The sequence below is a fragment of the Mycoplasmopsis agalactiae genome, assembly GCF_000089865.1.
Lineage (GTDB): Bacteria > Bacillota_I > Bacilli_A > Mycoplasmatales > Metamycoplasmataceae > Mycoplasmopsis > Mycoplasmopsis agalactiae_B.
This window is the reverse complement of record NC_013948.1, coordinates 115,343-173,013: the sequence shown is the minus strand read 5'-3', so window position 1 is coordinate 173,013 and position 57,671 is coordinate 115,343. Positions and strand designations below refer to the sequence as shown.

Here is a 57,671-nt window from a genome sequence, read left to right as displayed (position 1 = left end):
TGTCGTTACTTAAACCTGATGAACCAAATAAATTTGACATTTACGTAATAAATCTCCTTCATAAATAAATTACCAAATGAATTATATTTAAACAGCGAATAGAAAAATATATAATGGAATAATATGCTAGTTTTTTTCATATTTAGTTGACCTTTAGGCCTGTTTTAAGCCTTTATATGACAAAAGCATATTATTTATTACTATAGGAGTAGCAATGAAAAGAGTGAGAGTTATTGGCGCTGGTATTTCTGGAAGTGAAGCTTGTTATCAACTACTAAAACGTAATTATTTAGTTGAACTTTTTGAAGTAAAATCAATTAAAAAAAACCCTATTCAAACAAATGATATGTTTGCTAATTTAGCTTATTCTGATTCTTTTCACTCTAACGAAATAACTAGTGCTAAATGTCTGCTAAAGCAAGAAATGCGCTTGCTTGATTCATTAATTATCAAAGCAGCTGACTATGCTAAGGTCGCAAATGAACCACTATTAGTTGATAGATATAAATTTCAAGAATATATAACTAATTATTTAAGAAGTTATCAAAATCTTAAAATAATAGAAAAAGAATATATAACAATCGATGATTCAATTCCTACTATCATTGCAACTGGTCCATTAAGCAGCGTTAATCTAGAAAATGAAATTAAAAACCTAGTTGGTGAATCTAACTTTAATTTATTTGATCAAGTCGAGCCAATAGTCTTAAAAAGTTCTATAAATTGAAATTATGTACAAAAAAGTGCTTTAGATGATAAACTGTTTTACTGCACTCTTAACAAAAATGAATTTGAGCACTTATATAATTTAATTGTTTCTGCTGAAATCTTTATTTCACCCTTACCTAATGAAATTAAATTATTGCATGATAATGGTTTTAAATCGATTGAAAGTGTTGCAAAAAGCGGCAAAAATAAGCTTAAAAATCTATTACAAACTAATGAAATAATACAAACTGAAAACACTTATGCTACTGTTTTATTAAGAGAAGATGACTATAATGAAAATTTTCTAAGAATTGTAAATTTTCAAACAAGCATCAAGATCCCTTGACAAAATGAAATTATAAAAGCAGTGTCAGCATTAGCAAATGCACTTATCTTAAGATATGGAGTTATGCATAAAAATGATTATCTAAATTCAGCTAATGTCTTATATGATAATTTTCAATTAAAATCTAATCCAAACATATTTTTTGCAGGCCAACTTACTGGCACTGATGGATATGTAGAAGCGAGCGCTAGTGCTATTATATGTGCAATTAATGTTGACAGATATTTGAATAATTTGCCAAAAATAATTCCAAGCAATAAGACAGTTATAGGAAGCTTATGCAGTTATGTATTAAAGGCCAACAAAAACGGCATACAGCCAATGGAGGCTAATTGAGGACTTGTTGAGGGAATTAATTTAGTGTCTTATAATGATGAAAGCAAAATGATGCTTTCTGAAAGATCTTTAGCAGAAATTAAAGAGCTTATGAAACAAATTTCTTAGTAAGAAGTTTGTCCAAAATCCTTGTTTTATAGTGATTTTAGAAAAAATAGCACATCGTCTGTGCTATTTTTAATTCTTTTGATTATTCAAATGTTTCTTCATCATTATTTGACGATGAATTGTTGTTTGAACCTTCATCTTTATTTGAGTTTGCTGCAGCACTTTTAGCCATATTGTAAGCTGCATTTAGCTCATCAATTTTTTTCTTAAGTTGTTCAACATCTTTGTTGTTGATTAATTCTTTAACTTCTTTGATGTAATCAGCAATTTTTGCCTTTTCTTCTTCAGGAATTACAACATTGCCTTCATTCATTTCTTTTTCTAAGCTATTAACCAAGTTTTCAGCTTGGATAATTGTGCTTATTTCTTCGGCTCTCTTAGCATCAGCTTCGCGGTTTTTTTCTGCATCCTTAATCATTTCTTCAATTTCAGATTCGCTTAACTTAGATGAGTTTTTAATAGTAATTGATTGCTCTTTGTTAGTGTCTTTGTCTTTGGCTAAAACAGTTGTAATACCATTTGCATCTATTTTAAAGCTTACTTCGATTTGTGGCACGCCTCTTGGGGCTACACGAATACCGCCAAGATTAAATTGTCCAAGTAATTTATTTTCGCTAGCTAGTGGTCTTTCGCCTTGCACTATTCTAATTGTAACTTCGCTTTGATTATCTTCAAATGTTGTAAATACTTCGCTCTTAGTAATAGGAATACGTGTGTTTCTTGGAATTAATGGTGTAGCAATTCCGCCTGCTGTTTCAATTCCTAGTGTTAAAGGTGTAACATCAACTAATAAAACATCATCGATTTCGCCAGCTAAAACAGCACCTTGAATAGCGGCACCCATAGCTACAACTTCATCAGGATTAACTGAACGGTTAGCTTTTCTATTTAAAATCGATTCAACTAATTGTTGCACTGCAGGAATTCTTGTTGAGCCACCAACTAAAATTACGTCATCTAAATCAGAAATCTTGATTTTAGCATCAGCTAAAGCTGTTTCAATAGGTTTTCTACATCTTTCAACCAAATGTGATGTCATTTCTTCAAATTGACTTCTTCTTAAGGTTGCTTCAACACTAATAGGTTCTGAGCCTTGTTGCATAACTAAAAATGGAAGCATAATTGTAGCTTGTTGTGAACTAGATAAGTCAATTTTTGCTTTTTCAGCTGCTGCTTTTAAACGAGCCATTGCTATTTTATTGTTTGTAACATCTGTTTTATAGTCTTTTTTGATTAAATCAATTAATCATTTAACAATTTCATGATCTCAGTCATCTCCACCAAGTCTATTATCACCTGCAGTTGATAAAACTTCAAATGTTCCTTCAGCTAATTCTAAAATTGAAACGTCAAATGTCCCACCACCAAGGTCAAAAACAAGAATTTTTTGTTCTTTTTTAACTTTGTCAAGTCCAAAAGCTAAAGCTGCGGCTGTAGGTTCATTAATAATACGTAAAACTTCTAATCCAGCTATTTTACCAGCTATTTTGGTAGCTTCACGTTGTGCATTGTCAAAATATGCAGGCACAGTAATAACTGCTTTTTCAATTTTGTGACCAATTTTTTCTTCAGCATACTTTTTAAGATGCTCTAGAATCATTGCTGAAATTTCTTCAGGCTTATAATCCTTATTATTAACATGTACAGTTTTGCTTGTACCCATTAATCTTTTAATAGATGCTACAGTATCAGGATTTGTTTCAATTTGGTTTTTTGCATTATCACCCACTATTATTTCGCCATCTTTAAAACTTACAACTGATGGAGTTGTTCTTTTACCATTTAAGTTTTCTAAAACAACTGGTGAACCATTATCAACGATTGAAACAACCGAGTTTGTAGTACCTAAGTCAATACCAATAATTACTTCTTTTGCCATATTAAAGTCCTTTCAATGTATATAACACATTCATAACAATATTATTTTAGCACACAATTTAGCACTCTAGCTCTTTTTTTGCTAAATTTTAATTTTGCTTTTGTTGGTGATCAAATTACTTTAAATGATAGTTATATTTTATTAATAATATTGCTTAACTTTTCATTTAAAGCAGTGACATTACTAAACCTAAAATTTAAAAGTTTATATATAAGTTAAAACCTTTTTGCAAACTGTATTTTACTGTGTTCAAGATAGCAAAAGTGATGCATATGGTATATGGAATTATTTTCATTTTTTAGCTGGTAATATGTGGATTTTTTTATAATTTTTTCATTAAATAATTAGAGGTGTGATATGAAGAAATTTAAATTTATGGCATTTGCTATTGTTGCTTTCATACCGCCTATCCCATTAATAATGGCTGGATGCAACAATAAGAGCAATAATAATAGTCACAATGACGACAAAAATCCTAAAGAGAAGAAATTAGACTCAGTAATTAAAATTACTGATTTAGGTGAGTTGGCTAAAAAAGATATTGAAGACATTAAAAGTGCTTTAATTGCAAAGAACAGTGAACTAAATTTAACTGAATTATCCATTGAAATAAGTGAAAAAGAAAATAAAGCTGTAATTAAAGCAAAAGATAAAAATGCATCATACTCAGGCGAAGTAGTTGTTACTTTTAGTGTTAAAAATTCTAAAAATGAAGAGACAACTACTGATGCAAAAACCAAATTACAATTTGAAACAAAAGTAAAAGAAGTAAGCTCAAATATTACTAAGGCACAAGAAAGTGTTAAATCAACTGTAATAGGTACAGACTCAAATTCAAAAGTTGATAATGACAAGTTCAAGAAGGTTTATCCAGCTGCTCAAAAAATAATGACTGAATCAAAGAAAGAAATCGGTAAGTTAGAAAAAGATTTAAATTCTTTCGATACAAAAGCAAAACAAGAATTATCGGGTTCCTTATCAAAAGTTAAAAATCAATTTGATGCTGCTAAGCTTGAGATAGATAGTATTGCTGAAAAACATGAACAGCAAAATAATCCTGTTACTGCTCAAGAAGCTTGAGAAGCACTTAGAGCATTATGACCAACTGCAAAATTTGTTGTTATTAATGTGCCAACATTTAAGGAAGTTGTTGAGTATATTAAAAAGTATGATACATTTAAAAAATATGCTCATTTAATTTCATTATCTTCAAAAAGTAAGCCAGATGATCATCCATCAACTACCAAACCGATCTATATAGATATTAAGGACAACTCTCAAACAATTCAATTTACTGGCTCTTTTGCCTAATAAAAGAAACAAATAAAAAGCAAACACACAGTTTGCTTTTTAAATCTGTTTTATAGGCTTTTTGGTTAATTATATTGTTTTTCAACAATGCTTTCGTTTTCTACAACAATAATTCTGTCGCCTTTGTTTATGCCATATGGCATTAGTATATCTAGTGCCTTATCACTGTTTTCTTTAATTAAGTCAAAGTATTCTATTGAATCTAATGAAGTTCACACACTAGAAGTTATACCAAATTCCCCTATCATATTAGCATCTTTTAATATTCCAATGATGATAGTATTTGGTCTAAATTTTGCTACTTCTTTTAATAATTGGCCTGTTCTTGATAAAACAACAGCAAATTTATAATCGCCATAACGGGTTCTATTAGCCACTTCATATGCAATTCTAGCTCTTTTGTTTTCTTTTAAGTTAGATTTTCTTCTAACTTCTTCAAGTTGCACATCATAGTAGGTGTTGTCATAAAATTCATTTTCAGCACGCTTATTAATATTTGACATTGTAATAACAGCTTCTAAAGGATGAGCACCAGAAGCTGTTTCGCCTGAAAGCATAGTAGCATCTGAACCTAATTCAATTGCATAATAAACATCAGTAACTTCCGCTCTAGTTGGATGCGGATTGGTTTCCATTGAATCAAGCATTTGTGTAGCTACAATAACTGGCTTGCCAGCTTCACGACATTTACGAATCATTAGCTTTTCAAAATATGGCACATCATAATAAGGGATTTCTAAACCTAAGTCTCCTCTAGCTACCATGATTCCGTCTGACGCTTCTATAATTTCATCAATATTATCAATTCCTAAGTGGCTTTCAATTTTAGAAATTATTTGAATGTGGCTTGCATTATTATCAATTAATAGTTTTCTTAAATCATTAACGTTTTTAGCTGAATTTACAAATGAAGCAGCTATATAATTAACCCCTTGTGAAATTCCAAATTTAACATCATTAATGTCTTTTTCAGATAAAAATGGCAAACTAAAATCAACGCCAGGAAGATTAATTCTTTTATTTGTTTTTAAGTTATGTGAATTAAGAGTTTTAACTACAACAATGCCTTTAGCAACCTTAGTTACAACTGCAGAAAGCTTGCCATCATCAAAAAGAACATAGTCTCCATCATTTAAGTCTTTAGACATATCATATGAAACTGATAATTCTTTGGCATCACCTTCCAATTCTTTGTATTTAGCTTCTGTTGTATGAATTTTAATTTCAGTATTAGCTGGAATAAATTGGGCACCGCCCTTCATTTTTCCAACTCTAATTTCTGGGCCTTTAGTATCCAAAATGAGCGAAACAGGCAAGTGCATATCTTCAGATATTTTTTTAGCTATTTTAAATTTATTTAAATGCTCTTCATGGCTTCCGTGACTAAAGTTAACTCTAATACAGGTAGCACCCGCTTCAATTAGGGAACGCATTGTATTATAGTTATCGCTAGAAGGGCCAATAGTAGCAACTAATTTACTTCTTTTGTCTGTTAAATTCATATTTATTCCTTTATTAATATAACTTTAGTTATATTTATATCTATTTTAATTTTACTTATATTTGAAATTTGTTTTTTATTTTTATTCTGTTTTAGCATTAATTGTTATTATCCAAATATAAAAAAGCACATTTGTGCTTTCAATATTAAGAATTGTTTGATGTTGAGGAGCTATTTTTTAAACCTGATAGCTTCACGGTGCCTATTATACTCTCATTGTATCCGTTTTCTAATTTAGCAGTTATTTTAACTGCAATTAGTGCTTCGCCTTTAGAATCGTCTAGATTAACAAATGGCGAATATTCATCTTTATTTTTTCCTTGGCCAAAATATTGTTTTAAATCACTAAACTCTTTAATTACACCATCATTTTCACTAATTCTGTGATATGAAACAGTGTACTCACCTGATGAAAATTTGATTTTGGTGTCTTGAGGAGTCTCATTTTTCCAACCTAAATCAACTAATTCAATGTAGCCATTTGTTGTATTATGATAATTATCATTTGGTGCGGTAGTTGATGTGTTGTATTTTAAGTTTGAAGGGATAATATCTTTTAATAATTTATTGTCCCCAGCTAAATCCTTTATTTCAATATTACTTAAAGCGTTTGATAATTCAGCATGTTTAATTTGTAATTTAGAAACAAATTCTTTTGAAATCTCAACTTTTTTAGCACTGTTTAATTGTCCTTCATCACTAAACTGAGCATTTGGAACATATGTAAAAAGACTGTAATGAATGCTATAGTCATTGTCCTTGTTTTTAGTTATATAAATAGGTTTTTTGCTATCAATACTGAATTTAAGTGCGTTTTTATCATCAATGCTTTGCACTGTGTGATTATAGTCTAATAAATCAGAAAAAATCTTGTGTGCTTTTTCAATTGATTCAGCTGAATCTTGCTTTTTCATAGGCAATTTGGTAAAGTCCTTGCCTTGGGCATCTGTAACTTCATCAAAAGAGTTAATCTCTTTTTTAAGTAGCTTGTTTTTTAATTTTGAACTAACTCTAAAGCCGTGCTTGTAGTCTGAATAATTTTGCAATAATTCGTTTTGATTTTTATCAATGTTAACTTTCTTAAAGCCGCTTAATTTATAATCAACTCATTTTCAGTTAGCTTTTCTACTATTATATTCATCAGCACTAGAAACAGCTGATGAATCTTTCGAAGGCTTTTTCTCGAAGTAAACTCTTAAATACAAAGTGCCATCATAGTCATTAGCATAAGAGTGGTAATAAATAAAGTGTTCGTTAGCTAAATCTTCTAATGTATAGTTGATGCTTTTATTAATAAGAGTAAATGGAATTTTATTTTTACTAAATTTCTTAGACTCTAACTCTTTTCAGTATTCTTTATCAGTTTTTAATGTAGGCTCTTCACTATCATTTTTTGCATAGCCAAAAAATGAGATATAAGCAAATTCGCTAGCATATCTAGATGAAATATCGAAATCTTTATGATTTGGATTTACTTTTAACTCTAAATGTCTTGCTCTATTTAAAACAGCTTCTGTTTCATTAGAATTTGCTTTTTTTACATAATGTAGTGTTATTGCAGTGCCAATTAATGCACCTGCAGCTATTCCAAATCCAATAGAAGAGAGCAACACTTTCTTTTTAAATTTATCCATGGTAGCCTTTCATAAGTTATTTAACTTATTTTTTAAAAATATTCTCTTCAATAAATAATACTAGGTCATCTAAGCCTATTTTATTAGTACTTGAAACTAAAAAAGAGTTAGTTGATTCATTAAGTAAATTAGAGTCTAAATATTCATTATGCTTTTTAACTAAAGCAGATTTTTCTTTTTGGTTTAATTTATCAATCTTAGTATAAATCAGGTGAATTGGTAAATTAATTGCCCTTAAAAAGGCTAATTTTTCTAAGTCAATTTTTGTTATGCCAGTGCGCGAGTCAATTAGTAGAAATACAACTTTTGGGCACTTATCGTCTTTTAAAAAAGCATTTATTCAATAGTTCATTTCCTCAATTTTCTCTTTTGATAATTGCGCATAGCCATAGCCAGGTAAATCGACTATAAAACGATTTTCTTCCTGAAAATAATTTATAAACTGCGTTCTTCCTGGTTGTTTAGAAACATAAGATATTTTTTGATTAACTAAAGCATTAAGCAGGGAGCTTTTACCTACATTTGAGCGGCCTCAAAAACAAATTTGAATGCAGTCTTCACACTTTACTCATGTCTCTCTTTTTAAGGCAGATTTAACAAATTTTCACATTATTTTCCCAACTTATTTTTATGTCTTATGACTGTGGATGAATATTCAATCATGTCATAATCAGGCATTATCAAAATAGTTTCTAAATCCTTATTCATACTATTGTGTCCCGCTGCTAAAACTAGTTCATATTGAAAGTCAATATTATTTCTAGCAGAGCGCACAAGGAAGTTTGCACCTAATTTTTTAGCCATCTCGGCAATTAAGTCATCTTTGTTGATTAAAACCTCAACGTTTTTAAATTCTTTTAGCTTTCCTTTAGCTTCAACAAATCTTTTATCAAGATCGCTAATGCTTTCTTTATCTGGGTTAACTGAAACAATAACAAAAAGCTTGTCAAAAATTTTCAAAGCTTTTTTGACAATAGCAATGTGACCTTCGTGCATTGGATCAAATGAACCAGGATAAATTGCGCTTTTCATAAAATTTTTATTTATATAACTCAATTGCGTGTTTTGCAATTAATAATTCTTCATTTGTTCTTATAACATAAACTTTAACATCAGAATCAGGTGTTGAAATTAATTCGTATTCACCAATTTTGCCAAAGTTTTTATTTTTGTCTAACTTAATGTTAGCAAAATGTAAGCTGTTTACAACTTGTTCTCTTAGTTCAGGTGTGTTTTCTCCAACACCAGCTGTGAAAACAATAGCATCTATTTTGTTTTCTAATTTGTTAGCATAATTTGCAACGAAATCAACTATTTTTTGGCAGTATAAGTCAAATGCAAATTGAGCTCTCTTGTCACCTTTTTCCATAGCAGCTAAAATGTCTCTAAGGTCATTTGAAATGCCTGAAACACCTAGCATACCTGATTTTTTATTTAAAATGTCAGTAAATTCATCAATTGAAAGGTTCATATTTTTCATAACAAATTGGTGAATAGAAGGATCAATATCACCTGAACGTGAACCCATCATAATTCCAGCTAATGGAGTGAGACCCATTGTTGTATCAATTGACTTACTGTCTTTAATAGCACATAAAGAAGCTCCATTACCAATGTGTAAGTTAATAATATTAACTTTTTCTTTGTTTAATAATTCTTGCACTTTAAGTGTGATGTATTCATGGCTAATACCATGCGCGCCATAACGCTTGATTTTTAATTTTTCGCTTATTTCATATGGAATTGGGTATGTTGCGTAAAGAGCAGGAATGCTTGTGTGAAATGCTGTATCAAAGTCTGCTGAAAGTTTTGCATGTGGCATAACTTTTTTAAATGCTCTAATAGCTTGCAATGCACCAGGGTTGTGTAATGGAGCATACATTTTAACTTCGTCAATAAGTTCAATTTCCTTATCACCCAATTTTACAGAGCTATTGAAATATTCGCCACCTTGCACAACTCTAAAACCAATAAGTTCGATTTCTTTTGAATCAGTAATAATTTTGTTTTCTTCAAAAATTTCCAAAATGTATTCAACTGCTTTAGCATGGTCGTCTAACTTCACGCTTTTTTCAAATTTTTGGCCATTGAACTTAATTGCAATATTACCGTTGCCGCTTTCGCCGATTCTTTCAGCTAGTCCACTAGCTATAACATTTAACTTTTCTTTATCTAATAACTGAAGTTTAATTGAGCTACTTCCAGCATTAATAACTAAAACTTTATTATTCATATATTACTCCTTGTTGTTTGCTTGAATTGCTGTAATTAAAACTGTATTAACAACATCGTCAGTTAAGCTTCCACGTGATAGGTCATTAACTGGTTTTTTCACACCTGTAATAATTGGTCCAATAGCACCAAAACCGCCAAATCTTTGAGCAATTTTATAACCAATATTTCCAGCTCCTAGATCAGGGAAAACTAACACATTAGCTTCGCCAGCAAAAGTTTCTCCCTTGTACTTGCTTTTTCTTACGCCTTCATTAACAGCAGCATCTAATTGCACTTCACCAATTGCTTTAGTGCCTTGGTATACTTTGTTAAATTCAACTGTAGCATCAGCAACTAATTTAGTTTCAGGCGTAACGGCTGAGCCACTTGTTGAAAAGCTTAAAAAGGCTACTTTTGGTTCATCAATAAATGCTTTAGCAAACTCAGCAGCATTACTTGCTATATCAACTAATCCATTTAAATCAGGTTTAGGATTTACTGAAATGTCACTAAAGAAGTAAAGTTTTTCTTCTTTATGCATAATCATAACTGATGAAATAGTTTTGATTCCTGGTTTAGGGCCAATTGCTTTAAAAGCAGCTCTTAAAATGTCTGCTGTTGAGTAATTTAGGCCACCAACAACACCATCAATTTCACCTGTTGCTAAAAGCATCATTGCATAAAAAGGACGTGTGCTTAGTGCTCTTCTAGCAGCTTCAATGTCTTCTTTTCCTTTACGTAATTCAACATACTTTTGAGCCAATAACTCTAATTTATTAGCGTCTTTGTTCATGTTTACAACATTAGCTTTAGTTTCGATTTTTTCATCGTTTTCAACTAATAGTGTAATTTCTAGGTTGCTAAATTCAGCTAATTTATTTGCAGCCTCAATGCTTCTATTGTCACTACCATCAATAAGTAATATTTTAGTTTTTGGAAGTGTGTTTACTATGCCTTTTAGGCGTTTTTCAAAATCCATTTTTAATGCTCCTTGGAATAATTAATAATCATTAATTATGTCTATAAAATAATGCTTTTATTATATAAAAAAATGAACCTATTACTAGAATTCAATTTCTTAAATTTGGAACTCGTATTTAATGGCCTTAGCTAAGTTTTTAAACAATCAAATAACAGTAAGTGGGCCAACGCCGCCTGGTATTGGTGTATAGCCTTCTAATAATTGATACTCTTCAGGAGTTAATGACGCATCGCCAACAAAGCATTTTTTGCCTTCTCTTTCAATCATGGTTGTGCCAGCATCAATTAATCATGCGCCATCTTTAATGTTTTCTTTTTTAACTAAATCGGGTTGGCCTGCTGCAGAAACTAATAAATCAGCTGATTCAACGCCTTTAATTCCAGTGTTTTTATTGTATGTTGAAACCATGGCACCTAATTTTTTAAGCAAAAATGCTGTAGGCTTACCAACTAAATAACTACGTCCAATGACAGCAGCTTTTTTGCCGTTTAAGTCTATTTTATAGTAGTTAATTAAATCAATGATTGCAGCTGCTGTAGCTGGAGTAAAGCTTAATTCATCATATTTATCATTATAAAAATTGAATGTGCTTTTTTCACATAAGCCGTCTACATCTTTTTCTAAACGTATCCCATTCATTATAACTTTAGGAGAAATATGCTCAGGCAATGGTAATTGCACAATGATGCCATCAGATTCTTCATTTAAAACATCAAGCTTTTTAAGCAATGAATTTTGACTAATATCTTCGTCAAATTTATAAAGCGTTGCTTTAACGCCTAATTCTTCAGCTTTTTTGATTTTATTTTTAATATAAAGCGAAGAAGCAGGGTTATCGCCAACTTGGATAATTGACAAAACAGGCTGTCTACCAATTAATTTGGTAATTTCTTCAAACTCTTTTTTTAATTCAGCAGTTCTCTCTTCAGCAATTATTTTTCCATTTAATATTGTCACAATTACACCTCCTTTTCATACTCTGCTAATTGTTTTTGATACTTTTGTAATTTTTCTTGTTCTAAAGCTATTTTATCTTTTGGAGCCTTATTAATAAAATTTGGATTGCTTAGCATTTTTTGTGCACGTTCAATTTCAAATTTAACTTGCTCAATTTTTTTATTTAAGTCTATTAAACGATCTTTTTTAAGAGTTTCATTTTCTTCTATTCACACTTTTAACTTGCCATCAGTAAAAAGAATGTTGTCATTTTCCTTTAAGCAGCCATTAGTCATACGATTTATTGCGCTTTTTGACTCTTCTGAAAGACTTTCACTAACTCAATAATTAATTATTTCCTTTTTGCTAATTGACTTTTCTTCTCTGAATCTTCTTAGGATTTTAACTACATTAATTATTAAGTCAATCTCTTTCACTTTCATTGAGCGACTTAATTTTAATACAGGAAACTGTTCGTCCAATAATTCTGTTTTATAGATACTTTGGTATAAATAATCAGTTACAAAAGGTAAAAATGGATGGGCAATAATAAGCAATCTTCTTAGGTTTTCTAGTGCATATTTTTTGTTTGGATATATTCTTAATAATTCAATATACCAAGATGAAAAATCATTGTAAATAAAGTTTGATAATTCAGTTCCTGCTACTGTTAACTCATACCTATTCATTGCTTTAGTAATTTTATTTTGCAAATGCTTAAGCTTATTATTAATTCAAATATCAGCAGCACTAGGTTTAGAGTTAGAATCATCATCAAGCATATCAATATAGCGAGCTATATTTCATAATTTGTTGCACAATCCTCAAGCAACTCTGACTTTTTCAAGCAAAAATCTTGTATCAAGCCCCGGAGTTGAATTTGTAACTAGGAAAAATCTTAGTGCGTCTGAGCCATATTCTTCAATTATCTTAGATGGATCAACACCATTGTTAAGCGATTTAGACATCTTACGATTTTGCTCATCACGAACCAAACCATGCAGTAAAACAGTCTCAAACGGCTTTTTACCAGTGAATTCTAAACCAAAAAAGTACATTCTAACTACTCAAAAGAAAATAATGTCATAGCCTGTAACTAATAAACTAGTTGGATAATATCTTTTAAGTAATTCATCACTTGCTGGTCACCCTAAAAATGAAAATGGAGCTATGCCGCTACTAAATCAAGTATCAAGCACATCAGAATCTTGAACTCATCCTTCTCCAGGCGAATCGACTTGAACTTTTATTTCATTATCCTTATATCAAGCTGGAATTCTATGTCCTCATCATAATTGTCTGCTTATGGTTCAGTCATGAATATTTTTAAGTCAGCTGTTAACTGTTTTAATAAAGCGTTTAGGATAAAACTTGACTTGGTCATCTGATTTCAAGTGCTCAGTGACTTTTTTAGCTAAAGTGTCCATTTTAACAAATCACTGTGGCATAACTAATGTTTCAACTGGCGCATTGCTTCGTTCAGAATAACCAACATTAGAAACTGTTTTTTCTTCTTTAACAATTAAATTGTTCTCTTTTAAATATTTAGATATTTGCTCTCTAGCTTGTTCTCTGGTTAAATCATGAAATATGCTGCTAGGGCAGTCAATTTTGCCGTCCTTATTGATTGTTTCTCTTATTTGCAAATTATGTTTTTTGATAATATCAATATCTACTTCAGCATGAGCGGATAATTTCATTAATCCAGAAGCAAATTTTTTGTCGACATATTCATCCTTAATAATAGGAATTGCTTCGTTAGTTAAAGGATGAATTACATATTGATTTTCTAAATGCTTGTAGCGCTCATCACTAGGATTGAAAACTACTGCAACATCACTAAGCAAGGTTTCTAATCTAACAGTTGCTATAGTCACAAAATCACTGCTATTTTTAATTTTATACCTAATGTAGTACATTATTTGCTCAGTAGGCTTATTAATAACTTCAATATTAGATAAAGCCGTTTTTAAAACAGGATCTCAGTTGACAGCCTTAGTATCTTTATATATTAATCCCCTGTTATAAAGTTCTATAAACACCTTATTTACAGCATCATTGGACAATTTATCTAAAGTAAAACGCTCTCTTTCAAAATCAAGTCCAATGCCTAAAAGATGTCATTGCTTTCTGAATTTATTAGCATATTCTTCTTTTCATTCTCAAATTCTTTCAAGGAATTTTTCTCTACCTAAAGTATGTTTACTAACCCCTTCAGTTTCCATCAAAATTCTTTCAACTTTGCTTTGAGTGGCAATACCAGCATGATCCATTCCAGCTATATAAAATGTGTCATAGCCTTCTAATTTTTTAAACCTTAAAATAGTGTCTTGAATATACTGATCTAATGCATGACCGATGTGAAGGGCGCCTGTTACATTTGGTGGCGGCAAAAGCAATGAAAAAGGCTTTTTAGTCAAATCATGTTTACTAAAAATCTTTTTATCTACTCACTTTTTTGATACAGCTTTTTCAAACTTTGAAGGAGTATATGATTTATCAATTACATCCATAGATAACTCCTTAAGAAATTATTGTAGGAAATTGGCTCTAATTTTCTTATAGAAAACAAAAAAGATTATACCATAATTGCTTAGTTTAAATATATGTTTAGTTTTAATCAAATTATAAAAAGTGAAAAATATGGCCAAAAAAAGTGATAATTTTGCTATTTTTTTCTTTTTGCTAGCAAAGTTTCGCTTGTGTTATTTTTGTGTTCTAAATATTTTTTGTACTGCTCGTAAAGCTTTCCTGTTGAACTATTTTGAATTTCTCCTTCACCTTGTTTTATGTCTACAATGATGTTTTCAAGGTCTAAGAATGCTGAATTTAATTCATCTATTTTAAGCTCCAATGTATCTTCATCATGAGTATTTGCACTCTCACTTTCCGAAACAACTCAGGTTTTATACTCACTAAATGATGAAACAATATAGTGGTTCTTGCCAACTTTAATCTCTTCGCTAAACATAAACTCATCATCATTAATTTCGAATGATTCATCACCTTTATTATTTTGCAAATTTGCCTTGATTATAGGGTTAAACGGCCTTTCTAATATTTCTTTTACGCTACCATGTTCAACATCTTTATTACTTGCAATCATAAAAGCAAAATCAAATGAAGGTGATTTTAATACTCTCTTATCATTTGTGATAAACATAAAACTATTGTTATTTAGTTTTGATAATTCATCAATAACTCTAATAAGCTCCAGTTTTAAATTAATATCATCAATACTTGGATCATCTTCAATTATTACTAATCGAGGCTTACTTAATAATTCACTAATAAATGAGAGCTTAATTTTGTTAGTATATGATATCTTATCAGCCGACTTAACAAGGTTAGAAATATGAATAGATGATTTTTCGAATATCTCTATAAAATGGACAAATAAGTAGAAACTATTTATGGTTTTTTTATCAAAAAAACGCTTGTCAAATAGGATAGATTTAAGCGCTAAAATTTTGTTAAAAACATTAGCAAAAGACAAGTGAAACTTTTTAAGGTTGTTTAAATTTTGAGCAAAAGTTGCAAATTGCTCATTCTTAATTTCTGAATGATAAATAATGCCTAAACGAAGATAGTTTCATACTGACCCTATCTTTTTCATATTGGCAGTTATTTTGGCGAATTTGTCAGATACCTTTTTAACATCAATAAAGAATTTTTTGCTGTTTTTGGTTGTTAAATTAAAAGTATTTTTAATTATTCCCAATCTTCAGTCAATCTCGCCGCTTAATTGCTCAATTCTGTTTTTTAAATCATTTTTAATTTGGTCAAACTTAAAGTTGTCTTTTACTTTATAAAATTTATCCTTTGTGTCCTTGATAATTTTTAAATTATTAGCAATATTTTTTTTAATGTCTTTTTCTCTATTGCTTGATAATTCAATATAAAAATCTAAATTGAAGTCAAAGTTGTCTTCAATTTCTTGATAAATTTTGTAAGGGTTATCAAATTTAGGCAAACTGCTATGATTTATGATGCTGTTATCAATAAAAATTTTGAGCTCAGTTTTAAATTTATTAATTAATTTTTGAATCTCAGCAGAATCTAAATATAAAAGTTTACTTTTTTTAGATTTCAAGCTTTTATAAATGTATTTTTCCGCATGGGCTTTTCTAATTAAAAATTGATAGTGCAATGAGTTTTTAGGATACTTGCTAGCTTTAAGCATATCAATATTGCTCATATGATTATACTTATCACATAGATATCTTAATTCTTCATTAGCATTAGCTTTTAATTCAGCTGCTAGTTTGTGCAATATTTTTATACCATTAGCATTGTCTCTAATAATAAGCTCTTTTTTAACATCAATCATAGTTGGATTGCTAAGCTTTTTCATAAAGTTATACTGATTTTGCAATAAGGTTAATTCGCTATCACCCAGATAGTCAACATTGTTTTCAATAGCATCACTTAAAAATATGAATTTTTCTAAAAATGTGGTTCCAGCTTCCGAAACATGGCTTAGTATTTCATAAATACCCTTTTCGTATTCGTCTCTATATTTTTCTAAAAGCTTGTTGGCATTATCATAATCTTTTACTTTTAGTGTCTTTTTTATTAAGTCAGTGTAATAGTTTTGCCATCTTTCAATTTCAACTAATGCTGAGTAAAATAAGCCTATTTTAGACTTAAATAAGTCAAAAATATTGCCTTTAACTATATATTCATATTTCTTTAATGTCTTAATAATTAAATCAAGAATGCTATCGCTTACATACTGCTTTTTTGATAAAGTCACAAACTTTAAAAACGAAGGAATGTTTGTAAAAGCAGCCAAAGCTTTTGATATGCTAAAGTAATTAACCCCTGATAAAGCTTTCTTACCTTTAACATATTTATATGAATAATTCGTCTTTACATTAGGCAAAAAGCATGAAACCATTTGGTTAGGATTGTCGTTTAATATTTTTCAAAAATTGCCTTCAAAAAAAGTTTTTGAATCATCATTAACTAAGAAAACTAATCTTTCGTTGTTAAAAATTTTAATTTTTCTAAGATCAACATTATTTTTATATTGACTATTGCTTATAAAACAATTGTCAAAATTTAATGCTGTGTTGACTCTTTTATTTTCAATTTTCATAGTATGCCTAACCTTGCTTTAATGATTTATTTACTTAAAGTTATATAGATAATTCATTAAAATATATAATACAATTATAACCTAACATATGGGGATGTAATGGCTTCGACATGCATTGGGTTTTATAACAATTAGTGGTCTTGCAAACCTAAAGGCAACTAGGCTTAATACGTGCAAACGATAAAAAGTCAGAAGAAGTTCGTGTTGAACTTCCAGCATTTGCAATTGCAAATGCAAACGCAAACCTTGCTTTTGCTTAAGAATTAGCAGCAAGTGGTTTATGCAAAGTGTCCAATTTGCATAAATCGGTTTACCGGACTAGTTTTATCTAATGTGTCTGTAGATAAAATGAAATTTTAGACACAATACTATGTTAAGTTTGTTTGTTTTCTTAATTTAGTATTACTAAAAATAAACTAAACTATGAAAAGTTGTTATATATTCTTGGTGTGTGGACTCGGGTTCGACTCCCGACATCTCCACCATTTGCAACCAAATTGCACCAAAAACAGCATTTTTTGCTGTTTTTTTCATATTTTTTACCACTTTTTCAAGAAATTGATTATTGACAATAGTTTATATTTGATATATTGTTGAAAAATTTTTTTACATCTTAATTACAAATAAAGGAACAACAAAATATGAATAAGAAAAAACTAATATTAATTAGGGGGGGGTCTTTTTTGCTAGTTCTCTTCCTTTAATTGCTGCTTCATGTAATAAAAATAGTGAAAAACCAGTGGATAAGCCTGCTGATAAACCAGTTGATATGCCTTCTGATACTCCATCAGATATGCCTAGTGATCAAGGCGATCAAAACAGTGCACCAAAAATTATAAAAACTGATATATCAAAACTAAAATTAGATATAACTTCGACTAATAATACAAGTAAAAATGATGTTTTGGAAGCCCTTAAAAAACAAGAGGGTTTAGAAAAGCTCACTGAAAGTGATTTTGATTTTAAAATAGAAAAAAGAGCTTTGTTAAATAGAGATGGAAAGATTGTTGTTAAGGCTTCTGAAAGATCTGAAATTATAGAAGGGATCATTAGTTTAAGTATTGAGAAACTTAAATCAGTTACAGCTAGAGAACATAAATATAATCATGACAAAACCGAAGTTATTGAAATTGGTTATGATGAAAAAGGAACTATAAAAAGGTTTGATAAGAAAGTTAAAAAGGTTTCTGCTACATTACCAGAAGAAGTTATCAGTTTGTATAGAGCATTTGATGGAAATGAGAATGAAATTATTGAAAATCTAGGAAAGTGAGACACATCAAATATTGAGAACATGTCTCAAGCATTTTTTGGTGCTAAAAAATTTAATACAGATATTTCAAACTGAAAGACTGACAACGTTAAAAACATGAGCTTAATGTTCTTTTTAGCAGAAAATTTTAACAGAGATCTAAATAAGTGAAACACTGAGCAAGTAAGTAATATGACTAGAATGTTTCAACAAGCAAAATCATTTAATGGAAATATATCAAGTTGAAAGACTAATAATGTTCAGTCTATGGACTATATGTTCGAAAAAGCAGAAAAGTTTAATCAAGACTTATCGTTATGAAATGTAGAAAATGTCCTAAAAATGAACAATATGTTCAGCGGTGCTGAGTCATTTAATAAACCACTATTTAAACTAATCAATCCAAAAGTTACTGATGCATCATATATGTTTTATGGTGCAAAAGAGTTTAATGATCCTTCAGTTTCACAGTGAAATACTTCAAGTTTTACAAAAATAAATGCAATGTTTAGAGATGCAAAGAAATTTAGCCAAGACTTAAATAATTGAAAAACACAAAACATTACATTAATGTCTGATACATTTTCAGGAGCTGAAAGATTTAATGGAAATGTCGCAAATTGGGATACATCTAAGGTTACCGATATGAAACAAATGTTTAAAGATGCAAAGGCATTTAACCAAAATATATCAGGATGAAATGTAAATAATGTTACCGATGTATCTGCAATGTTTTCGGGCGCTTTTGCATTTAAACAAGATCTAGATAAATGAGCATTCATAAAAAAAGTTAAGCATGATAACTTCAAAAAGGGTTCTCATATCGACAAGCTTCCTAATTTTCAAAATGGAAAGTCAAAATAGCAATCTTAATATTAGTGTTTGGATAACTCTAAATTTATGTATTAACTTTCAAAAATATTGAATTTCCAATATTTGCAACATTTGGTAGTGGCCGCACATATAAAAAACCTATAGAAGCCAAATAATTTTGCAAGCACTATTTTTTATGATTAATGTAAAATTAGCATATGAGCAATTTAGATAATGAACAAGAAAAATCTCGCTTTACTACCTTTGAAGAAATTAAGGATATAAAGATTTTATCTACTGAAGAAATAAGTAAGCTTAATGAAGCAGATAGAGATACTCTTGTGCAGGATGCTGTCCAAAATTTAGATGAATATACAAGATCTAAATATGTAGAAAACAGGAGGAAAATTATTTTTTCTTCCTTGTTAGTACTGGCACTCTTCATTGTGATTATAGGAACAATTGCAATTGTTGTTTATAAGATTCTTAATTCTTAATGATTTAATAAAGCAAAAAAACAGGCCGTCTGATTAAGCCTGTTTTTTATTCAATTGTAAAGTGTTCAATTTCGTTTGCAAGCAATTCTTCTTCTAAATCTTTTAGCTGAGTTAATTCTTCTTCTAGTCTTAATGCTGTTGCCAAATTAGGCTTAGTTACAGGGTTTTTGGGTGCAAATAGCTCACAAGTTTCTTTAGCTTTTTCAATTGAAATATCATAGGTCTTAATTTGCTTTGCAATATTAATTGTTTCAACTTTGTCATTAGCAATAAGCGGTCTTAAAATTAATAAATCACTAGCACTTGCAATTGTTGATAAACTCTCAATTGTTTGGCTAGCTACTTGGCCTAAATTTTCGCCATTTGATAAAACCATGATATTTTTACTTTTAGCAAATTTTGAAGCAATTCTATAAAAACTACGGCGCATTAAGTTGATTCTGTATGATTCATTAGATGCGAAAGAAATATAATTCATTAACTTAGAATAGTTAGCTAAATAAAGATGACTTTTGCCTTGATATTTAGATAATACAGAAACTAAATCTTTTATTTTGCCAATTGTTTTTTCATCAGTTTGTGGTGGCGAAATAAAAGATAAAAAACTTACTTTTAATCCTCTTTTCATAAGATTAAATGCTGCAACAGGGCTATCAATTCCGCCTGACATCAAGTGTAATGTAGAGCCACTAATTCCAACAGGAAGACCGCCTAATGCTTCATAAGTTTTGCTAAATAAATATGTTTTATCAGAGCGTACTTCAATATTAATATTACATTCAGGATTATGAACGTCCACTTTAATTAAAGGAAAGTATTTTAATACAGAAGCGCCGACTTTTTGATTAATTTCAGCACTTGTTAGTTCAAATTTTTTGTTATTTCTTCTAGCAGATATCTTGAATGTTTTATCGTCCTTATTCACCAGTTTTATAGCACTATTAGTAATTTTTTCTAAGTCATTTTCACAAAAAATTACAGGACTGTAGCTAGTTATTCCAAAAACATATTGTAACTTTTCTAAGTTAGCATCAGAATATGTTAAAAACATACGATCATACCTAGTCTCTGGATATTCTCCAGTTATTAATTTAATGTTTCTAGCTAACTGAGCGATAAATGAGTCTCTGTTCTTTCCTTTAAGTGTTAGCTCACCATATCTTATTAAAATTTTTTCATACATATTATTTTCCTTTTGAAGCCGCAGCTAAAAATTCAAAAGCTTCTTTGAACCTTAATGAAACTATATTTCTGTCGACATATAACATATACTCTTCCATTTCAGGACTGTTGTTTATGTTTTTTTGTGCTAATTTCCTCATTAAAGCATCAATCATAGCTTTATAAATATATTGTGTATAAACCTTTTTATAGAGCTTAATTAATAATTCAGTTCATTTAATTCATAGCTCTGAACTTAAATCAATGTAATTTTTAGTGATGAAATCATTATTAATTTCTTTATTCAATCTGATTAATTGTTTAAATAGCTCATCATTTTCTGATAACTTTTCTAAAACATCTCTATGGTTTAAAACTTTTAGGCATCACTGATTATTGATTTCTATATAAAGCTTGTCATATACTTTTTTGGCTGTAAAATAATCGTATTGGGAAATTATAGAATTAAATGACTGAAGCAATGAACAATATTGCTCTAAAAATGTTTGCAATTCTAATAAACCTATTTCAATGCCTTTGTCAGCTTTCTCTTTAAGAATTTCAAAGTCTTTAACTAGGTTTTCTCAGAAGATAATAGTTGACATATACTCCTGTTTTATAGTGCTCTTGTATAAATTATCCTCATCAATTTTCTGAATAAATAAACCAACTAAAGAGTTATTTTTTTGAATTTCATCTTCGAGTGTCTTAAATTTGTTTTTGATAAAGCTTTTAAACTCGCTATTGTGTTTATTCTCTTTAAGCAAAGTAAAGTATCTAAGGTAAATTAGCTTAGTTTCTTTTAATAGCTCTTGATATGGCATAGAAGCAAAATTATGTTGTAATCTTTGCAAATTGTTTTTTAATTGCATTATTTCATTGCTGAATTTAGAATCAAAATGTTTGTTGTTAAACATTTGTGGTAGTGCATAAAAAATAGAATTTTCTAATTTTACTAACACATCTACTTTTTTGCAAAATGAATAAACTCTCTTTTCGTACTCATTAATTTCAGCCGAAACATTTGTTATTTCATTATTTAGTTTTTTATCTTCAAAAGCAAAATTATTTTTTTGCAATTCATCTAATTCACGAACTAGCAAATCATATGTGTGTCTTAAATTATTTTTGTTTTTACTAATATAGTTCTCTAGTTCTAAAAGAATTGTTGAAAGCTTAGAACTTATTGAATCAACTATACCTCAGTGTATATTTAATGTTTCGGACTTTTTGCTAAATTTATCTCATAAATTTTTATATTCATTGAATAAATTATTAAGTTTGAGCGATTCATTTTTTAAGGTGTTATATTTCTTGTTTTTATCATTTTTAATCTTATTGCATGAAGCAAATAAGGGCTTATAAATGGCTCTTATTTGTTCATTAATGTTTATCAGTTCGCTAAGATCTTTTTTATAATCACCTTGTGCTTGCGATATGCTTTTGAATCTAGAAATTGTCATGGAACCATTAGTTGTTTTGGAGCTAATAAATTTATATATTTCATTAGCCTGCTTTTTAATTTTCTTAACTTTATTATTTCTAATTAAAAAGAAAGTAATGATAAAAATAATCACTGCGCAAATGATTAAAAAAACAAGTAGTGATATTAGTGCAATTTTAGATTCAGGAACTGATAAAGTTTTATTCATATAATTAAAAATTATAATAAAAGATAAAATAAAAAACCAAGTAAAACTGGTTTTAAAGCATTATTATTGAGCGCGCAAGTTTAAACTTTTATATCCTTCAACTTTTTTACCTTTGTAAAAGCCACAGTGTTCACAAACACGGTGTTGTTGAATCATATTAGAACAGTTTTTGCATGAGATTAAATTTTGCACTGGTAAAGCATCATGAGTACGTCTTTTGTGTTTACGTTGCTTAGATGTTTTACGTTTTGGAACTATAGCCATTGCACCCTCCTCATTATTAAAAATAGTTGTTGAAAAATAAGTATTTAAATTATAGTAAAAAAATAAATTTTTTTATTTATTTAATAAATTTTTATGATGCTTATCCTGAATACAGCCATGTGTGCTTCTTTGCCTGTTTTATAGGCTTATAGGTCAATTGAAATATTATTTATAGGTTCATAGTTGCCACAATATAAAAAATTTAGCCCAGCGGCCAAATTTTTTAAGATTTTAATTTGTTGTCGTAATAAATGTTTATTTCTGTCTGAACTTCATGTGTAACAGGATGAATTGGAATATGTTTAACATGGTATTTAAATCCTTTTAAATCATCCAATTTTTTACCTGGATTATCTGACTTAAAGTCTTTAAATGTATATTCGCTTTCAATTTTATATAAGTTTTGAAGGTAGTCTTTTTGATAGTCATTAAATGCCTTACCATAACCAGGGAACTTGTCTTCTGAAAACTCGTTGTCTAAAACATATTTATATAAACTTTGAATAGCAGGAGTATATCTTATATAGTCAAAAGCAAAGTATGCACCATATTTTTCATATCATTCATCTTTATCTTTATCAGCAGCAACATTTTTTCTAGCTTTTTCAATGTCATCTGAGTTTCAAAACTCATCAGGTTGATCATAACCGGCAAAAACTGTTTTATTTACTGCATCAATCATATCTAGCGCAACATCTTCTTCAGTTGAATCAGCAATAACAAATCCATCAACTAAAAGTAAGTTAACTGAAGGACGAATAAATCTAACAACACCATCAGGAACTTCTGAATTTTTGACATTATCTAATGAATAAAAGGCATCAACTGCATCACCATTATAAATAATAGCTACATTAAATTTCTTTGTAGGATCAATTAATGTATTAAGCAAGTCTAAACCGTTTCCACTAGTTCTAACTCTTTCAGTGTCTGTAATTTTAAAGCCAGTTGAATCCTCAAACATATCAACAAATTGGTCAATTAAATCTCTATAGATTTCAGTTCTAATTTTTTTATTAGTTATATTTGTTTCTTCAGTTATAACAGCTTCGCCAGTTGGCTGAGGAACTCTTTTTCCTGTTTTAGTATCTAGCCTATATGATGAGCCATAGATCATATTATCACGCACTGCATTGGTGTATTGATAATATTTAAAAGCATCTTGTTCTGAATTAGTGCCATAAGGATTTCTAAGTAATTTAAGAGCTTCTGACATTGGTAAATGACTGTGCTCTTCTATTTTTTCTTTTCCTGTATTCTTATCAACAACTTTTTCCTTATATTTATTATTTGGATTATTAATTATCTCAATAAGTTTAGAGTTGATTTGTTTTTCAATGCCATTATGCACACCAGCAAAGTAGTCACTAATAGAGTTTTTATACTTAGAGTCATATTCTTTTTTGGCTATTTCATAGTCCTTTTGGGCTTGCTCTCCATCACTTTCAACTGGCTCTTCAGGAGCTTCCATGTGAAATGGCTTGAATAAATTATTATATTTAGCTAGCTTTTGAGGATTATATGCAATAACCATATCTTGCATGAAGTAAGGTATGAAATAATCATATAAATGAAGTCTTTCTTCATTTGGCAAGTCTTTTTGTGTTTTATTAGGAACAATTGTGCCATTTTCATCAAAAACAGGCACATTGTCTAATAGCGCATCATATGATTTAATGTGCTCAAAAACAACAGGGTTATATATAACTTTTAAATTTTCCTCAGTAGTTTTTGAATCATCTCATTTGGCTTTAAAAATCTTTTTAAAGTCAGATCTTTTGAACTTTCTTAATAGTGGTTTGCCTTGATTGCTATTAATTAATAGCTTAGTAGCTTGACTATCACTACCAATTCCGCCTGCTGTTTTGTTAGTTAATATATCTCTAGTAAATTCATCCAAAACTGCAAACTGTTTGTATTCAAAACGCTGACTTAGTTTTTCTAAGTTATACTCATCTATGTATGCTTGATAGTTAGAAAAAACAGGTTTAAAAGCACTTTTTGTATATTTATAAGAAACAGCACCAACAGCAACTGTTGCAGCTGAAAGAGCAGCTAGTGAAAAACCAACTTTTTTAGTTAGCACTTTAGATTTAATAAACTGCATAAATTTATTGCTTTTCATCAGTGCCTCCTATTTCAAATAAAGATGTTTTTGTTACTATTTCTTCCTTATTTGCCTGTTCTATAGACTTTTTTGCTCTTTTGCTAGCTCTAGCTATTTTAATTCATTTATATGAAATATAAATAGCATTAAATGATAAAACAATGATTAATAATGAAGCGCCAACAACTAGTCCTCATGCTCTAAATTCACCTTCATATAATTTAGTGCCTAATGTAGATGTATTTGAAACTGTTCTTAAAATAATGAAGTCATCAAAACTTAAGAAAGCAGCAACAATAGCAGCAAAAAAACTAGAAGGAAGCATGTAAACAAAATAGGTTTTAAATCATGCTCTAAGTTTGCTATATCCTAAGTCTTGAGCAGCTTCAAATAATGATGCATTGAATTTATCACTTCTTGGAAACATTAAAGTAATAGCATATGGAAGAGCCATTACTGTGTGACCAACGATCCCACGAAATAGGCCTTCACGTGTATTTGCTAGTGTACCAAATAATACTGAAAATAATAAAGCAAGGCCGATAGCACTGATGTTATCTGGGTTAATTAGTGGCACATTATTAGTTCCTAGAATCATCTTGCTATAAATTCTATTTTTTTGTCTTCACATACCATAACATGTAAAAAGAGAAATAGTTACGACAATAACCGAGACAGCAAAAGCTATAACTAATGAATTAAGCAGTGCAATGCCTCTGCCTTCGTTAAAAAATGTAGCTCAGTTGTTGGTAGTAAAACCATTTCAACTTGTTCTAACAAATCCTTTACTACTTGGATTGTTAAAACTAAAGATTGCAGCATATAAAAGTGGAATATAGAATGCTAATAATATTATGTGGATATAGAAACTTTTAAAGAATTTAGCTACCTTATTCATATCTTGCTCTCCTTCTTCTTTTGAATACTCTTGGCAAGAAACTAATTAGTGCGAATGTTCCTATAAATATGATTGATACGACAATTACTAAGGTTGTACCAATTGACACTTCATATTGGTTAGCTGGATTAGTGTAATTATTAATTACAGTACCAATTAATTGATGCTGTGAACCGTCAGGCAATAATTTATCGCTTATAACAAAGTTAGTAGCGCTAGATAAGAAAATAATTCCTAGACCACTTAAAATTGCCTTACTACTATATGGTAATATCACCCTAAATAATGTTCTAACCGGCCCATTGCCTAAATCATGAGAAGCCTCAATAATATTTTCTGGCATATCTCTAAACACTGAATAAAGTGGCATTATCATATACGGCAAGTTTAAATAAGTTAAGCCAAAAATCATGAATCAGATCGCATTAAGATCGTTTTCTTTAGAAACTAAGGTTAAAAAGAAACCACGCACTGCATATATTTTGGCAATTGTAAAAATTACTAAAGGGCTTAAAATAAGGCTCATAGCGTAAATTGGCATAATTCTGTTTTTACTTCTTGCAACAAAATATGCATATGGCAAGCCTATAATTAAGCAAAGCAGTGCTGAAATTATTCCAATAAATAAACTTCTTCAAATCTTTGTTCAAGTTTTTGAATCTTTAACTAGCTTGAATGAGTCAAAAGTAGGGTCAGCTATGTGAATAACTGAATTAACAATTATTAAAATAATTGGTAAGAACACTAAAAGAATAGCTATAAAAATGTATGGGAATAAGAATAATAATCTTCTGTTGAGTCCTAATGAGGCTTTAATTCCTGAATTCATTAGAAGTATAATCTCACTTGCTATCTTTATTCATTAAATGAATACTGTCAATTGTTCAACTAATGTCAACAACATCATTTAATTCAAATTTCTTAGCGGTTTCAACATAAATATATTCACCCATATTAAGCTTAACTTTTAGGTAATAGTAGCTTCCACGGTAAGCAATATCTTGGATGCTTCCTCTTAGTTTTTCTTTAGTTTTCTTACTTTCTTTACTCTTTTCAACTTCTTCATCTTCATCAACTAAAATAATGTCAATGTCTTCAGGACGAATTAAAACGTCCACTTCTTGCTCATTGGCAAATTCATCTTCGTCATGAACTGTTTTAAATGTTTTGCCCAAAAGGTCTACTGTACAGTCTTCTTTGTTAAAAATTCCATTGAAAATATTTGAATCACCAATAAATGAAGCGACTCATTTATTAACTGGATAGTCATAAATATTTTTAGGGCTATCATATTGTTCAATTCTGCCCCCACGCATAACAGCAACCATATCTGAAAGCTCTAATGCTTCATCTTGATCATGGGTAACAAAAATAAATGTTAGACCTAATTTTTGTTGCAAGCTTCTAAGTAATACTTGCATTTTTTGCCTAATTTTAGCATCCAAAGCACTAAGAGGCTCATCTAAAAGCAAAATACTTGGCTTAATAATTAAGCTTCTTGCAAGCGCAACTCTTTGACGCATACCGCCAGAAAGCTCACTGATTGCTTTCTTTTCATTACCTTCTAAGCCAACTAGCTTTACAAAGTCTTTAACTAACTGATCAATTTCATTCTTAGTTAGTTTTCTTTTTAAAAATTTATTTTCAAAAGATTCAGTTTGTTGCTGAACATAGTTTTCTCAATATGAATAATTAAAGTCTGATCTATCCAATCACTTTTGTCTTCTTCTGTAAGTAATTGTATTTGGCTTTAATGTTTCCATTTCTTCAATGTACTTATCTTGCAACTCATCTAATTCTTGCATTTTTTTCTTAGCTAATTCAGTTCATTTAATTTTCTTTTGCGCCAAGATTCTTTCATATCTAGGATTTATAGTTTCCTTAGGTACTCTTTTAAGCGGAAGACCAAATTTTATGTTGCCTTCAACATTTAAATGTGGAAATAATGCATAGTCTTGAAAAATGGTTGATAAATCTCTTTTATGAGGCGGCAAATCTTTAATGTCTAGTCCATTAAACTGAATTTCACCACGAGTGGTTTTCTCAAAGCCCGCGATAAGTCTCAAAATAGTAGTTTTACCGCTACCAGATGGGCCTAATAATGTGACAAAGTCACCTTTTTTGATGTTCAATTCGATGTTATCTAAGACAATTTTGCCATCGAATTCTTTGACAACTTCCTTGAGTTTAATAATGTAAGGAAGCTTTTCTTTTTTTTGTATCACAAATCCTCCTTGAATATTTTTTAAATTTAAAAAAATACAGAAGGGGAGACTGTGTCATACAAATTTTGACTATATTCAGTAACAAAAAAAGGCAATGAAGGATTTATGTCTTCATTGAATATCATAAGTGCTATTTTTAATCAATAACGGCTCTCTTTTATTACTTTTATAATCATTAGTTTAATTATTTTATAATATATTTATTTTTTATAGAAAATTTTAATTTTTGAATATATATTTAATTTGAAAGGGGCAAAAATGAAGCAATATCCTAGCTATGATAAAGTAAAAGATGAGCATAAATGAGACTTAGAATCAATTTTAGAAGGCCAAAGTTTTGAATATTGATTAGATAAGTATGTAAGCATTTTTAAAGAGCTTATTGAAATTAAAGATTCAAAATATGAAAGCATAGAATCGTTTATTTCTGGACTTAAGTTAAATGAACAAATGGAAATTGTGGCTAATAAATTACACAATTATATTTCTAATAAAACTAACATTAATTTAACTGATCCACAACCCCAAGAAATGGCTCTTAAATTTGATTCAGCTAATGAAGAATTAAATAAAGAATATGGTTCAGAAATCAACAGATTTTTTAAAAATGCTGATAAATTGAAATTATGAGTAAATGATGAAAGACTTAAATCATATAGAAAAATGATTAATGACACTTTAGATTCATTTAATCATAAATTATCAAATGATGTTGAAGAGTACTTGAATGAAGTTGCTTTTGGTGAGCCTAATTTAGAAGAAGTTTTTAATATCTTAACCGATGCTGAACTAAGATATGATGATGTGCTCGATTCAAAAAATAAAAAGCACAAACTTGACCCAATTTCATATTCAAAAATGCTTAAATCTGATGATGCACTCTTGCGTAAAAATGCTGTTTTACAGTACAGGAAGGCAAAATTACAGCACAAAGAATCACTAGCTAATATGCTTGTGCAAACTTTTAAAAATATCTCTGTTAATGCTAAAGTAAGAAAATACAAAGATTCAATTAATATGCTGACTTATGAAGATAAAGTAAGTGATGAAATACTATTAAAGTTGTTCGAAAATATTGCTTCTTTAAAAGATGATATTTTTAAATACTGAAAACACTACAAAAAGTACTATGAAGCACACTTTAAGGAAAAGTTTAGAATTCTTTACGATTCAAACAGAGATATTTTTAAGGTCAAAAACAAATATAGTGTTGAGGAAGCAAAAGAGATAGTTTATAATGCTTTATTACCTTTTGGTTCTGAGTACTCTGATACTATAAAACAGGCTTATAATGAAAAATGAGTTGACTTTATGAGTGTCAAAAATAAGCTCTCTGGTGCATACTCAATTGGAAGTACCTATGGCATAAATAAAAAGTATATTTTGATGAACTTTGATGGCGAGCTTAATTCAGTTGAAACATTAGCTCATGAATTAGGCCACTCAATGCACTCTTATTTTTCTGACAAAAATAATGACATAACTAATGCTAGTTATCCAATATTTTTAGCTGAAATAGCTTCAATTTTTAATGAATCAATGCTTTATGACTACTTGATAGAAAAATCAAGCAGCAAAATTGAAAAATTTACTATCTACAGCCACATAATATCAGGCTTCTTTGGCACAACAGTAACACAAGCCAAATGAGCTAACTATGAATATGAACTTTATAAAAAAGTGGATGCAAACGAAGTTGCTCCAAATTATGAAGAAGTGGCAAAAATATATTATGAAACTCTCAAAAAGTACTATAAAAAGCCTAGAAAATTCAAAAAAGAAGAGCAAATTGCAGCTGTAACAATCCCTCATTTTTATATGGGCTTCTATGTTTATAAATATGCAATAGGTCAGCTTGTGGCAAACTATTTTTACAATCAATATAAGCTAAGAGGAAAAGAATTTTTAGATAAATATATCAATAATTTTCTTTCAGCAGGCAATAGAGATTATCCTCTAAATACACTAAAGTCAATGGGGGTTGATTTAACCAGTGATGAATTTTACAAACAAGGTTTTGCACACTTTCATAAATGCTTAAATGAATGAATTAAGTTAGGTGATGAAATTTTTGCTAAATCAAAAGCTAAAAAACATACTACTATGCCTATAAAACAGACATAAAAAAATATTGGGGTTGTCCAATATTTTTTTAATTTATTTATATGGTGTTCATTCTCACTCTTTAACTTCTGGCAAGTCAGTACCATATTCTTTAATATATGCTCTGTGTTCTTTAATTTTATCTTCCATTAGTTTTACTAATTCATTTGCTTTAGATTCTCCAACAACTGGTGCTAATTTTTTAGCAACATTAGCTGTCATATGGAATCTGTCCATTTCACTAAGTAAACGAATGTCAAATGATGTTGTTATATCACCATTTTCTCTATAGCCGTGAGTAATAATGTTGTGATTTGAACGCAAGAAGAAAATATCTCTTAAAATTGCTTCATAACCATGGAAGGCAAATAGAATAGGCTTATCTTTTGTAAAGATTGAGTCGAATTCAGAATCGCTTAATCCTCTAGGGTCAATGCTTGGATGTCTTAGTTTTAGTAAGTCAAGTACATTAACAAATCTAATTTTTAATTCAGGGAAATGAGCACGAAGGTATGTAATTGTTGCTAATGATTCAATTGTTGATTCAGTTCCTGATGCAGCAACAACTAAATCAGGCTCTTCGTTTGGTTTAATATTTGATGCTCAATCAATGATTTTTACACCTTTTTCAACTAATTCAGTAGCTTCTTCAATGCTAAAGAATTGATGTCTAGGTTGTTTTGATGAAATAATTAAGTTAATAACATTTCTATCTTGCAATGCTTTAGCCATTGTTGCAAGTAATGTGTTTGTATCTGCTGGAAGATATTCTCTAATTAATTCAGGTCTTTTGTCTGCTAAGTGTCCAATTAAGCCTGGATCTTGGTGAGTATAACCATTATGATCTTGTTGGAAAGCGTTTGAGGTCGCTATAACATTAAGTGAAGGATAATCATTCCTTCAAGGAATGTCTAGTGCTTTTTTAACTCATTTCATGTGTTGAGTAAGCATAGAATCAACTACTCTTAAAAATGATTCATATGAAGCAAAAACACCATGTCTTCCTGTTAGCACATATCCTTCAAGCATACCTTCAGCTTGATGTTCTGATAGTTGCGAGTCAATAATTCTACCTACAGGTGATAAAAATTCATCATATTTTTCATCAATTCTGTCTAATCATTGACGATCAGTTACTTTAAACATTTCATATAGTCTGTTTGACTTATGTTCATCAGGTCCTCAAACTCTGAAATTATCTTTATTTAGCAAGCTTAATTCACCTAAATATGAACCTAAAGTAACCATATCTTGGTTAATAATTTTGCCAGGTTGTTTAATATCTAGTGCAAATTTTGTTCAATCTCCAACATTTATGGCTCTAGGGTTAATACCACCATTAGCAACAGGGTTCTTGCCCATTCTCCTGTCGCCTTTTGGAGCAATATCAGCTATTTCAGGCTTCAATTGGGCATTTTCGTCAAATAATTCTTCTGGTCTATATGATCTTAATCAGTTTTCAAGTGCATCAATGTGTTGCATTTTTTCTGCTGATACAGGAACTGGAACTTGGTGTGCTCTGAAACTTCCTTCAATTGCTTCATGATTTCATTCTTTAGGTCCAGTTCATCCTTTTGGTGACTTAAGAACAATCATTGGTCATTGTGGCCTTTTAGCTTTATTGGCACCATTTTGCTTAGCTTCGGCTTGATATTGTTTAATTAATTCCACACTTGCGTCAAGTGCTTTAGCCATTTCATGGTGCATATATTCAGGATCATTGCCTTCAACAATAAATGGTTTTCAACCAGCACCTGTGAAATATGAAACTAATTCTTCATTTGATCTACGTGATCAAATTGTTGGGTTTGAAATTTTACCACCATTTACGTGTAAGATAGGCAATACTGCTCCATCATTAGCAGGGTTAATAAATGAATTTATAAATCAGCCAGCTGAAAGAGGGCCAGTTTCTGATTCACCGTCACCAACAACAGTAGCAGCAATAACATCAGGGTTATCTAAAACTGCACCCGCTGCATGTGATAATGAATATCCTAATTCGCCACCTTCATGAATAGAACCAGGACATTCAGGAGCAGCATGACTAGCTGTTCCACCAGGGAATGAGAAGTATTTAAATAAGTGTGTCATTCCTTTGATGTCTTTAGTAACATGTGGGAATAGTTCAGTATATGAGCCATCAAGATATGTGTTTGAAGCTATAACTTGACCGCCATGGCCTGGACCACTAATGAAAAACATATTAAGGTCATATTTGTTTATGATTCTGTTTAAATGTGCATAAATAAAGTTTTGACCAGGAACTGTTCCTCAGTGACCAATTGGGTAAATTTTTACATCATTATTGGTAAGTGGTGTTTTTAAAAGTGGATTATTTCTTAAATACATTTGACCAACTGATAAATAGTTAGCAGCTCTTCATCAGGCGTCAACTAAATTTAGATATTCCTTACTGTCAAAATCGTGTGACTTTTTCATAATTACTCCTTTGAAGTTTTATTACATAATACTCACAACATGACTTATAAATATTAGTATAAAAAATTATAATGTAAATTAAGGCGTTTTAAGTCTGGCTAAAAAAATAAAAAGTTTAATATGGAAATAATGCCTTTTTTCTTAAAATTGGTTTCAAAAAACGGCCTAGTGCCGTCTTTTTGATTTTTTATGCCATAAAGTTTGCATTTGCACGTTCTTTTATTTCTTGACTTACTGAAAATGGAACTCTTGTTGTATAACCTTCTTTAGAAGCAACCATTGCTTTAGTTGGTCATTCAAAAATTGCTTTGTTTCATATAGCAACAGTATCATTATAAAGTTCTCTTGCTGCTGTAATTTCTGCTTGACTTCTTCTGTTTTCATCCATAACTCTGTGAAGTAATTCATGAGCTTTTAATTCTGGATATCTTTCAAATTGTACGTTGACATTTCTTAAGCCTTGAAGAGTTGAAGCAACAGAATTAAATGTTTTATCAATATCTTCAGCTACTTGTGCCCGGTTAGCATCGGTAATATTTACACCGCTTCTATATGCAGTGATTTTTTCTAAAACTTCAGTCTCAAATCTAACTGCCTCTTTAGCAATAGTTACAGCATTATTCATTATATTAACTCTATTTAATAAGTAGGCATCTATTGTTGAAGACTTAGCTTGGATTTCTTGTTCTAATTTTTGTAAGTAGTTTTTAGCCTTAACTTTTTTAAATAGAAAAATTATTCCAGGGATTATTAATAGTAGTCATAATATAACTTCAAACAAAGTCGAACGTCATGTTACTTTAGCAGGAATTTGCTTATGAATAACATTAACATCTCTTCCTTGAGGATTAACTGGGCCAGTTAATTCATCTAATTGATTTGCCATATTTCTCCTTTAAAACAGTTATTTTTATGTTTAAAATTATATATTAAATTTTCATATTTATCTGTGTGCAGCTAGTTGTTAACTTATACAAAAATAGCAATTTAGTTTAGCCCTTTTTGGAACACTCTTACATAGCTAGAAAGCGTTTCACCTTTAGCTAATGATTGACTTTCATCAGCAAATTCATTTAACACTTCATTTAACTCATCAAGATATGAATCGCTGCTTTCGAATTCATTAATTTTACCAACTTGAATTACAAATTCACGGTGCTCAGGAGTATATAAAGTTCAATGAACTGGAATGGTATGAAGTTCACCATCAGATCCCATTTTAGTTACATAATCAGTCTCAATTGATGTTGAAAAACCTTGAGCTTGGACACTAAATTCTTCAAAATTAGAATCTGACTTATGCATGTCCGAGATGTTAACCACAAATTCAGTGTCTGTTCAATTATTTTTGCCTGATTTATTTATTGTGCTGTGTGCAAGCTTTTCTAATTCTAAATATGAAAGACTCCTGTCATTAGTTTTATTTAGTGGTTTTTCAATAGATGATATATAGTTAGGAATGCATAATAATGGAGCTATGCTGAAATAAAATTCTTTGAAAAACAAGGCCATTTTTTGATTAAACTTGTTGAAAACTTCATTATATGAGTATGAATTGCACTCAATTATTTCTTTAAATATTTCATTATCTTCATATTCCAATTGAGTGTTCTCAATTAAGTTAACATTGCCACTTTTAGAGAATTTAAAATTATCACCATAACCGTTTTTCTTATCTAAAAGCAAATTTGTCATATTCTTCTGTGCCAAAGGGGGAAAGAGCTCACGATACTCTCTTTCATTATCTCTATTAGTTGCATCAAATAAAGATTCAAATTTAGTGTTGCTCATTACTCTAAATGATAAATTCTTAGCAATGGCTTTTTCAGTAAGCTTAGTTAGTTCCTCACCTCTTTTTCTTAAAAACTTTTCTATTTCCCGCTCATTCATTGCATTAACTTTTGTTGGTTTTCTAAAGAAGCTAAGTTTTGTACCTTCATTTGAGCCAAAAAGCAAGTAATTATCATCACTAAATTCAGGCGCTGGTTTTGTTACAGTAGCTACAAGTACTTCTGATCTTTGTCTGCTTCTGGCTTCATTATTAACGTAGTATGTCTCTGTTCATGTTATGGTTATAGATCCACTGTAATCAACATCAACATATCTTCAGCCTCTTTTATTAACAAAAATAAAAGGAGAAGAAAATAAAGTTCCACTTAAGAGTGATTTGCAATATGTATTTTCGCTCTTGCTTAAAAGTTTATGAGCACCATATTCACTTACAAAGCTGTTATATCATTCATTCATTAAGTACTTATCAAACTTAATTTCTGGCATTGTTTTTTGCAAAATTTCTTCTTTGATGCCATGTCTTTCTAAAAGTGAGAGCAGTGGCTCTATTGCACTTGAAACTTTTTTGTATGCCTCTCCCTTGGCTATTATGTCTTTAATTAATTGCTTTTTGTTTTTAATAAATTTAACTAAGAAAAGACCAAATGATAAACCAAGGAAAGTAACACCTAATATTGGCGCTACAATAACCTGTGCTAAATCAGCACTGCTATATATTACTGCATCTAAAATTTTGAACTTTAAAACAACTCCGAATCATAAAAATGCTACTAGTCCAAGAACCAAAAATACTATAAATCAGGCCAAAAAGGATGAAACAGCTCTGCTTGTTTTTTCTTTTTTGTTGGCTGCTGCTTCATAATTTTTTGCAAGTGTTTGGCACTCTTCTACAGAAATATTAGACTTCTTTACTGCGTTTTCAAAATATTTATTTGTCTCTTCTATAAACTTTTCTCTAAGCGGCAAATAATTTGAATTAGGGTCATAATTTGCTCAAATAGTTTCCGAAATATTCATACCTTAAACTCCATTTATATAGTATGTTAATTATATTAAATTTAAAATTTAAGTGCCTTTTTTTATTATGTTCACTAAAAGAAAAGCAAGAGAAAACTCTCTTGCTTTGCGCTAAATAATCATATGATCTTTGTCTAAATAGTAGGCTAAAAACTCGTCAACTGCTTTTTTACGATATTTATAGTATGTTGTTTTTGAATAAAACTCTTCATATCAGTAATTGTTTTCCTTTTCCAAAAATTCTTTAGTTATTAAATGCTTATAATTATCTTCTAAGCACTCAAGCGCCCTATTGAATTTGTCAGAAAAAAATGTGCGGCTTCTATGATGAATTTTGTTTCTATCACTATAAAGTAAATTGCTTCTTTCGTCTAACTTTGCACGAGCTTTTTCTATCCTACATATTGTGGCAACAAACTTATATTTTTCTAAGTCTGACATTGCGTAATTTAAAACATTATGAAGCGATATGTTATTTATCATAATTTTCCTTTATTTGGCATAAGTTATGAAAATAAAACCGCTATCAATGTTAGTAATTAATATGCTTTAGCAAAAATAACATACTTGTTAGTTTGCGATCTACATTCTTCAAAAATGCATTTGTTAACCTTGCCAGGTTTTAATGATTTTCTAGGAATGCATCTAGTTGTTGCGCCTGTCTCTTCTTTGATTTTTATCTCTGCTTCTTCAGCACAGCAAAAAGGAGCTAAAACAAATTTGTTCTCCTTAATTTTAGTTTTGAATTCTTCATAGTTATCAACAAGGACAGTATTTTCATCAAGTTTTCTTTTGGCATTTTCATAAAGATTATTATGAATGCTGTTTAGTAATTCACGAACCTTGCTCTTAACATCTGATACACTAACCATAGTTTTTTCTAAGGTGTCCCTACGCACTATAGTTACAGTTTTATTTTCTAGATCTTTAGGGCCAACCTCGATCCTAAGTGGTACACCTTGAATTTCAGAATTTGAAGCTTTATAGCCAGGAGATTTGTCAGTCGAATCAAGCCTTACTCTAAATTTTCTTTCTAGTTGCTTAGCTAATTCATTACAAAAGTCATGAACTTTAGGCTGTTTATTAGCAAATAATTCCAAAATATCAACTTGAACAGGAGCAACCTTAGGAGGAATAATTATTCCCCTATTATCACCATGGGTCATTATAATTGCGCCTAGTAATCTTGTAGAAACACCTCATGATGTTTGGTAAACAAACTCATCTTCATTTTTATCATTTTTGAAAGAAATTTCAAACTTTTTAGAAAAGTTTTGGGCTAAATAGTGGCTAGTTCCTGCTTGCAATGCTTTTCCATCTTTCATCATAGCTTCAACTGTATATGTTGAGCATGCTCCAGCAAATTTTTCATATGGAGTTTTCTTGCCAATAATTGTTGGTATAGCTAAATAATTTTTTAAAAATTTAGCATACACATTGATCATTTCTCTAGTTAATTTTCTAGCTTCAATTGCACTTTTGTGGCATGTGTGGCCTTCTTGCCATAAAAATTCCCTGCTTCTTAAAAATGGATTTGTTGTCTTTTCTCACCTTACGACATTTGCCCATTGATTGTATAAAATAGGCAAATCCTTATGTGAAACAATCATTTTTTTAAATAAGTCAGCAAATAAAACTTCTGATGTGGGTCTTACATAAATTTTTTGATCAAGCTCTTTATCACCAACTTTAGTTATTGTTGCTAACTCAGGGTTAAAACCAGCAATATGTTCTTTTTCTTTAGCAAGCAATCTGTCAGGAATGAACAAAGGAAGATATACATTTTGAACTTTTAAGCCTCTAAAAATTTCATTCAGCACCTTTTGTATTTGTTCTCAAATTCCATATGAATTTGGTTTAAAAATTAATGTTCCTTTAACTGGACCATATTCAATTAAGTTCCCTTGCTTTACAACATCAGTGTATCATTTAGCAAAATCTAGCTCTAAAGGGGTTATCTTTTCTAGTTCTTTCATAGTGATATGAATTTTATTAAATATTTAGCAAAAAGTTAAAAAAACAGGTCATAAATTCATAAAAAACGAGTTTTCAAACAAAAAAAGAAAGCCTCTCAGCTCTCCCTTTTTAAGTTATTACATTGCTTCTTCTTCAGGGCGTGTTAGAACACGGTGTCCGTCTGCAGTAACAAGCACATCGTCTTCAATTCTAGCACCACCAAGACCTGGGATGTAAATTCCTGGCTCAACAGTAATAATCATTCCTTCTTCTAAAACATAGTCACTGTGTGAGCTTACATTAGGAAGTTCATGAACGTCAATTCCTAAACCGTGTCCGGTTGAGTGTACAAAATATGATCCGTATCCTTGTTTTTGAATGTAATCTCTACATATTTTGTCAATGTCAGAAGCCTTAACACCTGGTTTAACTGCTTCACGGCCTAAACGAGCAGCTTCTTTAACAATTTCTAATATTTTTTCTTGTTCTGGTTTATCACTTATGTTTTGTCTTCCAAGAATAAATGTTCTAGTGATGTCAGCACAAAAACCATTGTATAGTGCACCAAAGTCAATCTTTAGTAATTCGCCACTTTTGATTCTTCTATCAGTTGGGTGGTGGTGTGGTTCAGCTGAGTTAGGTCCAGAAGCAACAATTTCATCAAAACTTTCTTTTTGAGCACCATATGTTTTCATTAAGTGGTTTAGTTTTGTTGCAATTTGTTTTTCAGTCATTCCTGGAATAATTCAGTCAACTAATTTTTCATAAGCTTTCAATGAAATGCTTATTACTTCTTCCATGGCCTTTATTTCTGCTTCACTCTTCTTAATTCTTAATTCTTGTCCCTTAATAAAGGCAACAGTTTTAGGATTAATTAGTTTAAGCAATCTATCAAATTCATCATAAACGATGTAGTCTTTTTCAAATGCAACTTTTTTATAGGCTTTTTGGTCAAAGAATTCCTTCAATGATTTTCCAGCTAATAAACGCACTTCAACATTTTGAGCATACTTTTCGCAGTATTCAATATATCTACTATCAACAAATAAATATGCCTTATCTCTTTCAATAATAATATAACCGTCAGTAGTTTGGACATTTGAATACCATAGTCTAGTTTGTGGTGCTGATGACACAATGCAATCTATGTTTTTTTCAGCAAATATTCTGTCTAACAATTGTCTATTCATAATAATTCCTTTTTTCTTAAAAAGATCTCTATATTTTAATTATAGCCAAATTTTTTGAGTGCACTTTTGTCATTGATTCATTTGTTAGAAACTTTGACTTTTAAATTTAGTGTCACTTTTGTATCAAACTGATTGCTCATTTTCATTCTGGCATTTGTGCCAATTTTCTTAATCATTGATGCACCTTTGCCGATTAAAATGCCTTTTTGAGAATCTTTTTTGACATAAATAATGGCATTAATAGTTATTCTGTCTTCTTCTTCGATAAAATCTTGTACTTCAACAGCTATTGAATGTGGCAGTTCATCAGTTAAAAGATTTATTGCACTTTCGCGAATATATTCTTTGGCCATAAATCGCATAGATTTATCTGTAATATAATCTTCGTCATAAAATGGCGGCGCATCATATGCATACTCTTTTAATATTTCAATTAGCGAGTCAACTGACTTATCGTTTTTATTTGAAACTGAGATAATTTTGCTAAAACCATACTCTTTTAAGTCATCAATTTTCTTAGCAATTTCATCAGGTGATTTAGCTAAATCAATTTTAGAGATAATAGCTATTTTATTTTTTGCATTCGTAATTCTTTCTAAAATGAGCTTATCGCCTGATTTTATATCTTCGTTTACTGGACTTAAAAATAGAACACAGTCGATATCTTTAAGAGAGCTAAATGCCTCCTTGTTTAGCGATTCGCCTAAAAGATTTAATGGTTTATGAATCCCTGGAGTGTCAACAAAAACAAACTGATATCCATCTTCAGTATAAACACCCATAATTTGGTCTCTAGTTGTTTGTGGCACATTTGAGACAATAGCCAAATCGTATTTAATAATCTTATTTAATAAAGATGATTTACCAACATTTGGTCTGCCTAGAATACTTATAATACATACTTTCATAATTGTGCTCGCTAAGATTTAATCTGTTCTGTTCTTATTGGATGTGGAGCTAGTTCAACAAGTTTGTTGACTCTCACATTATCGCCCGAATTATTGTATTGATAAATTAAGGCTTCGTCAGGCATAAATTCAGTTAAAACTTGCCTACAGCCAGCACAAGGTGAAATTACATCATTGCTTGATGAAATAATGTGTATTTCCTTAAATGTGCCTACTTCCGCACCATAAGCAACAGAACCGAATAATGCTGATCTTTCGGCACATAAGCCTGAAGGGAAGGCTGCATTTTCAACATTAACTCCTGGATATTCATTTCCATTTTTATCAATTGCTATAGCAGCTACTTGAAAGTGCGACCAAGGGCAGTATGAATACTTTAATAAACTTTTTAATTTTTCAACCATTCTTATTCCTCTCTTGTAATATTTAATGGATCAAATATTGCATCTACGATTTTATTCATTTCAATTCTTTCATTTTCAACTTCATGATCATATCCCATTAAGTGAATTAGTCCATGAGCATACAAATAACAATATTCTCTGCGCAATGAATGACCAAATTCCTTTGCTTGCTCTTCCACCTTTTCGTGACTAATTACAAGCTCGCCTAAGGGTAAAAAAGGCATACTTTTATAAAGACTTTTGTCGCCAAAATCAAAGGATAAAATGTCAGTCGCATAGTCTTTTTGTCTGTATTCTTTATTAAGTTTTTTGATTTTTCCGTTGTTTACAATGGAAACATCAACCGATATTTCCTTGTCCTCTAGCTTAAAATATGTTTGCAAATTGCTTAAAATTTGTTCATATTCGGCTTTAAAATTGAAAGAACTGCCGTTTTCAATGTTGATATTAACAATAACCATAACTATTATTATATTAAATTCATTTTTTATTGCTTGAATAGAAGATTAAATAGTGTTGTTTCCCCTAAATGAATTACGCCATCAATACTAATATCCTTTCTTAAAAGCGGTCTAAGATTGTCATCATAACTAGTAAAGTCAATTTGTGCACTGTTTTTTAAAATTTTTATGCTTGATACATTAATGTTATAGGCTTTTTCATTAATTTTTAAGATTATTTTTTGCCCTTGTTTTAGTGAATAAAATAATTTATTATTGCCTAATAAATGCATTCTATTTTTCTCATCTATATATAGGTTGATTTTTTCCGTTTTCTCTATTTTATAGTTAAATATGAAAATTAGCAGTATTACTGAGGCTACAAAAACTAGTGCAAGTCAAAATCATATTCATTTAGATATAATTGTTAATTTCATTGAGTCTTATTTCCTTTGAATTATGTACAAAATTATTACTATGACTGATTTCAAGAAACAGTGCATCTTTTTGATAATCTTTGATTGCTTTTTTTAACTCAGCTGAATTGTCAACGCTTATATTTTCAAAAGCTTCATCTAGCATAACAATTTTGTATTTCCTGGTAAGAAGCCTTAATAGCAATATGATTTGTTTTTGTCCGCTAGATAAATTTGAAGCATTATTATTAATTTCTATATTCATATTTATATTTGCTTTGTTTATCACATTTATCAACCCATATTTTTCAATATTTTGGTTAAGCACATTTACTTTCTCTTTGTTATTATCAATAATGAAATCTATGACTTTCATATTAGGAATAAATATATCGCTTGATATATAGATGGTGTTGTTTAACAAGTCTTCAAAATTAATTTGTTTTTGGTTAATTCCATTTATTAAATATAGACCTGTATAGTTATCAAAATCGCCTTTTATGAGTTTTAATAATGTGCTCTTCCCTGAGCCATTTGTTCCTTTAAAACAAGTGTTTTGGTCAATTTTTATATTTTCAAAATCCAGAATATTTATTCCTTCTTCATAGCCAAATTTAATACCTTTTAGCTCAATATTATCAACCTTATTAATAATGAGCCCATTGTCCATAACGTCTTTACGAGGTAAATTAAAAACAAAATTTATCTGGTTAACATATTTTTTAATTATTGAATTTGATGAAAGCAAGCTTGAAATAGATAATAATGGATTAATAAAGAAACTAACACTAGTCAAAAACATCATCATATCACCATTAGTTAGCTTGTTTTTAATAATTAAAAAAGTAGAAGCAAAAATTATTATGTTTGATATGTTGCCTATGAAAATGCTGTTGAATAAATTGTTGCTAGACCCTGTTTTATAGATTTTTTCGTCAACTTGCTTTTGGTTAATAGTTTTTTTGTATTGAGTGAGTCATAGATTATCAAAGTATCCCTGATCACTGAAATTATCTTTTGAATTAATATAATCAATATCAGCTTGAATTTTTTTAGATGCTGCATCAATTGAATAATTATGTAAGCTTTCTAGTCTACTTTGATAAATGTAGTTAGCAATAATCACAAGTATTATCAAACAAGCAACCAGAGCAAATAATAAATAATTAAGCCATATGAGCAGCAAGCCGGATAGAACTAAACTAAGAATTTCACTTATAAATGTGTATGCAAAATTCGCTTGAAACTCACTGATATATTGAATATATGCAGCTCTTTTAAAATATTCAGAATTATTTAGTTTGTATAAATTATTAATTGAAGTTTTTTTCAATTTTGAAAAAAACTCGGCACTTAATTTTATGTAAATTTTGTTAGTAATCTTATTAACTATATATGACTTAAAGTACTGATTTATAGCCTTTAAGATACATAATCACACAAAGAGTGTAAACACAACAATAATTGTCTTGTTTAGAAAATTTGGAAGTATAAAATCAAAAACAATTTTTATGAAAAATGATGAAGAGAATGATAATAATAAGTTAATAAATGTTGAAATTAATAGTGGATATGCATATTCTCTGTTTGAAATTAGGCTTTTTATTCTGTTATCGATGACAAACTTGCCTTTTTCTTTTGACAGTTTTAATGGCGAAACTAGAGCTATTACATTTGCATACTGCTCTTTGAGCACTTTTTCATCCATTTTGACTAGTTTTCCTAATTCTGGATCCTGAATATAAAACTTGTTGCCCTTAATTTTTAAAAGCACAACATAATGACTATAGCCATTTCTGTTCAAAAGCAATATAAGTGGCAAGTCTTGCTTATTTAACGATGTTAGAGCATCAAATTCTCCAGAATACGAATCTAATTTAAGTCCATTTTCGCTAGCCATGCTTTTTAAATTAAACAAACTTATGCCATCTTTGCCATAAGAACAGTTAATTTTTAAATAATTTATATCAACCTCTTTATGGTGATAATAATTTATTAGATAACTTAAGACATGCAATCCACAGTCTCGTTGATCTTCTTGCTTACTTATTCTCATATCTTAAAATGTAGCTAAATAATAACTTTTTTAAAAAGTGGAAAAATTTGGGAAAAACACATGATTTTTCCCACTGATGCATGTGCTAAGGCTCATGCTCTATTTATTATTCTTTTTTTGTTGTAAAATTTTTTATACAAATATAGGAGCTTAAAAATGAAAAAAGGGAAAGTAGTTTTAGCTAGTGACCATGGTGGTTGCGATTTAAAAAATGAAATAAAAAATTATGTAAGCAATCTAGGATATGAAACAGTTGATTTAGGACCTGAAGATAGTTCAAAATCTATATCATATGCTGAACAAGGACATAAATTAGCTAATTATTTATTGGATAATAAAGATGTTTCATTTGGAATTGGTTTGTGTGGTACAGGTTTAGGTATTTCATATGCACTAAACAGACACAATGGAATAAGAGCTGCTAGAGTAACTTCAGTTGAGGATGCTAATCTTGCAAAATTACATAACAATGCTAATGTGCTTGTTATGGGTGGCAGACAAGTTAATATTGAACAAGCAAAAGCTATGATTGATGAATATATTAACACTGAATATGAAGGCGGCAGACATCAAGCCAGAATCGACCAAATTGACAAATTTTAAATAAAAAAACACATGATAACTAGTTGCATGTGTTTTTTTATTTGTCTGTTTTATAGGTTGATTAGTCAATTTTAATACTTAGTTTCATCATAAATTTTGTTTAGTGCCGGCGGCTCAATATAGCCTTCTTTACTCTTAACTAATTTATGAAATTCGCTGGCTAAATACTGGTATTTATCAATTGATCTAATTGTGAATTTTTGATTGCTTTTATTATAAATAATAGGGCTTTCTAAAACAAATGAGCCTTTAATGTTAGAGTGCAATGCTGAAAATTCTTCTCACTCTTTATTAAAGTATGTGTAAGTAAAAGGCAATATGTTACTACTATTAAATACTGTTGTATAAGAATCGTCATCCTGAGCATCATCTCATGTTAAATCAATATATCTAAGTTTACCATCATCTTTAGAACGATAAACATTTCATGCATGAGGCTCTTTCGCTTCTAATTTGACAAATTTATCAGATGATTCATCATATCTGTATCTAAAGACATCACCAGTTTGATAGCCTATGTCAATGTTTAAAAACAGTCCGTATAACGTTAGTAATCTTGCATATGTTTCACATACGCCTTTTATTTTTTCTTCATATTCCTTAACTTTAGACAAAACCCCTGGATTACGCATAGATAAGTTAATATTGCCTGTTCTAATTTCTTCGTTTAAGGCTTCTACATCATAGTTAATTTTTCAAGTTATAAAGTTATGAAGTGATCTTAACTTTTGCTCTTCAGTATAGTTTTTTGAAATTAAATAAGGAATAGTTGATAAAACATATTCTTTTAGCTCTTTTCACTCTTCTCTTTTGTGACGGTAAACTAATGAATTCGCATAAATAACTTTTGAAAGATAGTCTTGGCCAGTGATGCCTTCAAGTGAATAATTATATGTAAAAAAGTTCGTATGACCCTGTGAATTAGCTGGATAGGCAAAATATCCTCATGGCCCTAAAGCCTCAGTCGTTTTAAATGATGAATATCCAAGTGCTCATTCTTCTTCTTTCAAACTAAGCTTTTTAGCTTTAACTATATCAGCAAATTTACTGATATTTTCAGTGTGCAAATCTGTGTAGTCTGAATAAATAAACTTTTCAGATTCGTTAAATTTGTCTAAATCATTTTTGCTTTCATCAGCTTTATTTAAATAAAATCCGCCGTCAGCAATGAGCTTAATTCTTAGGTTTCTTATTTTGTCGGTTGGAGCTTTTTTTATAAAATCTAATTCCTTAAGATCTGGCATATAGCCCTCATTTACAGGGTTAAAAGCTAAATCTTTGTTTTTATCTAAAATTGCTAAAAATGTCTTAGTCTCATTTACTATTCATTTAGCATAATTATAGTTTTGAATATTAGTTTTATCACCAGTGTAAGCCAAACAAAATTCCTTAAACTTTTCCCATCCGTCTTCTTTAGTTAAAAAGTTTTCAGCAAAATAACCAAAGTGAATTTTATTCTTATCATAGTGTATTGTGTTTCCATGAGATTGAGCAATAAAATTAGCCGAATCATTCTGTAAATTAATCCAATTGGTCAAAATTGTTAGATACAATTTGTTGTGTTTAAACAGATTAATGTATTCATCTAATTTTTGAGCTAGTGTAGTTTTATCACTATTTTGATTTTCGAATATCTCAACCAATTCTAGTCATAATTTTCTTAAATCAGCATTTTCATTGTTTATTAATTCTTTATTCTTAGCCGGGATGCTTTTAGTTCAAAAACCGTTTTTTAATTGCTGACTAGATAACTGAACTTTGTTGCCTTGAACTTCGTCTTTAATGCTGCCAAAAGTATATAAAATGTCTTCAACTTTAACATCTTCAACACCTGATTTAGCAAAATTAAATATAGGCTTATCGGTCGTTATTATGTTTGCTTTTTTATTCGATTTATTGCTTACTAAGTCTTTGTTTATAACTAAATCAATACATGATGTCAAAAAACCAGGAGCTATAAGTACTGGCGAAAATGCAAGCATTTTATTTCATTTTTTTGACATAGCTTACTCCTTAGTAATTTTCATTTTTCTAGTAGCCAAATTTTACTTCTTGTCCTTATTTACAATATTGGAAGTATAAATTGTGCCTTTCATTCTTTTTATATCAAACATGCATATCATGGCATTTGGATCAATTTCATTGATTATCTTTAATGCAACTGATGATTCAATATACATTGTGTTAATAATTAACACTTGTTGCATTTCACCACTGTATCCACCTTTAAAATTAGCAATAGTTACTGAAAATCTTTTGTCTTTCAGCGCGAAAATTTTATCCAAAATTTCTTTAGGCTTAGATGTATAAGCCTCAATTTTAACCATTTTATATTTAGGAAACAGAACATCAACAACAATTCCGTTGACTAATATCATAATAAATGAGCTTGCAAAACTGGCATTGAAAAATAGCTCAATGCTTCAGTTGCCTGTAGCTAAGCCAGAAGGAAGATAAGTTCCTATTGTGTTGGCCACTAATAAACATGCAATGTGGATTATTATATAAATAAAGCCAAGGTTTTTAAACTTTTTTTGTGAGTATCAAACTACAAAAATATCAAATCCTGCAGTAGTAGAGTTAACAATTAAAAGCGCAGCTGCTAGTGCACCTTGAATTATGGCTCATAGCAGTCCATAAAACATTATTGAAATTGGGTTATTGCCATTTTGTCCTGAGTAATTAACTGCTCATGTAGTAATCTGAACAATATTATTTGGCTGTTTTATAGCATTAGAAGTAAAATTGCTGTCAATTACTTTGCCTAAAATAAGCCAGTTTTCAGATCCTGGAATACTGCTAAATGCAATACCAAAAATTGTTGCAAAAAGCATAAATAACATTGTTAAAATGGCAAAATTTTTGTTAATTTTTGCACTTGCGAATATAAAAAGCGGAATATTTATAACAAAGTTAATCATTCAGAAACATATGTTAAATATCACTCTAGCAAACTGATCACTTTTGCCACTATTGATTGCTAGAAATGATGCTAATCTTGCAATACTATGGCTCAGTGCATCAAGACCAAGCCCATATAATCCAGTGTTTTGCACTAGCAGTAAGCTTATAAATGAAAACAAAAATGAAATAATTAAAACAACAATAGACTGCTGTCAAAATTTAGTTAGAGTATGCAAAAACGAAAAGTGAAGAACCTTTTCTTCAACCTTAATTCTATTTATTTCATATGTAGAATTTTGGTCAATAGTTCTTTTACTTTTATTTTGATTGTTTAACTTTTCTTCATTCTTTTTCATTACCTATTTAAGTATATATTTTTAGTGATACTTGTGTCACTAAAAGTTTATTTATTTTTAAATTGAAGCAAATTTTAAGCTATGCAACGCTTGTTAAAATTCATGCAGTGATTAATAAAACAATTGAGATAGTGAATAAGATCACTAATACAAAGTTATAGCTTTTAGCTGCAGCATTTTCATCTAATCTCTGACGTTCTTTTTCTAAATCTTCACGCAGTATTTTGAGCTTGAGCTCTCTTTCCTTTGAAGCCGGCTTCTTTTTCTCTTCTTCTATTTTATAGGCTAATTCGTTCGATTTTTGATTTTTATTTTTTCTAAATGCTCTAAATAAAAATCCTGTTGAAAATATAAAAACTAGTCCGCTATAAGCAAGCAAAGCTGCGCCAATTATAAAGGTTCAATCTTTAGCAATTCTTTTAGAGTTATATATCTCAGGCTCTTTTTGCCACTTAGCAAAATAAAGAGACAAAGTCACAACAAGTATAATTAAAGCGGCTGCTACAAAATGCATACATTTTTTTCATGTAAAGGAATTTCTAAAGTATTCTGCATTCATCTTTAATTTCATATGTTTATATTATAAAGTGTAATTTTTACAATAGATAAATTTGAATAATAAAAGCAAGCTAAAGCCTGCTAATATCGTTTTACACACTATCAGGTGTACTTGTATTCATATTCTTTGTCAGAAACAACTTTAGTTTCCTTGCCTTCAGAATCAAATAAACTGGTTTGGAGCTTGAATTTGATTGTAGCTTGCTTATCGCCAGATCCATTTGTGACTTTTATTTCTGTTAAAGTGGTGTCACCAGCATTTTTTAATGAAATGTATGAGGTAGGTTCTTTTTTAATTTTTTCAAAAGTCACATCAGTTGCTGATGATTTTTCAATGAATTTTTCAGCACTAAAATCATCAAACCCAGTAAAGCCATCAATTTTAACATTTTCGACTTTTTTGGCTAACTTAATTGGAAAATCATTTCCTGTTTCTCTTGCATTGTGTTCTACATTATAAGTAAATGATACGTTGACAAAGCCTTTTTTAATTCCTTCGTTATTTTGTCCAAAATCTATTTTTAGGTCTTTAGAAATTTTAACTCCAGTTTGTGAAAGTAAGCTATTTCCTTGTAAATCTAAAAGCAGTTTATCATTAACTAAGTCAGTTACTAGCAAGTCTTTTTTATTAACATCAGTTCCTAATGATTTAGTTTTTGAAAAATATAATTTTGAATTTATGTTTGAAAGCGCTTCTTTAATGTTTGACTTAAAGTTTTGTAAGTAAACAAACTTTTTAGGAGTCATATTTTTCTTGTTGTTTTTATCAAAAAGCTTGTATTCAACAAAGACATAGCCATAATTATCATTAGCTCTAATGTTCACTATCTCAAAGCCGAATTTGTCTGTTTTACTGCCTTTTTGGTTTACTTCTAATACATTAGTATATGGCTTTTTAGACTTCACAAACTCTGATGGCATAATCTTGCTAAAATCATTTTGAGCACCAGAAGCCAAAGCTAGCTTAACATCTTTAAAATCTTGAGGCTTAAAGTCATCCTTTTTTTGACAAGAAGCTGACAAAACTGGAGCAAATAATGCTACTGGCATTGATAACATAAACAATTTGGCTTTTTTATTCATCATTATGCTCCTTTACTTTTTATCTTCTTCTTTAAGATCAATTATGTCCGTATTTTTAGGTGCTCCCAGGCGAAATGGTTTTACTCACTCTTTTACCTGTTTGTCTGTTCCATAGACATAATGGTCATTTTCAACAAAGTAATTTGATGGAATATCTGGATATTGTTGTTCCTTTAGATAATCTAACTCAAAGCTGATGTTTTCAAACTTTTCATTAGCATTAGAGATCTTAGGAATTGCTTTAAATAAGTTTCTAGTATATGGGTGCAATGGTCTTTTGTAAACAGTTGCAGTATCGCCAGATTCAACTATTTTACCAAGGTGCATAATTTGCACATTGTCTGCTATATACTCAATCATAGATAAGTCATGGGCTATAAAGATCATACCTATGTTTTTCTTCTCACATAAATCTTTTAATAAGTTAACAACTTGCGCTTGAATAGAGATATCTAAAGAAGCAATTGGCTCATCAGCTACAATAACTTTAGGTTCAGTTATTAAGGCTCTCGCTATAACAATTCTTTGACGTTGACCACCTGAAAATTCATGAGGATAACGGTAGGCAAATTGTTTTAATAAACCAACATCTTCTAATGATTTATAAATCATTGATCTAGTTATTAACTTAGTAATCATTTGCTTTGCAAATAGTCTGTTATACACATTAAATAATGGATTTTCAAACTGTTTAATTCCAAGCAATAAGTATATAGTTCTAACATCTTTAAATAAATGTTTTACTTCTACTTCAAATGATTTTAAGGTAGATAACTTGTTTGCAACTTTTTGCTTGTAAATTTTGATTGTTTTATTAATGTCATGCACTTTTGCATGGTCTTTTTGTTTTTTAGCTTGTTTTAAATCGGCATTTAGTTTTGCAAAAAATGCTTCATTAATTTCATTGAACTTAAGGTCGTTGATGCCTTGTTGAGTTTTTAAGTTTTTGTATAAAAGACTTTCGGTAAGAATTTCTTTATCTAGTTGTTTAATTTGCTTTTGAATGTTTTTGTTATATTTGTCATTTTCGGCTTTAAACACTTTTTCAGCATCTAATAGTTTTTTCTCAGCAGCTTCTAGTTCTTTTTTGCCATAAGCAGGCTTTTCTGATTTTGAATGAATAATTTCTTTTTGTACTTGAATAGATTCTTCAACATTTTTAATAGATGACTTAAATTCTAATTCATTAGCATGGTTAGACTTTAAGTATTCACATGCATCAAAATTGTAATGAGATTCTACTATGCTCTTAGCAATAGATTTAAATTCTTTAGTAATTGCAAGTGGCTCTAAAAATTCAATATAAAATCTGTTGGTATATTTGTTCAATTCGGCTATAAAATAACGAATTTGGTCAATTGATAGATAACTAAGTTTAGATTTGTATTTTTTGACAAAATCAAATCTAATTTTGTTTGTTAGCTCTTTTTTATAGTTAAAAAAGTAAAAATCTAAGTCATAAGTGTTTAATCTAGCATAACGACAAATTTTGATCTCATTTTTGTACTCAGAAAGAAAATTATTAAAAGCATTTTTGTTAGTTAACAAGTAATCATTTTGATTGCTTTTTAACTCTTGCAATTCTTTTTCAAGCTCACCTAATTTTTGCAATGCATCATATTGTTTTTGTGAATATTTGCATAGTTTTTTGGCAACTTCCAACTCTTTAGCAGCATTTAAATAGTCTAATTCGTCAAAAGTAACATCATTGTTTCTGTACTGAGCTTGTTTTTCATAATAGAAAGCCATAAGATGATCTGTGTTTGTGTACATCTCATTAATAATTGCACTTTCCATTGTTTGCTTTTCTTCAAGGTAGTTAAAGTATGAAACAAAGTTTTCGTCAGTTGAAAGGTTATCTCAGTCAAATTTAAAGTCAATTAATCTGTCTGATCATTTAGGAAAAAATTTACTAGAAGGCTCATTAATTGCTTTTAGGTTATTAATTTTTAACTTTTTAGCATAAAGTAAGAAGGTAAAAGGGAAGTTTTCAGTTACTTTTTTTCAGTCACTGAATAAATCACCAGTTTTTTGCTTAATTATGTTATTAACAACTAAAGGTTCTTTTAGTATGCTATAAACAGTTTTTTGGCCGTTTAGAGATGCATGTGGATCTTGAAAGATCATTTGCACCCTTTTACGCAAGAATTTTTCGCGCTTTTTAGAAATGCTTTCACCACTAATGATTTGATCATCTAAGATCACAAAACCATTATAATCATCATAAAGTCTTAAAATTGAACGTCCAACAGTAGTTTTACCACTACCAGATTCACCGATAAGACCAACTATTTCACCTTCATGTAATTTAAATGAAACGCCATCCACAGCTTTATTTACTTTACCGTTATTCAAAAAGTACTTTTTAAGATCTTGAATTTCTAAGATGACTTTTTTATTATCACTACTCTTCATCGTCTTTAAATACCTTTCTAAAGCTTTTTAGTCTGTGTTCCAATTCTTTTGGTCTTTGGATTTTTGGTGCATCAGGGTGAAGTAATCATGTTGCTGCTTTATGATGGCTGTTGATTTCAATTAATGGTGGTTCTTTTTCATAATCAATTTCAAGTGCATAGTCATTTCTAGGAGCAAAAGGATCACCTATTGGTAAGTTTGCCATATCTGGCGGTGTACCTTGAATTGAGAATAATCTCTCATCATCATTTTCAGGTATAGCTGATATAAGTGCTCAAGTATAAGGGTGGGCTGGATTAGTAAAAATGTCTTTTCTAGTTCCTCTTTCAACAATCTTGCCAGCATACATAACATAAATGTATTCACAGAACTTAGCAACAACACTAATGTTGTGTGAAATTAGAATAATTGAAATGTTATACTCTTGCCTAATTTGCTCAAAAAGAGCTAAAACTGAAGCTTGCACAGTTGGATCAAGTGCAGTTGTTGGCTCATCAGCGATTATTAATAAAGGTTTAAGGGCAACAACCATTGTTATAACAACTCTTTGCTTCATCCCCCCACTTAATGTGTGAGGGTATCTATCATAAACTTCTTCAGCATCATGAATACCAAATCTTTCCAAAAGGCCTATCAAATAGGCTTTTTTCTCATCTTTAGATTTGTTTTTTCACTCGCTATTTAAGTTTAATGCATCTAATAATTGCTTACCAATTTTTCTAGTAGGATTAAGCGAGGTAAGAGGATCTTGGGGAATATATCCAATATAGTGTCCTCTAACTGATTCTCATAATTTAGCTTTTTTAATCTTTGATAAATCAATGTCGCTAATTACTAATTCATCACAAGAAACTAAAGCATTTTCATTAACATTAATTAAAGCTTTGGATGTAACTGATTTGCCTGAACCAGATTCACCAACTAGTCCAACAATTTGGCCATTATTAACATCAATATCAACGCCTCTAACTATTCTTATAAGCGAATTTCGCCCGTTTTTGAAATCAACCTTTAGATTTCTAACTTTTAAAAGTTGATTATTAGTTAGCTTTTCAACCCTAATTGAAGATAATTTGTCTTTTGAATCAATCATGACTTCATCATTAGTTGTTGTATTAGACTGAATATTTTTATCCATAATTGCTCTTTCTAATTATCTTTTAATTTTTATAACTTTAGGATCTAAGGCGTCATGAAGCCCAATTGCTATGAATTGTAAACTTAAACTTAATAATAATAGTGTTGTGGCTGGAATAATAACTATTCATGGGTTTTCAGCTTCTTTACCAATGTTGTCAAACAAGAACTTACCAAGGTTATATGAATCAGGTGAGTTGTAAAAACCTAGGAATGATAAGGAAGCAATACTTAAAATTACCCCTGGAATTCTACGCACATAGTTCATTGCAACTTTACCTAAAATTGCTGGTAGTGCATGGAAGAAAATTTGTCTATTTTTTGAAGCACCGATACTTCTAGAAGCTAAAATGTACTCTTCATCTTTAACAGTTATTATAAATAATCTAGTTGAGTGAATTGGTCATGTTCAACCTGTAAATAGTAAGCCGGCTATTAAGATTCAATCACTAGGGCTATCTTTACTTAAGGAAATAAACATTAATAATCAAATAATTGATGGAGGTGCTTGGAAAATGTCAATCATTCTCATAAACACTGTATCAATTCATTTACCGGCATGGAAGCCTAAGTAAGCACCTATTGTCACACCAATAATAACTTCGACTGTAGCAACAAAGAATGCTATTTTAATAGATTCAAGTGCACCAGCTCATACAGTTGATCATACATCACGGTCTGAAAAAGTTGTACCAAAGTAGGTTTTAAGTGTAAATTGGTCAACTTGTGTTTTTAAATAATTTACAAACGAATCATCAATTACATAGCCCTCATTAAAGGCCTTAGTAATAGCTACATTTAATTGTCTTGCATAGTAATATTTGTAATAATCAATCACAATTCTATCTGAAGCAACAACTCTAAAGTCTAAATATTCCTTTAAGTACTTTGAATAAGCATAATTAGGATCATTAAATGTATTAACTTGTTCAATAATTGATGAGTTGGTTACTGAAATATGCGGAGCAAAGATGGGGGGCAAGCCTCCAACATCTGAAAGACCTTGATCTCAGTAATTATTTGATTTAGCGTCAGAAGCTATACTAACACCAGGTTTATAAGTTGGCGAAATTGTAACAATAATTGCTGTTAGGATTATGGCTAAGAAAACTAATGTTGAAATAACAACAACAGGGTTTGTAAAAAACCTTTTTAAAACTTCAACAATTAAAACTTTTGGTTTACCAGCAATGCTGTTAGTAGATTTAGGCCTCTGAGAAGGAACAATTTTTGCTACTGATTCAGAGTCTAATTCATACTTTTTATTAAATTCTAAGGAATTCATTAGTTGCTCTTAACCTCCTCGTTGATAATTGCTGAATCTTCATGTTCTTTAAATAATTCATTTAGTTTTCTTTTTCTTACTAAGTAAGCTTTAAAAATGTGTAAGTAGTTGATTCCTGAGTTTGAGCCATAGACAATTCTTGGGTCTAATATTACAAATGAAATATCGACCAAAATGTCTGTAAATACGCTTAATGAGGTAAATAGTATTATGCTATACATAACCATATTTATCTCAGCATTTGGAAAGGCAAACGCTAGGATCAGCGCCGTTCCTTCAACTCCTCAGAATCTCTCGACAATTATACTTCCAGAAAGTAAGCCAATATATGAAGGAAGTATAATTGCACTAAGTGGAATTGATATGTTTCTAAAAACATATTTTCTAAATATTTGCATTGTGCTTAAACCTTTAGTTTTAGCTATAAGCACATAGTTTGAAGTTAAAACAGTAACTGTTTGGTTTCTTGCATAAAGTGTATAAACAGCCATTGAGCTAAGTGAAACAACTAAAATTGGCGGAATTATACTTTTGAAAAAGTTTGCAAAACTATTTGTTCCGGATGCATCATTTCTTACTCAGGCTGTATAAATAGTTGGGAAACCTAACTTTGTAAACAGGTTTATAAACATTGGTGCGATTATAAATGATGGCACAGCTATGAAAATGAAGACAAAGACATTTATGATGCTGTCTCAAATTGTTCCTCTTTTATAACCAGCTACAATTCCTAAGGTTGTTCCTAAAAGTGCACTTATAACAAAGGCTGGAAGTGAGACAAATAAACTATTTGGCATATATTCTCAGAACACTGAGACAACACTTTGACCAAAAGCATTTTGTCCTTTTACTTTTCCATAAAGAATTCCGAAATCCCCTTTAAATAAGCCTCCTAGGTAATTAAAAAGCTTTACTAAAACAGGAGTATTTCTATAGTTTTCTGCATCTCTTTTAATTTGTTCTAATACAACATCACCTGGCCTAGCATTGTTAATGTATTCAGCTAGAATCCCATCATATGGATTCTTACCAAAAGCCGCTAATAGTGTATAAGAAAAGATTATGACAATAAATAATGTAAGAATAGCCATAGCTATTCTCTTGGATATATACTTAAACATAGTTTAAATTTTATCTTATTTTATGTTTTTAATTATTTATTACCACGGATTACAAAGTCTGCAAACCATAAGGCATTTGTACCTGTGTAAGGTCTTGAAAGAGATGGACTTATGAATGAGATAATAAATTGTTCTTTGTTTATTAAGAATGCAGGCTCAGGAACTCTACCATAGTAGTTTGTTAATTCGTTTGAAAGTGCAATGTTATCTTCTAGTGACAAATTATTTGCATATTTAACAAAGAATTCAGCACTAGCAGCTGAAAGATGAGTTCATTTTTCACTAGTATTGTCATTTTTAACTAATTTTTTGCTGTTATCATCTCATTTGTAGATGCTTGGGTCATCGTTTAATTCAACTCAATATTTGCTTTCAACATCTTTTCACTTGTCAAGTGGAACACTTCATTTAAAACTATTGTTTTTCATAAATTTCACAAATTCTTCAGAAGCTTTAACTAATTGTGGAAAACTCTTTCTTAATGAATTTTTTAATGCGGTATCAGAGTCAATCAATACCATTACAACTCTAAGCGATGATAGACCTAGGCCGTCATATCCGGCACCTATGTTGTTTACATCATATCTAATTGAGGCAAAGTTTGCATATGAAGTATGTGACGCAATAGCTGAAACTCATTCTTCTCGTGTATCGAATTTTTTGTAAGTCGCACTAAGTCTTGGGTCAAGTGCTTTATATAAGTCAGGAATTCATCTTACTAATTGTTCCAATAATGGTGGGTTAAATGAACCAACGTTTCGGTTAATTAATGTTCATTCCACTTTTTCTTTAGTTGAATCTAAATTGTTCTTTTTGTAGTATTCATCTAAAATCTTCTTAACTTCAGCTTGAATTTCTTTGAATTTGGCTGATTTGAATCTTTCAGCGTCACTTTGAACATTTGATTTATCTCTGTTTTCTTTTACTGAAACAGTTGCAACTTTGTTTCCTTGTGCATCAACAAAGAATTGTTCATTGAATTTATCAGCAAATTCTTCAGGCTGAACAATTTTGCCATTTTGATCATTAGTTTCAATTGCTGTATTTGGAGCAATTAAGCTGTATCATGCAGTTTTTTTGTCATTGCTGATGTATTTAGCTAAGTATTCTCAATTAATTGCTGAGTTAATTAATGTTCTAAATGCTACAGCTGTTCCACCTAATTTATCTTTTAGATTTGTAGGTTTATCACCTTTTTTAATTTCATCAATTGAAGCACCAAATGCTAATTTTGCAAAGTGATCGTTGTAGTTAAATTTGGTGTCGCTAGTATGTGTTTGTGAATAAGGAATATATGATGTTAAGAATGTATATGGACTAGTTGTTGGGTTATTTTCTCTAATAAAGCTTGCGCCATAGTCACGTTGTCTGTTGCTAAAGTGATCTAAGTCTTTTTTCTCAAGTAATGATTGAGGAGCAAATGATAATGTTCCTTTTAAGAATTCGTTCTTTACAGCTGTTTTAAAGATGTTTTCGTTTAAAGCATCACCTTGGTATCATGTACGATATTCTTTAACTTGTTTTGATTCTTTTCACTTAGCAATTGGATCATCAGCTCTTTCTTTTCTATAGTGAGGGTTTAATTTATATGTTTCCTCTCTATTACTTGGATTTCAACCTGCATAGTAGTATCTACCAGCTGTTAGAATATCTTCTTCATGAAAACCATATCAGTATAATCCAATTTTACTTGCTAATGAGCCTTTGGTGCCTTCAAGGATTTTTTTGTACTCTGCTACTGCATCACTTTCTGGATTAGCTCTTACTGGTTTAGCTGGAACTTTAGACGGATCTTTATCATATGCATCTAATAGTTGTGATGGAGCTGCTGAAAAGTCTTGCGAGGTTGCTAGTTGTTCAAAAAGTAAGTCAAATGAACCTTGTTTACTTTCAGTTAATGGGTTAAATGTTAGTTTGCCATCAACAATAAATTTACTCTCATCATAGAATTGAGATGAATCAATGTTCAAGAATTGGTAAACATATTCGTTAGAATACTTTGAACTCTTAGTAAAGAAAGTCGAGTTTTGTGTCAGTCATTTTTGGTTTATGAATTTGTCAATATCAGCACTCTTTTTACCGTCTTTGTATTCTGAGTTTGTTGATTCTTTTAACAATTTTTCACGTTGTTCAACATTTCTACCTGTTGTTCTTAATCATGAGTAATAAAAGTCTTTAGGAACAACTTCATATTGGGTTGCTTCACCTTTATTATTGATTCATTTTTGACCTTTTACAACTTCAAATTGTAGCTTTTTAGCTTTTTTCAATAAATCTTTAAATTGTTTGCTGTTAATACTTTTAGCATTTGATGAAGTTGCTTCATATAATGGGTACTTAAATGTTGCAATATTTTTACCTTTATGGCTAACTGGCTCACCATCTGGTTGTGGAAATTCATCAACTAGGTCGTTGTCAAATTCATGGGTTTTGCCCTGATCATCAGTCACAAAAACTTTTGAACCTAATTCTAGTTTATATCTTCAAACAGAAGGACGGGCGTTAACAAATTTTCCGTCAATTGTTTTAATAACAATTGGCGAGAATAACACTTCTTTTCTAAGCAAGATTCCTTGTGCTGATTCTAAAGCTGTACTTTGTCATGAACCGTAGCTTACAGAACCATCAAATGAATATTCAGACACAGCGGGTCTAGTTCCTGGTGCTGGTGCTCTAAGAATTCCTTTTGCTAATAAGTCATTTTTAACTAATGACTCACCGCTTTCGTATGCTTTAGATTCTAATTCTAAGTTTCATAATGACTCAGGCTTTCCATCTAAAACATTTGCTCATTTTTTGTAATCTAATTCTTGATATTCATCATTTTGACATCTAGCAGCTACTAGAGGTGTGGCTAAGCCAACTGCTGATGTACCTAAGTATAAGAATAATTTATTTCTTTTTGTTGGCATAATATCCCTTTCTTTTATATACATTAATAAGCCATAACATTTTGCTCTTTTTTATAAAAATTGAAAGCATTGAATATAAATGTATGGCAAAAAATATTTAAGGATTTAAAGTGTTAATGTAAGTAAAATTTTAAATTTGTGTTATGAACATATATTTAATAGGTAATAGGTAATTTTTATAAAATGTGCTAAATAAAAGTAGGATTTGCTCCTACTTTTATCTTGTATTACTTATTAATGTATATAAAATGTCTTTTTTTATAACCTAATAAATGCGGAGCTAATAGCAAAATTTCATTAAGAAGATCATCTTAATGTTAGCCATAATTGCACGTGCATTATATTGGTTGAATGTATTCATAACGTATTAATTATAAATAAAAAAATTATTTTGCAACAAAAAAACATTTTTTTTGCATTATAAATTCTTAAAGTAAAAAGCGCCTTTTTTGAGTATCGGAAAAATAATACCAATTTTTGGAAGTTCTAACAAGAGAATGACTAAAAGAGTAAAAAAAAATAAAGAAAAGATACTTTTGAGTACTCAAAAGTGCGGAATTTTGTGTTGATGTTAATTTTTATTGCATTTGCTTAGCACATTTAAAGCCAGAAATTCCTTTATAAATTCTTGGGTGTGAATTTATAAAAT

General features: G+C 30.0%; 45 protein-coding genes and 1 other RNA gene (2 of these 46 running past the window's edge). 7 read left to right on the top strand and 39 right to left on the bottom strand.

The window, feature by feature from the left end; translation table 4 throughout:
- On the bottom strand, positions 1 to 40 hold the beginning of the coding sequence (locus tag MAGA_RS00765) for a TIGR04554 family membrane protein (protein ID WP_042509395.1). It extends 344 nt beyond the left edge of the window; only the first 40 of its 384 coding nucleotides appear in the window; the start codon lies at positions 38 to 40; its stop codon lies off the left edge, out of view.
- 174 nt (positions 41 to 214) lie between these two features.
- Here MAGA_RS00765 and trmFO point away from each other — a divergent pair, with 174 nt between their 5' ends.
- Positions 215 to 1,498, top strand: coding sequence for a methylenetetrahydrofolate--tRNA-(uracil(54)-C(5))-methyltransferase (FADH(2)-oxidizing) TrmFO (gene trmFO, locus MAGA_RS00760; protein ID WP_013021809.1), 1,284 nt, complete (start codon positions 215 to 217; stop codon positions 1,496 to 1,498).
- Positions 1,499 to 1,580: 82 nt separating this feature from the next.
- Here the strand turns inward: trmFO and dnaK are convergent, their stop codons facing one another.
- Positions 1,581 to 3,377, bottom strand: coding sequence for a molecular chaperone DnaK (gene dnaK / locus MAGA_RS00755; RefSeq protein WP_013021808.1), 1,797 nt, complete (start codon positions 3,375 to 3,377; stop codon positions 1,581 to 1,583).
- A gap of 357 nt (positions 3,378 to 3,734) precedes the next feature.
- Between dnaK and MAGA_RS00750 the strand changes: the two genes are divergently transcribed.
- Positions 3,735 to 4,688, top strand: coding sequence for an MAG1450 family lipoprotein (locus MAGA_RS00750; RefSeq protein WP_013021807.1), 954 nt, complete (start codon positions 3,735 to 3,737; stop codon positions 4,686 to 4,688).
- A gap of 65 nt (positions 4,689 to 4,753) precedes the next feature.
- Here MAGA_RS00750 and pyk read toward each other — a convergent pair whose 3' ends face one another.
- From pyk to MAGA_RS00705, 9 genes are all read right to left on the bottom strand, one after another.
- On the bottom strand, positions 4,754 to 6,190 hold the full coding sequence (gene pyk, locus MAGA_RS00745) for a pyruvate kinase (protein ID WP_013021806.1): 1,437 nt from the start codon (positions 6,188 to 6,190) through the stop codon (positions 4,754 to 4,756).
- Between the two features lie 145 nt (positions 6,191 to 6,335).
- Entirely contained in the window at positions 6,336 to 7,823 is a 1,488-nt protein-coding gene (locus tag MAGA_RS00740; protein WP_013021805.1) for an MAG1430 family protein, read from the bottom strand.
- A gap of 25 nt (positions 7,824 to 7,848) precedes the next feature.
- Positions 7,849 to 8,433 (bottom strand): ribosome biogenesis GTP-binding protein YihA/YsxC, encoded by a 585-nt coding sequence (gene yihA / locus MAGA_RS00735; protein ID WP_013021804.1) that lies wholly within the window; start codon positions 8,431 to 8,433, stop codon positions 7,849 to 7,851.
- Entirely contained in the window at positions 8,433 to 8,855 is a 423-nt protein-coding gene (coaD, locus tag MAGA_RS00730) for a pantetheine-phosphate adenylyltransferase (protein ID WP_013021803.1), read from the bottom strand. The genes yihA and coaD overlap by 1 nt, the downstream gene beginning before the upstream one ends.
- Before the next feature lie 7 nt (positions 8,856 to 8,862).
- The gene (locus tag MAGA_RS00725; protein ID WP_013021802.1) at positions 8,863 to 10,056 is read right to left on the bottom strand and encodes an acetate/propionate family kinase; all 1,194 of its coding nucleotides are present in this window, start codon (positions 10,054 to 10,056) and stop codon (positions 8,863 to 8,865) included.
- Between the two features lie 3 nt (positions 10,057 to 10,059).
- Positions 10,060 to 11,016 carry a phosphate acetyltransferase gene (locus MAGA_RS00720; protein WP_013021801.1) on the bottom strand — a complete coding sequence of 319 codons (957 nt, stop codon included), beginning with the start codon at positions 11,014 to 11,016 and terminating at the stop codon, positions 10,060 to 10,062.
- A gap of 99 nt (positions 11,017 to 11,115) precedes the next feature.
- Positions 11,116 to 11,976 (bottom strand): bifunctional 5,10-methylenetetrahydrofolate dehydrogenase/5,10-methenyltetrahydrofolate cyclohydrolase, encoded by an 861-nt coding sequence (locus MAGA_RS00715; RefSeq protein WP_013021800.1) that lies wholly within the window; start codon positions 11,974 to 11,976, stop codon positions 11,116 to 11,118.
- Between the two features lie 2 nt (positions 11,977 to 11,978).
- The gene (locus MAGA_RS00710; protein ID WP_013021799.1) at positions 11,979 to 14,468 is read right to left on the bottom strand and encodes a valine--tRNA ligase; all 2,490 of its coding nucleotides are present in this window, start codon (positions 14,466 to 14,468) and stop codon (positions 11,979 to 11,981) included.
- Positions 14,469 to 14,623: 155 nt separating this feature from the next.
- Positions 14,624 to 17,056 (bottom strand): MAG1360 family OppF-related protein, encoded by a 2,433-nt coding sequence (locus tag MAGA_RS00705; RefSeq protein WP_013021798.1) that lies wholly within the window; start codon positions 17,054 to 17,056, stop codon positions 14,624 to 14,626.
- A gap of 90 nt (positions 17,057 to 17,146) precedes the next feature.
- Between MAGA_RS00705 and ssrA the strand changes: the two genes are divergently transcribed.
- The 3 genes from ssrA to MAGA_RS00695 all read left to right on the top strand — a co-directional run bounded on the left by ssrA (position 17,147) and on the right by MAGA_RS00695 (position 19,618).
- Positions 17,147 to 17,541, top strand: a transfer-messenger RNA (tmRNA) gene (ssrA, locus tag MAGA_RS04410).
- 254 nt (positions 17,542 to 17,795) lie between these two features.
- A complete protein-coding gene (locus MAGA_RS00700; protein WP_013021797.1) occupies positions 17,796 to 19,172 on the top strand; it encodes a BspA family leucine-rich repeat surface protein in 1,377 nt (458 codons plus the stop codon).
- Positions 19,173 to 19,339: 167 nt separating this feature from the next.
- Positions 19,340 to 19,618, top strand: a complete 279-nt coding sequence (locus tag MAGA_RS00695) for a hypothetical protein (RefSeq protein ID WP_013021796.1) — start codon at positions 19,340 to 19,342, stop codon at positions 19,616 to 19,618.
- Between the two features lie 46 nt (positions 19,619 to 19,664).
- On the opposite strand, the gene thiI is transcribed toward MAGA_RS00695, so the two are convergent.
- The 7 genes from thiI to MAGA_RS00660 form a co-directional block, all read right to left on the bottom strand.
- Positions 19,665 to 20,801 carry a tRNA uracil 4-sulfurtransferase ThiI gene (thiI, locus tag MAGA_RS00690; RefSeq protein WP_013021795.1) on the bottom strand — a complete coding sequence of 379 codons (1,137 nt, stop codon included), beginning with the start codon at positions 20,799 to 20,801 and terminating at the stop codon, positions 19,665 to 19,667.
- A 1-nt stretch (position 20,802) separates the two neighbouring features.
- Positions 20,803 to 22,431: a hypothetical protein gene (locus MAGA_RS00685; RefSeq protein WP_013021794.1), complete on the bottom strand. Its 1,629-nt coding sequence runs from the start codon at positions 22,429 to 22,431 to the stop codon at positions 20,803 to 20,805.
- A gap of 63 nt (positions 22,432 to 22,494) precedes the next feature.
- The gene (gene rpmF, locus MAGA_RS00680) at positions 22,495 to 22,695 is read right to left on the bottom strand and encodes a 50S ribosomal protein L32 (RefSeq protein ID WP_004024309.1); all 201 of its coding nucleotides are present in this window, start codon (positions 22,693 to 22,695) and stop codon (positions 22,495 to 22,497) included.
- Between the two features lie 223 nt (positions 22,696 to 22,918).
- A complete protein-coding gene (locus MAGA_RS00675; protein WP_013021793.1) occupies positions 22,919 to 24,820 on the bottom strand; it encodes a hypothetical protein in 1,902 nt (633 codons plus the stop codon).
- Positions 24,807 to 25,700: an ABC transporter permease gene (locus MAGA_RS00670; RefSeq protein ID WP_013021792.1), complete on the bottom strand. Its 894-nt coding sequence runs from the start codon at positions 25,698 to 25,700 to the stop codon at positions 24,807 to 24,809. Before MAGA_RS00670 ends, MAGA_RS00675 begins: the two co-directional genes overlap by 14 nt.
- On the bottom strand, positions 25,693 to 26,529 hold the full coding sequence (locus MAGA_RS00665; protein ID WP_013021791.1) for an ABC transporter permease: 837 nt from the start codon (positions 26,527 to 26,529) through the stop codon (positions 25,693 to 25,695). Before MAGA_RS00665 ends, MAGA_RS00670 begins: the two co-directional genes overlap by 8 nt.
- On the bottom strand, positions 26,513 to 27,925 hold the full coding sequence (locus tag MAGA_RS00660; protein ID WP_013021790.1) for an ABC transporter ATP-binding protein: 1,413 nt from the start codon (positions 27,923 to 27,925) through the stop codon (positions 26,513 to 26,515). Before MAGA_RS00660 ends, MAGA_RS00665 begins: the two co-directional genes overlap by 17 nt.
- A 258-nt stretch (positions 27,926 to 28,183) precedes the next feature.
- Here MAGA_RS00660 and pepF point away from each other — a divergent pair, with 258 nt between their 5' ends.
- Positions 28,184 to 30,049, top strand: a complete 1,866-nt coding sequence (gene pepF / locus MAGA_RS00655) for an oligoendopeptidase F (protein WP_013021789.1) — start codon at positions 28,184 to 28,186, stop codon at positions 30,047 to 30,049.
- 33 nt (positions 30,050 to 30,082) lie between these two features.
- On the opposite strand, the gene MAGA_RS00650 is transcribed toward pepF, so the two are convergent.
- From MAGA_RS00650 to MAGA_RS00600, 11 genes are all read right to left on the bottom strand, one after another.
- Entirely contained in the window at positions 30,083 to 32,470 is a 2,388-nt protein-coding gene (locus tag MAGA_RS00650) for a phosphoketolase family protein (RefSeq protein WP_013021788.1), read from the bottom strand.
- Between the two features lie 187 nt (positions 32,471 to 32,657).
- Positions 32,658 to 33,356: a LemA family protein gene (locus MAGA_RS00645; RefSeq protein WP_013021787.1), complete on the bottom strand. Its 699-nt coding sequence runs from the start codon at positions 33,354 to 33,356 to the stop codon at positions 32,658 to 32,660.
- Positions 33,357 to 33,457: 101 nt separating this feature from the next.
- Entirely contained in the window at positions 33,458 to 35,278 is a 1,821-nt protein-coding gene (locus tag MAGA_RS00640) for an MAG1210 family protein (RefSeq protein WP_013021786.1), read from the bottom strand.
- A gap of 111 nt (positions 35,279 to 35,389) precedes the next feature.
- The gene (locus tag MAGA_RS00635; RefSeq protein WP_013021785.1) at positions 35,390 to 35,761 is read right to left on the bottom strand and encodes an MG284/MPN403 family protein; all 372 of its coding nucleotides are present in this window, start codon (positions 35,759 to 35,761) and stop codon (positions 35,390 to 35,392) included.
- Between the two features lie 56 nt (positions 35,762 to 35,817).
- Positions 35,818 to 37,254 carry a proline--tRNA ligase gene (gene proS / locus MAGA_RS00630; RefSeq protein ID WP_013021784.1) on the bottom strand — a complete coding sequence of 479 codons (1,437 nt, stop codon included), beginning with the start codon at positions 37,252 to 37,254 and terminating at the stop codon, positions 35,818 to 35,820.
- 117 nt (positions 37,255 to 37,371) lie between these two features.
- A complete protein-coding gene (locus tag MAGA_RS00625; RefSeq protein WP_013021783.1) occupies positions 37,372 to 38,424 on the bottom strand; it encodes an aminopeptidase P family protein in 1,053 nt (350 codons plus the stop codon).
- 35 nt (positions 38,425 to 38,459) lie between these two features.
- Entirely contained in the window at positions 38,460 to 39,332 is an 873-nt protein-coding gene (era, locus tag MAGA_RS00620) for a GTPase Era (RefSeq protein ID WP_013021782.1), read from the bottom strand.
- Between the two features lie 11 nt (positions 39,333 to 39,343).
- A complete protein-coding gene (gene cdd, locus MAGA_RS00615) occupies positions 39,344 to 39,736 on the bottom strand; it encodes a cytidine deaminase (protein ID WP_013021781.1) in 393 nt (130 codons plus the stop codon).
- 2 nt (positions 39,737 to 39,738) lie between these two features.
- Positions 39,739 to 40,197: an rRNA maturation RNase YbeY gene (ybeY, locus tag MAGA_RS00610; RefSeq protein WP_013021780.1), complete on the bottom strand. Its 459-nt coding sequence runs from the start codon at positions 40,195 to 40,197 to the stop codon at positions 39,739 to 39,741.
- Between the two features lie 26 nt (positions 40,198 to 40,223).
- Positions 40,224 to 40,613 (bottom strand): MAG1140 family protein, encoded by a 390-nt coding sequence (locus tag MAGA_RS00605; RefSeq protein ID WP_013021779.1) that lies wholly within the window; start codon positions 40,611 to 40,613, stop codon positions 40,224 to 40,226.
- Complete coding sequence (locus MAGA_RS00600) at positions 40,591 to 42,648, bottom strand: Mbov_0121 family peptidase domain-containing ABC transporter (protein ID WP_013021778.1); 2,058 nt, start codon at positions 42,646 to 42,648, stop codon at positions 40,591 to 40,593. Before MAGA_RS00600 ends, MAGA_RS00605 begins: the two co-directional genes overlap by 23 nt.
- Positions 42,649 to 42,804: 156 nt before the next feature.
- Between MAGA_RS00600 and MAGA_RS00595 the strand changes: the two genes are divergently transcribed.
- The gene (locus MAGA_RS00595; RefSeq protein ID WP_013021777.1) at positions 42,805 to 43,251 is read left to right on the top strand and encodes an RpiB/LacA/LacB family sugar-phosphate isomerase; all 447 of its coding nucleotides are present in this window, start codon (positions 42,805 to 42,807) and stop codon (positions 43,249 to 43,251) included.
- Positions 43,252 to 43,322: 71 nt separating this feature from the next.
- Here the strand turns inward: MAGA_RS00595 and MAGA_RS00590 are convergent, their stop codons facing one another.
- The 10 genes from MAGA_RS00590 to MAGA_RS00545 all read right to left on the bottom strand — a co-directional run.
- Positions 43,323 to 45,254 (bottom strand): Mbov_0119 family protein, encoded by a 1,932-nt coding sequence (locus MAGA_RS00590; RefSeq protein ID WP_013021776.1) that lies wholly within the window; start codon positions 45,252 to 45,254, stop codon positions 43,323 to 43,325.
- Positions 45,255 to 45,296: 42 nt separating this feature from the next.
- Positions 45,297 to 46,511 (bottom strand): DUF2179 domain-containing protein, encoded by a 1,215-nt coding sequence (locus MAGA_RS00585; RefSeq protein ID WP_013021775.1) that lies wholly within the window; start codon positions 46,509 to 46,511, stop codon positions 45,297 to 45,299.
- 79 nt (positions 46,512 to 46,590) lie between these two features.
- Positions 46,591 to 47,082 carry a DUF3899 domain-containing protein gene (locus tag MAGA_RS00580; RefSeq protein WP_013021774.1) on the bottom strand — a complete coding sequence of 164 codons (492 nt, stop codon included), beginning with the start codon at positions 47,080 to 47,082 and terminating at the stop codon, positions 46,591 to 46,593.
- 86 nt (positions 47,083 to 47,168) lie between these two features.
- The gene (locus tag MAGA_RS00575; protein WP_013021773.1) at positions 47,169 to 48,155 is read right to left on the bottom strand and encodes an MAG1050 family protein; all 987 of its coding nucleotides are present in this window, start codon (positions 48,153 to 48,155) and stop codon (positions 47,169 to 47,171) included.
- Between the two features lie 9 nt (positions 48,156 to 48,164).
- On the bottom strand, positions 48,165 to 50,567 hold the full coding sequence (locus MAGA_RS00570; RefSeq protein ID WP_013021772.1) for an ATP-binding cassette domain-containing protein: 2,403 nt from the start codon (positions 50,565 to 50,567) through the stop codon (positions 48,165 to 48,167).
- On the bottom strand, positions 50,557 to 51,705 hold the full coding sequence (locus MAGA_RS00565) for an ABC transporter ATP-binding protein (protein WP_013021771.1): 1,149 nt from the start codon (positions 51,703 to 51,705) through the stop codon (positions 50,557 to 50,559). The genes MAGA_RS00570 and MAGA_RS00565 overlap by 11 nt, the downstream gene beginning before the upstream one ends.
- Before the next feature lie 15 nt (positions 51,706 to 51,720).
- Complete coding sequence (locus tag MAGA_RS00560; RefSeq protein ID WP_013021770.1) at positions 51,721 to 52,989, bottom strand: ABC transporter permease; 1,269 nt, start codon at positions 52,987 to 52,989, stop codon at positions 51,721 to 51,723.
- On the bottom strand, positions 52,989 to 54,110 hold the full coding sequence (locus tag MAGA_RS00555) for an ABC transporter permease (protein ID WP_013021769.1): 1,122 nt from the start codon (positions 54,108 to 54,110) through the stop codon (positions 52,989 to 52,991). Before MAGA_RS00555 ends, MAGA_RS00560 begins: the two co-directional genes overlap by 1 nt.
- A 32-nt stretch (positions 54,111 to 54,142) precedes the next feature.
- On the bottom strand, positions 54,143 to 57,022 hold the full coding sequence (locus tag MAGA_RS00550; RefSeq protein WP_013021768.1) for an OppA family ABC transporter substrate-binding lipoprotein: 2,880 nt from the start codon (positions 57,020 to 57,022) through the stop codon (positions 54,143 to 54,145).
- A 578-nt stretch (positions 57,023 to 57,600) separates the two neighbouring features.
- Positions 57,601 to 57,671: the end of an IS30 family transposase gene (locus tag MAGA_RS00545; RefSeq protein WP_013021693.1), read on the bottom strand. 958 nt of this gene lie beyond the right edge of the window; only the last 71 of its 1,029 coding nucleotides appear in the window; its start codon lies off the right edge, out of view — the gene reads right to left on this strand; it ends in the stop codon at positions 57,601 to 57,603.